The organism is Balneolaceae bacterium (genome assembly GCA_034521495.1).
Taxonomy (GTDB): domain Bacteria; phylum Bacteroidota; class Rhodothermia; order Balneolales; family Balneolaceae; genus Rhodohalobacter.
Genome location: JAXHMK010000007.1, coordinates 1 through 57,671, shown reverse-complemented (window position 1 = coordinate 57,671; position 57,671 = coordinate 1). Strand labels below are relative to the sequence as shown.

Below are 57,671 nucleotides of genomic sequence, written 5' to 3'. Positions count from 1 at the left end.
CATGTCTTTCGGTGTTACGAATATTCTTGAAACCAAACGAGTTCGAAGAGATTCAACCGGGGAAGTAAAATCAAATAATCTGCGCCTGATTGATAATTTGTCAGCAACTTCGAGCTATAATTTTGCAGCTGACAGCCTCAATTTCGGACGTATGAATGTCTCGCTCTCTTCAAGTGCTGTAAACAATTTTAGAATTCGGGCCAGTGCCGCGTATTCATTTTATACGAGAGACCAGGACGGACGTGAAATTAACCGGTTTATCTGGCAGGATACCAACAAATTTTTACAGCCACTCAGCTACAGTTTGAGTGTATCCACAGATATAACACTGGGAGGAAACCAACGCGGAGCAAGAATTACTACCCCGGAGTACAGGCCCTACGATCCATACGATCAAACATTTTTCAGCCCGGTTGACACCCGGTTTTTTTCGCGACCTGTTCAGGGGTTTAACAGTGGATTTAGAATGGGCTTGGACTTCAGCTATCGATGGACCTATCGGCACGGACAGGATGCCAGAAAATCTGCCGTGCTAAATGCCAATAACATTCAATTTAACCTGACTCCAAAATGGAGCTTTAGAACCCGGCTTGGGTACGATTTTATTGAGAAAGAGCTTACTCCCTCGCAATTTAGCCTGAACCGATCGATGGTTTGCTGGAACTTGTCTTTCAACTTCAACCCATTCGGGGAATTCCAGTATTATTCATTCAGGTTATCTCTCTCCGGAGGACAGATTCAAGGTTTATTCCAGAAATTACCTCTTTTAAACAATCTCGAAAGGAGTTCATCTCCGAATGGAAGAGTTCCGCGCCGGTATTAGATGCCCATAATTTAGATTACCTATCATGTTACTAAAAATAGTTACATATGCAGGATAAAGCCCGATTTTTTGCTTACACAACATGGGTAGTTATGATTTCGCTGGCCATCATTATTTTTTCAGATCAGTTTCTTTACCTCGTATCAGAGCCGGGTTGGCTGGGGCTGGTTGTACTTTTAGGTTTCGGACTAATCTATATGAATTTAGCCTATAATGCTGTAAAACGTTTTATCAGAAAAGTACCGGCCCCTACGCAGGCCCACTATGCTCTTGGCGGATTTATTTTTTTACCTCCGGCGTTTTGGATCCTCTTTGTAAGCGCCTCAACTTTAACCAATAAAATTTTGCTGTTAGTTGTTTTGGCCCTGGCATGTGGACTGGGTACATTTTATGGAAATCGCACAGGTATAAAAGCAAGGTATGAATACATTCAGAAATTGAAGAAGTATCAAAAACAACAGGAAGAGAATTAACCCAAGCTAAACCATCGCCGGCGAAAATGTCTCCACTTCTCTTATCTTCAGAGTTTTTCCGGTTACTTCTTCAAATAAAGTTTTTTTCCGCATAGCCCCCCAAATTTCCAGCTGCGGATCAGACTCTGTTTTTATATGAATAATTACCTGATCGGCTGTCTTCTCAATTTCCAAACCCCGCACATTTTGATAGTGGCTGCGGTCCAGTCCATCGGCGATACGGATGATTGCCGAAAGTTTCTTTACTCGTTTTTTCTCCTCTTTGGGAAGCTTATCGTAATGTTTATGGCGCGATTTAGGCGTGGATCTCCTGTGATACCGCGATACGTTGGCCATAATCTCAATCTCGTTTTCTTTAAATCCTTTCAGATCGGAATTGCGAATAATATACAGGGCATGCTTATGATGTTTTCGGTGTGAAATATGATACCCGATATCGTGCATAAAACAGGCATATTCCAGCAACTCGCGATCTGTCTCTTCCAGACTCAGTTCTTCCCGGAAGTTATCAAACAGTTGAAGTGCAAGTTTTGCCACATGCCTTGAATGTTGCTCGTGCCAGTTACACTTATGTACAAGTTCCATTACACTGCGGCGGCGCGGACTTTCTATAAATTCTGTTTCCTTCAAATAGGTCATTTCCTGCTTGATATACCGAAGGATAATACCCTCACGAAGTGCCTGCGATGACATTTTAATCCGCTTAATCCCAAATGTTTTCAATACATAATTAACCAATACAAGACCAGCCGGGAGAAGGCTGATACGCTTTTCATCAAGTCCCTTTAACTGAGAGCGTTCATTATAGTTCATCCCGATAACATCATCATACAGATCAAAAAACTCTCTGGCTGTAAACTCAAGTTCATTTACACTCAAATTCGGGGTTTTGTTATTCCGGTATGCAATCATCAAGGCAATATTTTCCATCGTACCCGAAGAACCAATCAACATGGAAGCCCTGTGTGATGCAAAGGACTGAGCTACATCTGTGAGATTTGATTGATAATGATCAACAAGCTTCTGGATCTCCTGTTTTGAGATTGGATCGTTGTCCACAAACCGGGATGTCATCCTGGCCACGCCCAGTTTTTTACTGCTTAGATGAAAGAACTTCTCTTTATTTGCAATAATATACTCTACACTTCCTCCACCCAGATCCATAATCATCGAGGGACTGGCAGGCATTTCAACCCCGTGCTGAACGGCAAGTCCAATCAATTCTGCCTCCACACGTCCGGGAATGGCTACAATTTTTATACCCACTTTGTCAATCACTTTTTGAATTAATTCTCCGCCATTCTCTGCCTCGCGGATTGCACTGGTTGCATAGGCCAATATCCGCTCTGCTCCCTGGTGATCACACAGGGTCTTTATTTTTTGAAGTGCATCTAAAGCTCGTTCAAAAGCGGCATCAGATAGCCGGTTGTTAAACCCCTTTTCCGCAAGCAGAACCATCTCTTTCAATTTATCAATGGTGTAAAAACTTCCATCCGGGTATACATCTACAATAACTGCATGAAAAGAGTTGGTACCAATGTCTATAGCAGCAATTCGCTTCACGGGTTGCTTCTGGGAATATTCGGGCATAACTGTTGTCATAGATTAAGTTCTGATAAAATGATAAAGAATGTGATTGCCAAAATCTTCAATGATTTCAGACACAACTACCTGTGATTTCAAAACAACTTTGTTACCTTTTAGCATATGAATCATGAGAAAAAATCTTCATTCAAATCAGCTCCCTGGTGTTTTAATGGCCATGCTCACACCATTCTTTGTTCACTCATTTTTGAATCACCAGGCCTGCACTCAGAGAAACTGAGTATTGATACTCCCGATGACGATTACCTTGAAATCGATGTAATTGACAATGGCTCAGCCAGTCCGGTTGCAGTGTTATTCCATGGGCTGGAGGGGCATTCACGGCGATTTTACATCACGCAGCTTGCAGAGCATCTAATAACCCGCGGTTTTTCCACAGTTGCGGTGAACTTCAGGAGTTGTGGAGGAAAAATGAATCGGCAGCGCAAGTTTTATCATTCCGGAGAAACCGATGATCTTGAAACAGTATTTAAATGGGTTCAGGATCATTTCCCAAAATCTCCCATTTTTGGAGCGGGCTTCTCTCTTGGAGGCAGTGCCCTTCTGAATTTTTTAAAGAAACATAATAGATATCATCCATTGCAAGCAATCTCTGCCATTTCTACTCCCTTTGAATTGAAAAAAGGTTCCCGGAATCTGGAAAATGGTTTCAACCGGCTCTACTCCATCCTATTCTTGCAAACACTAACAGAAAAGTTGAAAGAAAAACGAGCCAAATACCCGGATCTGCCTGCCTTCAGGGGATCTACATTGTATGAATTTGACGATCAGATTACCGGGCCTATTCACGGATTTAAAGATGCAGAGGACTACTATTACCAGTGTTCAAGTGCTTTTTTTGTGGATCAAATCAACACAGATACACTTGTAATTCACAGCCGCCAGGATCCAATGTGTCCATTCAAGTGGACGCCGGTGAAACAGATTCGGAAAAATTCAAAGATCACTGCTCATTTTACACCAAGGGGTGGCCACGTTGGTTTTTGGAGCTTGCCAAATGGATGGATTAATAAAAAAATAGGCGATTATTTTTGCGATTTTATCTGATCTTCACTGATTTCATCTATTTGTGCAATCGACAAGCTTAATGACATTTTACCTGCAGGATTCGTATTTTTGATTTTTAAAATGAAACTGAACAAACCCTATTTATGGTAATTATTATCGGCGCCGGACCTATTGGGCTGGCAACGGCTATTGAGTTAAAAAACAGAGATATTCCCTCCTTAATAATCGAGCGGGGATGCCTGGTAAATTCCATTTTTCACTACCCTGCTAATATGACTTTTTTCTCGACCTCTGACAAACTGGAGATCGGGAATGTTCCATTCATTTCGCATAATCCGAAGCCGACTCGCGGAGAGGCACTTGAATATTATCGACGGGCAGCTGAACATTATGATTTGAATATTCGCCTCTATGAAGAGGTAGAATCTGTAACGGGAAAGGATGGAGAGTACCTGGTCAATACACCGAAAGGGAGTTACAAGGGTGAGAAAGTTGTGTTAGCTACCGGCTTTTACGGACAAGAAAATCTCATGAATATCCCCGGCGAAGAACTCCCAAAAGTTACTCACTATTATGATGATCCACATAAATATGCGTGGCAGGATGTAGTGATTGTTGGAGCCGGAAATTCAGGAGCCGATGCCGCACTTGAAACATGGAGAAAAAATGCGAATGTAACAATGGTTGTGAGGGAGTCTGAACTGAAACAAACCATTAAATACTGGGTCTTACCCGATATAGAAAATAGAATCAAGGAAGGATCTATATCCGCTCATTTCAATTCGGAACTTGTAGAAATACGCGAAGATGAAGTGGACATTCAAACCCCGGAGGGAATAAAAACCATTTCGAATGATTTTGTACTGGCTATGACCGGCTATCATCCTCATTTTGGATTGATGAAAAAACTGGGCATAGATCTGACTGAAGATGAAAAACGGATGCCTGTTCACAACGAAAAAACGTTAGAAACCAACCGGAAAGGACTTTACGTAGCCGGAGTGGTCTGTGGCGGAATGGATACCAGCAGTCTGTTTATTGAAAATACGAGAATTCATGCCAGACATATTGCAGGGCATATTGATGAGAGTTTGTAATTCTGACCTTTGACCTTAACTCAGGTTTAAAAAAATGTGAAGTATTTGGGGCAAATAAAAAAAGAGGGCAAGCTACCCATATCACGCCGCTACGACCTGCTACCGCTGCTGCCTTCCGACCCTGACGGAGTTCACAGGGAGCTGGCTGTATGGAACTTGCCCCGAATAGGTAAGATAAAAGCTTTTCTACTTAATATAAACCAAAACAACTCTTGCTTTTATCTCTTATGTGGAGCTACGGGGATTCGAACCCCGGACCTTCGCGCTGCCAGCGCGACGCTCTAGCCAGCTGAGCTATAGCCCCTTTCGAGGCATCAAATATATCATCTTTCCGGTTTATAAGTCAAAAAACCTTTTGATTACTAATATCGTTCTGTATTTTTGTAATAGAACCAAAACATATACAACTGCTAACTGAATAATCCAATACGATATGCTCAAAACATTTAAGTTTATATCATCCATAATTTTAATAACCTCTTTGATGTTTGCAGGTTGTGGCCCGAGTGGCCCCGGTCCTGAACCAGATCCGTTAACCCTTGAATATTTGATGAGTCTTTCCGATGAAGAACTTCAACAGCGTGATAGTGACGGAGATGGAGTGAATGACTACGACGAAATTTATGTGTACGAAACCAATCCTCTGGAGCCGGATACAGACCAAGATGGATTGAATGATTATGATGAGATCTTCGAACATGGAACAGATCCATTAGTAGCTGATTCTGACGAGGATGGACTTTCAGATGGTGATGAAGTGAACGTTTATAATACTGATCCATTGAATGCCGATTCAGATGAAGACGGGCTGAACGACGGTGATGAAATAAATGAATACGAAACCGATCCTCTGAATCCTGATACAGATGGAGATGGGCTTTCAGATGGTGATGAAGTGAACACTCACGGAACAGACCCGATAAACAATGATACTGATGGTGACGGATTCAGTGATGGACTGGAAATTGAAGAGGGTACAAATCCTTTGGATCCAGAAGATCCGCCGTTTATCAGAGAAGGAGAACTGAACACTATTAACTTTGGATTTGACCGTTCAAATATTAGAGACAGAGCCGCTCAGTTGTTGTCTCTCAATGTGGAAAGACTGCTGGATGCCCAGGCATTTGGTGTACGAATTGACGCCTACACAGATCATATTGGCGGCGATCAGTATAACCTCCGGTTAAGTGTACGGAGAGCAAATTCTGTTGCAGATTTCTATAAGCAGAACGGCATCGCCGAAGACAGAATTGAGCTTCGTGGTTTAGGTAAAGCACCAGTTCCATGTGCCGAGGCCGAAATGGACGCTAATACACCCGGATGTGAGAAAAACCGACGAGCAGAATCACATCCTGTGAATCCGCATTCATTTACCCCGATGAACTAATCGGTCTAATTGAATCTGATCTAAGAAGGCGGGCTTTACGGCTCGCCTTTTTTATTTTGGTGAGATTTTCCATTAGAAATAGCGCGGCACACTGAAACCGATAAAAAATCCGGGTGCGTCTAAACGCTTGGCAAAATCCAATCGGACTACTCCAAAAACGCTGTTAAGACTCGCCCCAATCTCCGTGTGAACTCCATTTGACAGTAGAAGATTGAACGGTTCCACATCTTTCGAATCCGCATAACCCGCCCCGCCAAACAGGATTATTCCCCATCCTTTATCTACAAAATAATTTATTCCAAGCAGTTCAAATGGAATTGTTCTGAAATTATGTTCACCGTAGACTGTCCAGTATTTGCTCCCTGCATACGGCAGGGAATGACGAGTTTTAATGACGCCAAATGGAGTAAATCTGCCCATAGCAACATCAGCAATACCTAAACGCTGAGGAGGTAAATCCCCGATTGCTGTTCCGCCTGAAAATGTAAGATCCAACGTATTAGCAAATAGCCGCCGCTGGTAAAATGTGTTTATATGCAGATCTGCACGCAGATTCAATCGTGTGAAATTAAAATCACTACCCAGCGCATCGCTGCTATGTTCAGCTGAAAAAATCACTTGGTTTTTGCCGGCAAATCCAAAATCAGTTCCGGTTTTGTTATATGCCAGCTCACCGGATATAGAATGCAGTGTTCCATCCTCAATTTGCGGGTTGATTCTCCTGGTTCTGTGCCATCCAAACAGACTGTAATCAAACACTGAATTTTCATCAAAAGAGATATGGTTTTCCCTGTTGGCTGATAGTGTTAAGTCAGTATCTCCAAATAGATCTTCAAGTGTAATACCGGCATACATTTTTTCATTTCTGAAATAATCAAAATAGTCCTCGGTTCCTATCAAGGATTGCACACTGTTCATTCCAAGTGAATAGAATCGGGATTCAAATCGTACATCGGTTATTTGTTCGAAACCAGCATTCAAACCAATATCAGTATTCCCAACTTCAAAAAGTTCCTGGTTCAGGTTAATCCCCACATCCCACATTTCGCTGTGAAAACTATATCCACCAAATCCAGATATTTTAAATCCTGTATCATCAAACTCATTTTCATAGTTAAGTCCTAAATGATAACCATCCATCCTGTTGAAATGTCCACGAACACCTAACCCATCGGGTAGCCAGTTTGTCAACAAATTTAAAAAACCGGAATCATCGTCCGCTGAACCATCCTCCTCAGCTACCATTCTGGCTAAAAAACCTTCCGGCTTAAAGGCTTCCTCAAAAGTTCTTGTGCTGTCAATGGTCTGATATGCTGTTGTTTCGTCAGCGGTGAGGGGTATCCTTTCAATCTCCATTTCTCTTTCCGCTATAAAAGTTGAGTCAGCCTGCATAAGTATCTCGTCTTTTTGGTAGATCGAATCGGGCAGAGCAGTATTTACCTGGTAATCCGATATCCGGGATGTTTGTTTGAACAAAAAAGGCGGGAAGCGTAAACCTACCATTCCAACGCGAACCGTTCCCTCTACCCGCATATCTACAGGAAGCCAAAATTCTCCACCATAATTACTAAACTGCTGCTGATAGGAGAGATTAAATTCTTGTATGGGCGGCGGGAAATTTACTACCTCATTTGGTTTTAAATCGACCTCCAAAAGCGCATAATCACGCCCCAGTACCCAGGCTGTTCCAATAAATGTTGGCTGCCGTTCGCGGCGCGGAGATACTGTGATTTTATACACCGGTTTACCGTCCATCTGCTGAACCTCCTGTAACTCAAAAAAATAAAATTTAGGAGCATCAGGATGGGTAATCCCAACCATATTATATCCGGCAATCTCAACATTGTCATCATAAAAATTGGGTTGATAGTTGACTCCTGCAAAGTTCTGATCTTCCGAAATATTTGATGTTTGTGTCCTTGATACCTGGATTTCACGATGTCCCTCTTCAGTATTCCAAAATACAATTGAACTGCTCTCTATGATTGATACAATGGATGTATCGTTACTTAAAATTTGCCGGGTATAGGCTTCGGCCTGGTAGGTATCAAGATTTTCTCTCCAAATTTGTTTTCTTGCAATTACTCTCTCCATTATGGAGAGGCCCGGATCTTTTTCTGTCACTATAATTTCTTCGAGCTCAGTCACCGACAAACCAAGTTCAATCTCAATTGGAAGTGATGTTTCCTGAGTTATTTCTACTTGAGCTGTTTCAAAACCTATATACCGCACCTGGAGTGTCACCGGGAGTTCATCAACCGTTAACGAAAAATGACCCTCTGCATTCGTAATAGTTCCCCGATAGGTGCCCGTAAGCAGAACAGTTGCTGACGGAAGGGTTTCCCCGGATTCAGAATCGAAAACGGTTCCCTCTATTTCAATTTGGGAAAAAGCCGGTCTTATAATTGTAAAGAAAAGTATGAGCAAACAGAGGAGCCGTTTCATCAAAAAGTAAGTTTAATAGTCTGTGAATTCGGATTCCTCTTACGGCAGATTTTAATCTACGTTTCGAAAAGTTTATTGGATATTGCTGCTCTGAAATACAAAAAGTATTATCTCTCCAATATAACTGCAGACTCCAGTGGACGCACCACTACTTCATCATTTTGCTCAAATAAAACCCTATTATCGGTATGCACAATATACCTCTCTCCATTACACTCAACATGATAAGTGATGTCGTGACCCTTAAACTCCCTCGCAACAATCATCCCTTTTTTATATTTATCAGAAGTGCCATTCGGACTTTCAATAGTTAGATGTTCGGGACGAATGGAACAGGTAATTTTTCCTTTTGCTTTCCTGTTTAATTTCAAGTGGCCAATTTCTGTCTCCATAACATCTGAGTCTTCTATCTCTCCCTCAAAAATATTCGTTCGGCCTAAAAACCGGGCAACAAATTTATTTTTGGGCTGATAGTAAACCTCTTCCGGAGTTCCAATCTGTTCTATCTGCCCTTCATTCATCACACCGATCCTGTCAGCAAACGAAAGAGCTTCCTCCTGATCATGTGTTACAAGCACAGCACTCATTCCCGCTTTCTTAATAATTGACCTGACCTCTTTTCGGGTTGTATCGCGTAAAATTGCATCGAGGTTTGAAAAAGGTTCATCCAATAAGATTAATTTTGGCTCAGGTGCTATGGCACGCGCAAGAGCTACCCGTTGTTGCTGTCCGCCAGATAGTTCGGCAGGGCCTTTATGTTGATGATCTCCCATGCCGGTTCTGCACAACACTTCCTCGGCAAACACCTTTCGTTTGTGTTTGGGCAGATCTGTTAAGCCAAATGCCACATTCTCCAGGGCAGACATGTGCGGGAAGAGTGCATAATCCTGGAATACAAACCCGATTCCTCTTTTTTGAGGGGCTACATGTTTTTTAGGAGACGAAAGAAGATCTCCCTCAAGTTTTATCTCGCCTTTGTCCAGTTGTTCAAAACCTGATATTAATCGTAATGTAGTTGTTTTACCGCACCCGCTGGGCCCCAAAAGGGCAAATATCTCATTCTCGCGCACTCCAAAAGTCGTCCGCCGAACAACAGGAACACCCTTTACAAAGGCTTTCTCAATATTTTTTACTTCAAGAAGCATATTTATGAACACAACTGAGAGCGCATGAATTCTCTTACGCTTATTTATATACAGTCTATATAAATTAAGGAATAATTCGCCTTATTGAAATGTAATACCATCAAAATTATTTATAACAAGAACTGATAGCTCTCTCACTTTGATATGCAACAGAATAATTTAGAATCTCAGATTAATTCCTATAGCCAGCCTTGATACATTGTCGAAACCTATCTGATCAGTACTTGTCAGATTTGCAATTCTATACTCAATAAAGGGATTCAAAATTGGCAACAGGGTAAACTCAGCTCCGCCAAATCCATTCCAGTAGAAACTGGAGTCATTGAAATCAAAACCCTCAACATCTGCATTGAATTTTAATTGCTGGTTACCAATTCCTAAACCAACGTATGGCTTTACGATTCCCAATTTTACCCCAGCGAGTGCAGCAAGCCCATAATCATATACATCTATTTGGCGGCTAAACGTAAAATCATCCCGGTTAACATTATTCTCATCATTGAAATAACTGAAGTGAGCGCGAATACCAAGATCAATAAGGGGTGCCCCTTGCAGAAAGCTCCTTTCTATTCGAAAACCGAATCCGTTTTCTGGGTCCTCATCTCTTATTTCATACGATGCTCCAACCGACCACTGTGCCTGAGCGGTTTGATTGACAGAAATAAATGCTAATAAAAATCCAACTGTAATGAGTACTTTTTTCATGTCTGTAAATTTGAATGAATGTTAGATTAAATTTTTGCGGTTCTTATAATTTTATAAACGAATTGAACGTTTTTTGTTTCGTTGACAGACAACACATTTTTAACAGTATTGCATTATAAATCATTTTGTAAATACATGTTAATTACATGCTATCAAAACATTCATGTTTTAAATTGAAGTAACATCAAAAAAAGATTAATATATAAGATGTGTTAAGTACAATGGAAAGAAAAAGTAGAAACTGGTACAGCAAAATTTTAAATGATGCTCAATGTGTTTCAAACCCTGCAAGGTCTTTCCAAAATCTTTTCATTCATAGAATTCATTAATTAAACAAACCCATATCATGAAAAAATTCGATAAAAAAGATTCAATAAGCGGAATTTCCCGCAGAGATTTCTTGGGCAAATCGGCTGCTTTTGCTGCTGGATTTTCCGTACTGCCAAGCAAAGTAGTTAGCGGCCTGGGACATCGTGCACCCAGTGATAAACTAAATATTGCCGGTGTTGGTGTTGGTGGCCGTGGGGCCGCAGTTCTCAGAGCTATGAAAGAGACAGAAAACATAGTTGCTCTCTGTGATGTAGACTGGAGATACTCACAAAGTACGTTTGATGAATATCCCGACGCTGCAAAATACTGGGACTGGAGAGTAATGTTTGATGAAATGGGTGATGATATTGACGCGGTTGTTGTCGCTACATCAGACCATAGCCATGCAACTATTGCCGCTCATGCCATGACCATGGGCAAACATGTGTATGTTGAAAAGCCTTTAACCCACACCGTATATGAATCCCGATTACTCACAAACTTAGCTGCAGAATATGGTGTAGCCACACAAATGGGAGATCAGGGTGCATCTGGCGAAGGCATTAATCTTGTAACAGAATGGGTTCAAAATGGTGTAATTGGTGAGGTAACTAAAATTGAAGCATTTACCGACCGCCCCATTTGGCCACAAGGTTTGAATGTACCTGAAGAGGAGCAACAAGTACCCGATACAATGAACTGGGATCTTTTTATTGGACCCGCTGAGATGAGACCCTACAACGAAATTTATACACCATGGAATTTCCGCGGTTGGTGGGATTTTGGAACCGGTGCGCTGGGTGATATGGCCTGCCATATTTTGCATGCTCCGTTCAAATCACTTGAACTTGGTTATCCAACAAGAGTGCAAGGTAGCTCAACTCTGCTTCTCCAGGAATCAGCTCCTACAGCACAACGAGTTCGATTGACCTACCCAGAACGAGAAACCAGCATGGGTACACTTCCTGAAGTGGAAGTACACTGGTATGATGGTGGTCTGCAACCCCTTAAGCCTGAAGGCTGGCCAGAAGGAAGAGATATGAACCATCGCGGCGGTGGTGTATTGATGCACGGAACAAAAGATACACTTGTTCACGGTTGCTATGGATCCGATCCGTGGTTACTGTCCGGCAAATAAACCAAATGTTGGAAAATCTGTACGACGTGTTAAAGTTGGTGATCTTGAAGGTGAAGCTGCCCACCAAATGGATTGGGTACGAGCTTGTAAAGAAAGCCCACAGAACAGAACAGAAGCCAAGTCTTCATTTGACAAATCCGGACCATTTAATGAAATGGTAGTAATGGGAGTGCTTGCCGTACGTCTGCAAGAACTCGATAAAGAACTCGAGTGGGATGGTGAAAGCATGGAGTTCACCAACATCAACCCTAATGAGTATCTCCGAATCATTAAAAGAGATGGATTCAATATTGAGGACGGAAATCCCACATTTAGTCGAGAATACACGGATCAGATCAATGCACAGCAATTTGCTAATGGATTGATTCGAAAAGAGTATCGAGATGGATGGGATCTGCCCAATATGCCTGCATAAATTTCAAATCATAACAAACCAAAAATCTTATACTATGAAGATTAAATCACTTAAAAGGTACGGTTTCTTCAAACTGACATTACTTATCCTGGTTGCCGGACTCTTTACCGCTTGTTCTTCCGACACGGAGAATCAGCAGTCTGAAGCCACAGATGGTTCAATGGAAGCCGAAGAAGCACCTATTAATACACTCACTGCAGAAGAAGAGGGACAAGGCTTTACCTTGTTGTTTGACGGAGAAACATCCGAAGGCTGGCGTGGATACCAAAGAGAAGATTTCCCCGGAGCCTGGGAAGTTGTTGACGGTGCTCTGCACATTAAAGGATCAGGCCGGGGTGAAGCCGGTGCTGAAGATGGCGGAGATATTCTCTACGATGAAGTTTTCAGCAACTTTCATCTGAAGTTTGAATGGAAAGTTTCTGAGGGTGGTAACTCCGGTGTTTTCTACCTCGGCCAAGAAACAGATGAATTTGACTACATCTGGATGACTGCGCCCGAATTTCAGGTACTGGATAATGAACGCCATCCGGATGCCATGCTTGGTGAAAACGGAAACAGGCAGTCTGCTTCCCTCTACGATATCTATCCCGCAGACCCGCAAAACGCAAATCCTGCGGGTGAGTGGAATACAAGTGAAATTATTGTTTACGACGGTACCGTTGTTCACAGACAAAATGGTGAAACTGTCGTAGAATATCACCTCTGGACCCCTAAGTGGGAAGAAGATGTTGCTGACAGTAAATTCCCTGAACTGAATGAAAACTGGGTTGATGTAGCTGAGGAAGGTTACATCGGACTACAGGATCATGGTGATGATGTTTGGTTCAGAAATATCAAACTTCGAAGAATGGATTAATAATTCAATTCCAATAATTCGACTTTTTAAAAGCCATCGCAAAAAAAGCGATGGCTTTTTTAATTTCAATTATTTTTGTTACCCCCATTTGAAAAAGATCAGTCAAAAAGAATTTTCTTTAAATTTTAAGTAGGTAAAAAGTAGTAGATAAAAAAACCGGTTTTCTCTGAATCATCCTATTGTTTCAATTAAAGTTTGGGGTTTAGGCATCTTTTTTGGTAATATAGGGTGCGCTCAAGTAGCGTCTCTCTTGATGAATAGTCAGGGTATCGTACCGGATACGTACGATACCCTATTTTTTTGCTGTAACCTACCTATCTTCAATTCGTATTCTTACTTTCGGTCTATCTCTCTTAATCCTATTTTAGATATATTCCATCATTTCAATTAAGCCCATTGAGTAAATGAAAAACTTTAAAATTGACCACCGCACGAACAGCGGCCTTGAGGTATTAGATCTTTATGGAGAGTTAGACGCTCACACCGCATCCCAGCTTGAGGATTCTCTTAAACGCCTTATAAATAACCAAAAATGTAATATCATCGTAAACTTTAGTGAGCTGGATTACATAGCCAGTGCCGGCCTGGGTGTATTTATGGCATATATTGAAGATGTACGAGACATTGGCGGCGATATAAAGCTTACAGACATGAATGACAAGGTTTACAATGTGTTCGATCTGCTCGGCTTTCCAACCCTCTACGATATCCTTGATCATGAAAAAGAGGCCGTAAAAAAATTTTTAAATGAAGAAGGATAACAGCTGAATTGAATAACGCAACCACATATCAAAAAAAAGTGAATGCCTCTACGCAGAATCTGTCTGCCATTAGGAATTTTGTGTCCAGACATGCAGAAGAACAGGGCTTTTCTTCACAAAAAGTTGCGGATATCCAGTTGGCCGTTGATGAAGCTTACACCAACATCATTAAACATGCCTATAAATACGATTCAGACCAGAATGTGATCATTAATCTTGAATTTGATGATGAAAAAATGGTTGTAACTCTTACCGACCACGGCTTGGGGTTTGATATCGGAAAATACAAGAAACCAAATCTGAAGAAACAGATTGAGAGAAAAAAAAGAGGCGGAATGGGGGTCTATTTAATTCAAAAATTGATGGATGAAGTTTCCTACCATGCCAAAAATCATGAGAATGTACTTCGAATGTGTAAGAACAGAAATTAAAAGGGCACAGTGGATCAATCCAAAAAAAACAAAGAGCTTCAATCGAAGTTTGAACTGAAAACCGTTCTTGAAACCAGCCGGATACTTGTTGAATCGCGTAACAGCGAATTCATTATCAACAACCTTCTTCTCATTCTTATGGGGCGTTTGCTTGTCTCGCGAGCAGCAATTTTTATTTACGACTCCCAATCAAAATCATACACTCTGAAAAAATCAAAAGGGTTGCCCAAACTCGAGGAGGAGAAGCAATACGAAGTTGTGAATACCGAGGAATGCAAAGAACAAGCCTATTTTAAAGCAGATAAAGTAGCCTCATCCATTAAAGAACTGCTGGGTGAATTAGAACATAGCCTGTTTTTTACTCTCCGTACGAACAACAATCATCACGGAGTTTTGTTTCTTGGAGGCAAAGCAAACAAAGAAGCATTTCAAGAACATGAACTTGAGTTTATCGAAGGACTTTGTATCATCTCAACCGCTGCACTCGTCAATTCTCAACTTTTTACCGAGCTTACAAATACGTATCGAAATCTGGACAGGCGCATTCATGAATTGAACACACTGTTCGATCTTTCGAAAGAGTTTAATTTGTTAGTGGATCGGGAAAAAATTTCACGGATTTTTAAATTCGCGCTCTTAGGGCAGCTTTTTATTCGAACGTTTTTTCTCATCTATAAAAACCAGGACGAAATAAGTTTGCTAACTTCAAGCGGACTCAAAAAACAACCGGACCCTTCACGAATTGAACATATTTTTAAAACCACAGAAGATAATGTGGTAGAAATTGATGAGAGTTTTGCGAATGAATACCCATGGATTTATGAAAATAATATTGCCGCTTTAATCAGTATCTCAGTTCAGAATGAAAAAGTGGCAATTATTGGAGTTGGTGAGCGAGCCAATAAAGTACCATATACAGAAACTGACTTTAATTTCCTGAAGTCGCTGGCAAACCTTGCAGTTATCTCAATTCAAAAAACCTATTTCCTTGAAGAACGGATTGATAAAGAGAGAATGGAAGAGGAGTTATCCATTGCAAAATCTATTCAGCAGGGACTCTTGCCAGATCCCATACCTGAAATTGAAGGAGTAGACCTGGCTGCACGTACAATCTCTTCCAGGGAGGTGGGCGGAGATTATTTTGATATTGCCAAAACTCCGGATGGAAATACTATATTGGCAATTGGCGATGTAACTGGTAAGGGGGTTCCGGCTGCTTTGTTAATGGCGAACCTGCAATCGATGTTGCATGTTTTACTTCCGGTTGATATTACACTTTCTGAGGCCACTGAACGCATCAACAATCTTATCTTCAAAAATACCCCAGCTGATAAATTTATTACTTTTTTCTGGGCTAAATTCCTGAGTACTCATAAAATTCTACGCTATGTTAATGCCGGACACAATCCTCCACTTTTGCTTCGGAAGAACTCTGATTCTTTTGAAGAGCTTTCTGATGGTGGTTTATTACTTGGAGCAATGGAAGCCATGGCACCTTACAAACAGGCGGATGTACAGCTCAATCCCAATGATCTTTTGATCTCTTATACGGATGGAGTGAATGAAGCTATGGACAGTAACGAAGAGGAGTTTGGCATCAAACGATTGAAAGAGTGCATTCTAAAAAACAGGAATAAATCGCCAAATGAGATTTTAGATGCAATTGTAACCGATGTACTGGCTTTCTCAAACGAAAAACTTTTTGATGACCTTACACTCCTAATCATTAAAGCCAAGGAAGTTTAACGGTTAAATGTGGGGCCTAAAACATTTGTAAAACCAGCAGCTTGCTGTTGTTCAGTTAATGCAAGAATTGCCTGGTATGTACGATATCGGTTCATAATTTCTTCCACATACTGTACAGGCTCAATTCCTCTTGCAAAACCATATCTCGCTTTCTGATAATGGCGTCGCTGCATCAGCTTAATCAGCGAATTGGATACAGAATCCCAGTCATTTGGATTTTTATTCTGATCGATGGTTAACCGCCGGGCATCTGCCATATGACCGGGACCTACATTATAGGTTGCGAGCGCAAATGCCCAACGCTGTTCTGTACTGTCGATATACGAATAGTGGTCTAAGTTATCTTTGATTACATCTGCGCCCAACTGGATATTAGTCAACGGATCGTATAGATCCTGGTAGTTTTCGTATGCAGTAGAATCAACAAATTGTGGCATAATTTGCATCAACCCAACTGCACCTGCCCAGCTCTTGCTGTTTGGATTAAAACTCGATTCCTGTGCTATCATGGCAGTGAGCATCAGCCAGTCCAGATCCATAGAGTCTGCAACTGACCGGATCAACTCATCATAAGGTGAAATTACACCCATCGACTGGTACTGCCATTCAGGATTGTAATACTGGGCCATCTGTCTGCTTTGTTCAAAATATTTCTTCCGTAACACATTCAGGAATGTGGATCGCCGAGGTTTATCCTTTTCTTCTGAAAACCGAAAGTGTTTATACAAATAACGGTTCATTTTCGATTCCAACTCATCTGCATTACTCCGAATAGCCCACGCAATGGTATCTGATTCGGCAATAGTCGGCCCGGGATATAAACCTTCCATGTAGCGGTTTGATGCATCATACATATTATCATCAGCTACAGTAGCTTTTAAATTACCTTCAGCCACTTGAAAAAGAGCAGCCTCTGTATCCATTCCATCGGATATGGGATTAATATTAAATGTATACCCCTCCTCCTTCAGCTCTGTTAAACGAGAATAATATGAACTGTTTCTGCGAACCGAGATTGGAATATCAGATTCGGAAAGTTCTTCCAGTGTCTGCGGCCTGTTCGGTTGTTCTGCAGAGTAGACAATCATCTGATCTACAATATTATATGGCCGTGTAAATTTTGCTACCCGTTTCCTTTCCGGCGTAATGGTATAGTTTGCCGCAATTACATCTCCTACGCCTTTGTTCAACAGATCGAATGGATTTTCCTCGGCTCCTACAATAATCACCTCTACCGCAAGGTCATTTTCTCTTGCAAATTCTTTTAACAGTTCGTATTCAAATCCTACCTCTATTCCCTGATTTAAGAAATATGTATTTGAGCTGTAGAATGTAATCATTCGAAGTACACCATCCTCTTTGATGTCATCGAAGTCACGATCTACCGGTTCATAGATAGTTATTGGGGCAGATTCCGAAGAAATGGTGGATTTTTCGGAATCGTTCGTGCAAGAAAGAGTCACAGAAAAAAGAAGTAACGAAATTATAGAGAGTCTTCGCATCTCTTTTCTGACAAACGGGGATTTATGCATCATGAAATACAGGTTGGTTCCTGTTTAATGAAGGTCGTTATTCACTAAATCCGAAAAAATTGTAACGTTACCTTCTGCCATATTTAATCAATCTTTACAACGAAGTTTCTTTACAAATCATTTTATCGGTCAGAAACAGTTGATTCTCTTGAACTTAAATACTTTATATGAGTTTATGTTTACGTTTTTAACCTCTATTTCTACGAATAATGTAGCAGTTTTGTTGTGAATGAACAAAAATTCTACACAAACAGAACCTTGTATATTGTTGTCATTTTTATCATTTGAGCCTTTTTGACCAAGTTAATGCCACACCACAAATAATAGTTATCATTGCAATAATAGATAGTAATGAGGGCATTTCATCAAAAATAAAATAGGCGGCAACAGCTGCGAAAATTGCTTCAGATAAAATAAGGGTAGATAAAAGAGTGGGAGAAAAATATTTCACCGCATAATTCATCGATCCGTGACCTAAAATTGTAGGACCAACAGCCAAAGCCAATCCAACTATTATTGAAGAGCCTGTAACAACTGGTAAACTACCTATCCATACAAAAGATAGAATAGTACAGGTTATTGCCGCATAGAAATACACATGGAATACGTAATCAATCCATTCTGAATGCTGCCTGATTTTGCGGCCGATTAGAAAATAGATCACAAAAATAATTGCGGCAGAAAACGCCAGTGTATTCCCGAATAACGCATGTGGAAACTGTTCTGCTAATGTTTTATCGGCAATACCAAGAAACGCTGATCCGCCAAATGCTACAAATACGCCTACCCAAACTATTGGACGAAATGATCGCTTGAACAAAATACTCTCAGCCATAATTAAAATCACCGGATGAATAGTAACCAGTACGGATGCCGAAGCTACCGAGGTATAGTGCAGGGAAGCGATCCAAAATGTGAAATGAAGTCCAAGGCAAAATCCTGCACCAATCAACCAAAACAGGTGAACTCCACTTTTTTTGAGCTGCTTAACCGGGAGCCCTTTTGAAAGCCAGAAAGGCAATAGTAAAATTACAGCAAATACTGTGCGAAGGGCCGCCAATACCAATGGTTCAACATCTGTTCCAAAACGAACCAGGATAGGTGCAAATCCAAATGATATTAAACCAAAAAAAAGTAATAAAAGTACTTTTAAGGTCGGCCGATTGGAGTGCTGAAAGGTGTTCAAAAGATTATCGTATGCGATCCATTGACTTGACTAACTCTTCATCTTTTTTGATACCTCGCCCCGCAAGCCAAAACATTGCCAGTGATAAAGTAATCAAAGCAACACCAATGGATTCCTGCCATAAAAACGTACCAAATCCTCCTAATGAGAATAGCACCCCTGTTCCAAAACCTAATGCTACAATCTGTATGTAAGTACCAATTTTAACAATTTTCAATTGCAACGGGCGGTTTTTGTATAAAAAAACTGAGCCTAAAGCTATTACAAGAGCAAGTGTTAAAGAAATAGCCGTACCGTAACCAATCCAAACGGCAGGATCGGCCATAGCCTTACTGTAGACAGAATTAAAAAAAACAGCAAAATTCAAAAGTGAGGCAAAGATCAAATAGAAAGTTTGTGGACGCTGGATCAAATCAAAAAAATTGGTTTAAAATTTCATTCAAAAATAATGAAATGGACTGGCAGATACCACTTTCAAAACAGGATAAACGCCAGTCCTAAAGATCTCTTAGTGATGGTATTCTTTCTCTTCTTCCTGTGATTTGGGCGAACCATTTTGGCTAATCACCTCGCTTTGATCGATAATAATTGCAGGATTCACGGTATCGAAAAAGTATCTGTTTGTTCCTCTTCGGATCTCTTCAATGATGTAGTACAAGACCGGAACAAGAATCAACGTAAGAAATGTGGCAAACATTAAACCACAAATTACGGCAATTGCCATGCCACTCCACCATGCGGCCTGTTCACCACCCCAATAAACATATTCACCAATATTAGTTAAAAACTGCAGCGGTTCATTTGCAAGTACAATAAAGTCCAGGTTAAAACCTATTGCGAGTGGTACAAGTCCTAATGTTGTGGTAATGGCTGTTAAAATTACGGGACGAAAACGCACAAGCCCGCCCTGTACCAGTGCATCGTACAGATTCATATTATCCCGCGATCTCAGAATATCTATATAGTCAATCATCACAATGGCGTTATTAACTACCACACCTGCAAGTGAAATCACACCGATACCTGTCATAATTATACCGAATGGCATCTGGAAGATTACTAATCCATACAACACCCCGGCAATAGACATAATAACCGATGTTAATACGATAAACGGTTTGGAAATTGAGTTAAACTGAGAAATGAGAATGAACGCCATCAGTGCCAGTGCAATGAAAAATGCATTGGTCAAAAATTCCTGGGCTTCATCCTGTTCCTGGTTTTGGCCTGTCCAGCGTGTTGTTACGCCCTCAGGCAGCTCCTGCAGATGAGGTGCCAGTAACTGCTGGGCTTCTGCAAGTACGGCGTTACTATTGTAGTTACTTCGAACATCAGCCTGTACAGAAACAACCCGATTCTGATCAATTCGGTTGATACCTCCGTAGCCCTCTTCAACATGCCAGTTTGCAATTTCAGAAAGTGGAATCTGCCGCCCCTCTTCTCCCATCACTGTTAAATTATTCAACGTGCTTAAATCTTCCCTGTACCTCTCAGCAAGGCGTACGGTAATATCATATTCGTCATTGCCTTCTCTATACTGAGAGGCTTCAACACCATTTATAGCCTGTCGGATGGTATTTCCAACATCGTTGGTGTTTACTCCGTAAATAGCTGCTTTTTCACGATCTACCGTAATCCTGGTTTGAGGTCGCGCCTCAGGCTGATCTGTTTCGAGTCCATCGAGCTTTCCGTAGATCGGATCGTTTTCCAGGATCGACAGTATCTCCCGGGAGATACTGTCGAGTTGTTCAAGATCTTGTCCAGCTATTTCAAGATTTATCGGTTTCCCGGTTGGAGGACCATTTTGTTGTCTTTCTACAGTTATTTCGGCCCCCGCAATTCCTTTGGGCAGAATTTCGCGAAGTTGCTCAATCGCATCAAATGTACTTCCCACTCGTTCATTGTAGTCTACAAAACTGAGAGCAATGGTTCCCCTGTTGGAGGTATTTCCTCCACCCATTTCCATTCCACTTGATACGGGTGAGCCGGGTGTATTTACAACAGTTTCTACATCCGCATAGTTATCAAGTTGACTCAAACGGCTTTCCAGTTCTTCAGCTATATCCCTTGTAAATTCTACATTGGTTCCGGCTGGAGTTTCTATCTGAACATAGGCTCTTTTTGGTGGGATGTCTTCAGGAAAAAATTCAACTCCCTGGTTAAAAACTCCGAAAACCACAAAGCTCGATATCAACACTAAGACTGAAATTCCAAATACTTTAAAACGATGTTTGAGCGACCATTTTAATGTAGATTCATAGTAGGTAAGAACCCGTTTCAACCCCTTTTCCTGCCACCAGAGGCCCACCGGTTTCATAAAAAATTTAAAACTGAGAAACAGAAGTGCTCCTAAAACAATCATCATTCCCCAAAAATTTGGGTTTCCCATCAAAAGAAAACCGAGAAGAATAATACCAGCAATATTGAGTGCCCACTTCCCTTTCCTGGTAATGGATGGTTTTCTGCGTTTCTCGTCCGTTTCCAACTCCATAAAAACAGCACACAGCACAGGATTGATCACCAACCCAACAAAAAGCGAACTACTCAAAGTAATGATAAGAGTAATTGGCAGGTACGACATAAAATCGCCCACAATTCCCGGCCAAAAAGCTATCGGAAGAAAGGCAGCAAGAGTTGTTGACGTGCCCGAAATTATGGGCATGGCTACCTCTCCGGTCCCTTTTTTTGCCGCCTCAATATTATCGTATCCCTCTTCGAGGTAACGGAAAATATTTTCCACCACTACAATAGCATTATCCACCAGCATCCCCAGTGCAAGAATCAGTGAAAAGAGCACAATCATGTTCATGGTAATTCCCGCGGCCTGGAGGACGATGAATGAGATAAACATAGACAACGGAATGGATATCCCCACAAATGAAGCATTCCGAACACCAAGGAAAAAGAGCAGAACTCCAATCACAAGAATAAGGCCGGATATAATATTATTCTCCAGGCTGCTCACCATCATGTTTATCTCCTCACTCATATCAGATGTAACCTTTACATTCGTAGTGGGAGGCATACCCGGGAGTTGTTCATCAATAATATTCCGCACACTTTGTGCAGCCTCAATAATATTGGTTCCCGTTCGCTTGGTTACAGAGAGTGTGATAACCGGGTCGCCGTTCAGATATGCATATGATTCTCTTTCTTTTTGAGTGAACCTAACATCTGCCACGTCCCTGATGTAAATTGGGGCGTCATTGGGGGCATCAATTACTATATCTTCAATCGGTGACGGACTGTCATATTCACCCGGAACCCGCATCAGGAACTTCTTGGAGCCCACGTCTATAGCACCTGCGGGAATGGTTACATTCTCATTCTGAATGGCCAAAATAATATCTCCCATCGACACTCCGTAATATTTGAGCATCTGGAGATCAACATTCACCTGCACCTCTTTCTCAATTCCCCCGGCCAGGTTAACTTCCAGTACCTGTGGTATCATTTCAATCCGATCCTGCAGATCTTCGGCTACAATCTTCAAATCATCAAGCCCGTACGCCCCCGATACATTCACCTGCATAATCGGGAATTCGGAAACGTTAATCTCCTGTATCATCGGATCTTCGGCCGCAGACGGCAGTTCCGGTTTTGCCAAATCCACTTTTTCCCGAACCTTTTGGAGCGCTTCATCAATATTTACATCTGTATTGAACTCCAGGTTGATGCTTGAATATCCCTCCGTAGTAGTGGATGTCATCTCCTTTATATCAGAGATAGTCCCAAGCTCCTCTTCAAGTTTCCGGGTGATTAAACTCTCCATATCCACAGGGCTCACCCCGGGATAGAGCGTAATTACAATGATATTCGGAATGGTAATATCCGGCTGAGCCTCTTTCGGGATGGACATATACGACTGAACTCCCAAAATGGCAATCAGAACCACCATTACAAGAACACTTACTCTGTTGTTGATGGAAAATGAACTCAGCCCAAACTCTTTGCGGTCTTCTGCCGGAGCCGTTGTCTTTTTAATAGGACTATTGAATTGATCTTTGCTCATGACTAAATTTTATTCACTTTCTTGTTCGGCAACCATTTCAGACTGCTCCTCTTCAACAATTACAATCCTGGAGCCGTCCTGCAGATACGAAGCTCCTACAGTTACTAAATCTTCACCCGCGGCAAGGCCGTCTCGAATCACAACATTATTTCCATAAGCCGAACCCAAACTTACAACCCGTTCTACAGCAATGGGGTTACCCTCCTCGTCTTGGCCGGTTACATACACTACATTGTTTCCGCTTTTCTGGAATACATACTCTTCGCCGACTACAATAGCATCTTCAATTCTTTCGATTCGAAGCCGTACATTGGCAATCATATCAATTTTTACCTGGTTAAGCTCTGCAGGCAGATCAATTTCAACGGCAAATGTCCGGTTTGTTGGGTTGATTGTATTTCCAATGAGTGTAACCGGCAGTTGGTATCGGGTTTCGGCGTCAAAATCAAACCAAACCTCAGCCTCATCACCCAAATCCACTGAATTGGCATATCTTGCGGGAACCCCAAGTTCTACCTTTTTACTCTCACTGCTGATCAGGCGAAAAACAGGAGTTCCGGGCGAAACCATCTCGCCCACTTCTGTAAATACAGTCTCAACAACTCCTGTAAAAGGCGCAGAGATGGAACTATTTTCCAGATCAATCCGTAAAGATTCCAGCGCCGCCAGATTCTGTTCATACGTATATTTTGCATTCAAATAATCGATCTCAGAACCGATATCCTGTTCTTCATACAATCGTTTCAGTCGCTCGTAATTTTCTCTTGACTGAGATGTTGTTGCCTGCAATCGGTTCAACTCCTGCTGCAATTTTCGGTCATCTACTTTTATAACCGTTTCACCTTCCCGCACATCGTCGCCCTCCTCTTTGTTGAGGTTTACAATACGCCCGCTAACCTCCGCAGAAACCTGAACATCGCGATTTGTGCTGACGGTACCGACTTGCCGCAAGTAACTCTCAAAGGTTTCCGGCTCTGCTTGCTTGGTTTCCACATTTACTGTTTTCACCGCCTGCTCAACCTCAGCAGTTTCCATCCCGCAGGCATTGAAAAGGGCGAGTACAAGAAGCACTGCTGCTATTCTTTGAATTTTCATATTGTTAATTTTTTATCCGTTTAAAATTCGTATTCAGTTTCATCGATCATGGGCACCATTCCGATAGCCAAATCAAAATCGGCCTTGGTATTCAGATAATCAGCCACTGAGAGTGCATAATTTAGTTCAGCTTCGCGTACCTGAAGTTCTGCCTCGGTCACTTCAAGCTGCGACCCCACTCCGTTCTTGTATCGATTCTCGGCAATCTCATATCCTCGCTGGGCCTGTTCCACTGCTTGTCTTCGTGCGTTGGCTGTCTCTTCAAGATTTCTAAGACGCTCTAAATTTGTCTCATACTCGTTGAGGGCCGTTTTCTCTGTCGCCCACTCCTGAACCATAAGATCTCTTTTTTCAATCTTTGCAACGTTCAGATTCGCCATTCTCTCAAATCCGGTAAATAGGGGAACCGTTACGTTAACCATCAGCGTTTGAAATCTTACAGCATTTTCAAACGGCCTGGGTGATCCCGGCTGAGCTGCCGTCCATTGAAGGTTGTAATCTGCAGTAATAGTTGGCAAAAACCGGCTCTTAATTGCTCTGATTTCCCGGTCTTTCAGGCTCTGCTGCACATCCAGCACACGCAAATCACCGCGCTTGCCGCGCATCACATCCAGGGCTTCCTCTTCAGATAACATTGGAAGTGGTGTAGCTTTTACAAGATTATAGATGTTCTCATTTTTATTTCCATCTTCTGATGGATTGTTGATTCGATATTCACTTAAACTGCCCACTATCTCCAGCGGCATATCAAGCGGCAGAGCCATCACCTCTTTTAAGTTTCGGTGAGCTTCTTCAACAGCCAGTTGAGCATCTTTCAATTGTGGTTTTTGGTTTGCCAATTGCACTTCAAGCCGAAGCACATCGTACTCTTCTATGAGGCCGGCCTCATATCTGGATCGGTTTTCTTCGAGATTTTCTTCAATTCGGCTGATTGTCGCTTCCTGCAATCTCAACTGCTCTTCAGCAATAAGAACCGCATGAAATGACTTTCTCGACTGCGTGATAATTTGCTGAACAGTTGAACGCAGAGCTTCCTCCTGCACAGATTTAAAGACACTGGAACTGCTGATTCCTACTATAGCCTCACCCCGAAAAATATTTTGCGAAACCGTGAATCCACCCTGCCAGTTGTTATCTGTACCGAATTGAAGGGGTACCAGTTCATCCGGGTCTGCATTGGGATCGAAAAATGTAGCGGGTACAAAGTTGACCGGTATTTCAATATTGCGGGTAAATGTGGCTGAACTTGTCACATCCGGCAGAACTTCGCTCCAGGCTATCTTCACCTGTTCATCGGCATTTTCTACCGATAGAATTGCACGCTTTACTTCCGGGTTATTCACAACCGACAGTTTAATGACCTGATCTATGGTGAGTTTATTACTCTCAGGTAATTCCACCTGAACATCTTGTGAAAAAACCGCCTGATAAGTCCCCGGACAAAGGATCAGAATGATCATTAAAAGTATTGATAGCTGAGTCTTTTTTAGCTGCATTTCCTTTTTCTTCGAAATCTTATTTAAAACAGATACTTGCTACGTACGTATATTTTCTTTGTTACACATTTTTTGACTGGTAGTCATAATTTTTCATTCCCTGCCCAACCAACTGCATAAAAGTTTCTATAAGTGATTCGAGGTTAAAATCAATATCATCAAGAACGGCTATGTGCTCCTCTTTTTGTTTCATAAAAGCCATATGAACAATTCCTTTGGATGCACCCCAAATAATCAGGCCGAGTTGCTTGGGATCAAATGAAGAATCGATACTGCCATCCTGCATCCCAATTTGTAGCGAACGCACGATATATGTCATCGCCTGTCGAGCATTTTCTTCACACTTATCCGCCATGGGACCGTCAGGCAAAGCATCGCGATTTCGCAAACCCTCGTAATAATTAAAAGCGTTAAAATACAATGGGTTATCAGTAATAAATTGAAAATAAGCCTGACCCAGTTTCTCAACCATTTCTAACCCCGTAATATCTTCTGCTATAACCCGGCTCATCGCCTGGTTTAAAATCTGGGATCCCCGATTACAGATTGCTAAAAATATAGAATTCTTGTTTTTGAAATACAGATAGAGAGAACCTTTACCCATTTCGGCTTTTTCTGCGATCTCATCCATCGTGATATTTTCGAAACCACGCTCCTCGATGATCTTCTCGGTCACATCAATAATAAGCTCTTTTCGTGCTCGGCGTTCACGCTCTTTCCGGGTGAGTTTTTTTTCCATATATGACTAATGGTCAAATTTTGAATGACAGTCAAAATAAGAACTTCTACAGAGTTTTTCTACGTTTTAAATCAAAAAATCGTTCGAAAGGATCCTGCGGAATTTTACGATTGTTATGAATTAAGGTCCTTTTAGATCCGAACCCCGCCGCTCAGCAAGTAAAGAATGGCCATTCTGACCGCGAGCCCGTTCGTAACCTGGTCTAATATTACGGCCCTGTCACTATCCGCAACTTCGCTCTCCATCTCTACCCCTCGATTAATCGGACCGGGATGCATTACTGTGAATTGCGGATATTTTTCAAGGTGTGCCATTTTTATTCCGAATAACTGGTGGTATTCCCGCAAACTCGGAAACAGGTCCGTGGCACCTTCAATTCTCTCTAACTGTATACGCAAAGCCATTGCAACATCACACCAAGCCAGTGTCTCTTCAAGATTGTATGATACATTTGCTTCAAGTGCATCTACATAGTTGGGCATTAATGATTTCGGACCGCAAATAGTAACCTCTGCACCCAGTTTTTTCATGCCAATAATATTCGACCGAACCACACGGCTGTGTGCTATATCCCCGATTATAGCGATTTTTTTTCCTTTTACCCCTTTCAACTCCTCCTGTATTGTAAACATATCAAGAAGTGCCTGGGTGGGATGTTCATGGGCACCATCGCCAGCATTGAGTATAGCTGCATCCACACACCTGGTTAAAAAATGGGGAACACCGGGACTTTCGTGACGAACAACTACCATATCAATCTTCATTGAGCTGATATTGCGAATAGTATCTTTGAGAGATTCTCCCTTCCTTGTACTGGATGTTCCCCTCGAGAAATTGATCACATCAGCGCCCATTCTTTTTTGGGCGAGTTCAAAGGATAAGCGGGTCCGTGTACTGTTCTCGTAAAACAGATTAACAATTGTTTTATCTCGAAGGGTGGGTACTTTGGGGACCGGCCGGTCTAAAACCTCACGAAATGTTTTGGATTGTTCGAGAATATATTCAATATCCTCTTTTGAATAATCTGCTAAACCCAGAAGATGCTTTTTATTGAAGCTATAATCTGCGGTTTCAGTCATCCAGCCCCCTTCCTTTCACTACATACACGGCATCTTCTCCATCCAACTCTTTTACTTTCACCTGTACTTCTTCATCGGCATGGGTAGGAATTGTTAAACCAACATAATCTGACCGGATTGGAAGTTCCCGGTGCCCGCGATCAATCATGCAACAAAATTTAATGCTTCTCGGCCGCCCATAATCCATCAGGGCATCCATCGCAGAGCGAACTGTCCGGCCGGTGTAGAGTACGTCGTCCACCAGTATAACATCCCTGTTGTACAGGTCGAATGGAATCTCGGTCACTTTTACTTCCGGCATTTTGAGCTTGGAACGGAAATCATCCCGGTAAAATGTAACGTCAAGTACTCCAAAATCGGGTTTAGTGCCAATGATATTTTCAATAATATTTACAATTCGGCGCCCGATGTATACACCCCTTGTTTGCATTCCAATCACTGCAGGCTCAGATGGATTGTCATGAGGCTCCAGAAATTGATGTGCGAATCGCAGGTATGTGCGATTGACATCTTCTTCCGACATGATTTTGGCTTGTTCCAACAATTACCTCGGTGTAATTTTTAAGCACAAAATTAGGAATTGTTGGTATCGTAAACAATTCGGAATATAGTAAATCAAAAAACCCAATCTTTAAAAGAGAAATATATACAAAATTAACTTCTAAACATTTAAAGCTGCCTGGGCTGCTGCCAACCGTGCAATAGGCACGCGGAAGGGGGAGCAGGATACATAATTCAATCCTTGCTGATAGCAGAATGTAACACTATGTGGTTCACCACCATGCTCGCCGCAAATTCCAACCTTCAGATCCGGTTTTTGTTCGCGTCCTTTTTTCGTTGCCATTTCTACCAATTGACCAACCCCTTCCGTATCCAGTACCTGGAACGGATCTTCCTGCAGAATTCCCTCTTTCAGGTATTCACCAAGAAACTTACCGGCATCATCACGACTGTAACCGAATGTCATTTGAGTTAAATCATTCGTTCCGAATGAGAAAAACTCGGCATCTTTTGCAATTTGTCCGGCAACAAGTGCTGCTCTTGGAATTTCAATCATGGTTCCAACTTTATACTCAATGGTTTCATCCATCTCAACAAATACGTCTTCTGCTGTATTGTCTATGACAAGTTTTTGACTTCTGAACTCCTGTGACGTACCTACAAGCGGAATCATAATCTCCGGGGTAAGAGTATACCCTTCTCTTTTTAGTTCAATAGCCGCTTCAAGAATAGCCCGTGTTTGCATCTGGGTAATTTCGGGATATGTAATTCCAAGCCTGCAACCACGATGCCCCAGCATTGGATTGAATTCCCGAAGTGAGCGAACTTTCTGAGCAAACGCAGACGGCTTTATACCCAATTCATTCGCTACAGTCTCAATCTCTTCTTTTTCTTCCGGTAAAAATTCATGCAGCGGAGGATCAAGCAGACGAACTGTAACAGGAAGTTTATCCATAGCTTTAAATATCTCCTTAAAGTCGGCTTTTTGATAAGGTAACAGAGTTGATAACGCATCTTTACGTTCTTCAAAACTATCGGAAATAATCATTCTTCGAATAGCTCGTATCCTATCTTCGCCAAAAAACATATGCTCCGTTCGGCAAAGGCCAATCCCTTCCGCTCCAAACTCCCTTGCCCGAGTTGCATCTTCAGAGTTATCGGCGTTCGTTCGAACGTTCATATCTCTGAACTGATCAACCCATCGCATAAACATCTTATAATTATCATCCAGTTCAGGCTTAATCACATCTTTTTGTCCTTCAATAACAGTTCCCCGGGCACCGTCAATAGATATCCAGTCGCCCTCATGAAGTGTAACTTTCCCATTGGTGAAGGATTGGTTGTCATAATCGATGATGATATCACTACAACCGGCCACACACGGTTTGCCCCATCCCCTGGCTACTACGGCAGCGTGGCTGGTCATACCCCCGCGTGATGTTAAAATACCTTCAGCAGCAGACATTCCCCCAACATCTTCCGGACTTGTTTCAATACGTACCAAAATAACAGGGTCACCATTTTGGGCAGCTTCTTCAGCCTTTTCAGAATCAAATACCACTTTACCCACTGCGGCCCCCGGAGATGCTGCAAGGCCAACACCAATAATCGAATCCTCTTTTACACTGTCATTATCTATTTGCGGGTGTAGAAGCTGATCCAGGTGGTTCGGCTCAACCAGGTTTTTAACTGCGTGTTTTCTATCAATCAAACCTTCCTGAACCATATCTGTGGCAATTCTTATGGCGGAATGCCCGGTTCGTTTGCCATTTCGTGTCTGGAGGATGTAAAGTGTACCTCGTTGAATAGTAAACTCAATATCCTGCATATTTCCGTAATGACCCTCCAGTTTCTTGCCCCAGTTCAGAAGTTCTTCATACACTTTGGGCATTACTTCCATCAATTCATTGATATCTCTTGGAGTACGAATTCCAGCTACCACATCTTCGCCCTGTGCATTCATCAGAAACTCACCATAGAGTTTATTTTCTCCCGTTGATGGATTACGGGTAAAACAGACACCTGTGGCACAATCATCGCCCATATTGCCATACACCATCGCCTGTACATTTACCCCGGTCCCAAGAAGGCCGGTAATGTGGTTAATTCGCCGATACTTAATAGCGCGTTCACTGTCCCAGGATTTAAAAACGGCATTAATGGCCCACTCTAACTGCTCAAATGGGTCGGAAGGAAACATATAACCGGTGGCTTTCCGATAAACAGCTTTGTATCGGTTTACAAGCTCTTTCAGATCTTTTTTATCCAGCTGAGTGTCCAGTTCTACTCCTTTGCTGGATTTAAGAGATTCTAATGCAGTTTCAAACTGCTCATGAGGTATTCCCATCACTACGTTACCAAACATATCGATAAACCGGCGGTAACTGTCATAAGCAAATCTCTCATTATTCGTGTGGCTTGCAAGGGCTTCAACTGTTGTATCGTTTAAACCCAGGTTAAGAACTGTATCCATCATTCCGGGCATAGAAACTGCAGCTCCCGACCGAACCGACAGCAGCAGAGGATGTTCAGAATCGCCAAATGATGTTTTCATGATATTTTCAATGAAATCAACCCCTTTCTTTACCTGGCTTTTCAATCCTTTTGGCCATTGAGAATTATGGCTGCTGTAGTAGTTACAGGCTTCAGTTGTTATTGTAAATCCGGGTGGTACTGGCAATCCAATTGAGGACATCTCTGCAAGATTAGCTCCTTTACCTCCAAGAAGCTCCTTCATTGTTCTATCTCCGTCGGCTGAACCAACTCCAAACGTATAGACGTGCTTTTCTTTTACTGATTTCTCCATGATTTTCACCTTTTTGTAGTTGAGGTCTCCAATAAATTTCTCTTAATATGCAACATAGCTCAAAATTGTTATGATTTTGTGAAGAGACAGTTTTTTTATGTAAAACACTTTTTAGAAAAGAAGAAAAACTAAACAAGAAATGTTACTCATTTAAGAATACAGGCCAATACTGTACACAGAAATCAATCCAGAGAATCAAGATCAATACATTCAAATCCCGGAGCAAATATTCCTCTGTCAATAGGTTCAGTTTTCAATATTGGCATTGAGGCAGTGAGAGAAGTATCTGGTTTAAAAATTTTAATTTTTGGTCTCGATGAATTCTGATATAACTTCGCACAATCAAATTTTAGCTTTTCAAGCTGATGAGAATTGCCAATACTCAGGTTGATTGTATTGTTTGAACTGAACTCTTTAGAGAATTTTGAAGATTTTGCGATTGAAGAATCTGCAGCTACATTAAAAATTTGGAAGAATGAGCCGGGAGCTATCGTCTCCGAACAGATAGCAACTACCAGAATAAACAGGAAATTTTTCATAAGATTCTTTTTTGTTGTAGAGATAACCCGGCTAAATAATTAATATTTTGTCTTTTAAAAAAGAAGCAAAAATGAGCCATCTGGTTGTTGTAAGAAATAGTACGTTTAAAGAGGGCTTTGCAAAACCATGGTTATTGGTCAATCTGAACTCGATTCAGATTCTCCATTCGTCTTTATAGCCAGTATCTGGAGATCCTGAATCAAGTTCAGGATGACGGTCAGAGTTCTGCAAAGCCCTCTTAAAGTATGAATCTTAAAAAGGTTGGTATTCGTAATTTTATTAAACATGCAGAATTAACCACATAATCATGGAAATACTTTGGATTATACTCGGAATCTTATTCATTATAGCCGGGCTTGTGGGTGCATTTATACCCGTTATACCTGGCACTCCTCTGATCTATATGTCGTTGTTGATCATGCAGGTAGCATTAGGCTCGCCGTTTACCTGGACTTTTTTGATTATGTGGGGACTCGTTGTTGCTCTTGTTGCTACTTTAGATGGACTTATTCCCGCGGAAGGCACGAGAAGAATGGGTGGATCGAAATATGGAATTTACGGTTGTTTGATTGGAGCTTTCATTGGATTGGTTTTTTTCCCGCCCTTTGGAATTATTATCGGACCGATTATCGGTGCATTTGTGGGTGAGCTGGTTTCCGGCCGAAAATCGGGTTCTGCAATGAAAGCCGCCATGGGTTCGTTTGTCGGCTTCCTGGTGGCTACTGTTCTAAAATTAAGTGTATCAGTAATCCTGGTGTATTATTTCTTTTCAAATATTTAATTCCAATCGAGAGATGATGAGAGTTTAATAACTGATTTCCGATTGGCTGCCGAGGTCAACTCAGCTGCCAATAAAAGGGCTATATTTGTGGGATTCAGCAGAAAAAAATTAGCAACCAGCAGCTGATGAGTGAATCAATTAGATGTTGAATTTTTACTCGTCTGATAAGGAAAACAGAACTAAAAAAAGCCGGTTGGAATAAAATCCAAACCGGCTTAGTAATATTTATAAAAATCAGCTGTTACTTGGCAATTTGGCTTGCCATGATAAAGAGCGGCTGATCTTGGAAAATGTTATAGTAAGGACGGTATCTTTCAATGTTGTAGAATTTATCTACATCTACAACTTTAGAAGTACTGGTGACCACATCAACCGGCACATTACCATATTTTCCTTTGTTCAAAACAACCAATTGGCCAAAGTTTTTTTCCAGGATAAGATCCAGTGCAATATTTCCATATGCCATAGGAGCAATGCTGTCAATCGCATCAGGATTACCGCCTCGTACAGTATATCCTAATTTTTGATTGATCACGCCAACAGATCGTCCGTTGTTATATTTTTTGGAGAGAGTTTTAAGTCTGTCTGATACAACATCGCCAATTCCGCCAAGTTTTTTATGTCCGAACGCATCGGCTTCTTCTCCTTCAAAGACCATATCTTCACCCTCAATCATCGCTCCTTCAGAGATCATAACCATTGAGTAGTTACTTGGATTTTTCTTCCGGTCTTCCATCAGGAGTTCTGTAAGATGCTCTACATTAAATTTATGCTCGGGGATAATACATCTGTGCGAAGCTCCGGCAAGTGTGGGTAACATAGCAGTAAAACCTGCATATCGCCCGAAAACTTCCATCACACAAAAACGTTCGTGAGAGCCTGTTGGTGTTCTGAGAGCGTTCGCAAGTTCAATCGTTCTTGAGATACAGGTACTAAACCCAATGCAGTAATCAGTTCCGGGAACATCATTATCCATGGTTTTTGGTATGGCAACTACCTTAAAACCTTCCTCGTGCAGACGAACACCATAACTCAGAGTGTCATCTCCGCCAATTGGAACCATAATATCGATTCCGAGCCAATCCAAATTTTTTAGTACTTCTTCGGTAATATCATTTACATCATCAGTATACTTGTCTTTATACTGGTCGGGCATAGCTTCCTTGCTAACCCTGCTTGGATTGGTTCTCGATGTATGCAGAAACGTACCACCAGTTCGTGCAGCTTTGGTTACTACCTCTTCGGTTAATTCGAAAAAGTTTTCGCTGTTATCAGCATTTTCATCGCGAACGATATCAATCAATCCGCCCCAGCCACGTCGAATACCAATCACTTTATAACCTTCGCGAATGGCCCTTATGGTTACACCTCTGATGGCAGGATTTAAACCCGGCACATCGCCACCACCGGTTAGAATTCCAATAACTCCTTTAATTTCATTTATGTTGGCCATAATGTGAATTTAATCTATTTGATTATGATTATACTTTAATCGTTGAACGTGTAATATAAAACTATATGAGGAATGATTGGCAATCAGGACCTAAAATTAACATCCTGGTAATGGAAGCGGTTTCATTCCTGCTGTCTTCTAAACATTTTCTATACCATAAAAAACCGAATTTTTCCATTTAGTTCAAAGAAAAAAGATGATCTATCTGCAAAATTATCATTCCTTTATAAAGATTTTCAAGCATGCATAAATAAATTGAATTCAGATACTTCAGCCGCCGTAAATTCAAAAATTCCTGTTGTAAATGCATGGCAGAAGTACTCGGCTTATTACAAAATAAATTCAGGCTTTGATATTCTTGCGTCACTTGAAAATATATTCTTTCCACGATCAGTATTAATTTACATTTAGATTGATACAAAAAGGGTAATAAATCTGTATTTACACAGAATGCAATCTGTTGCTCTCCGGCCGGTAGAAAATGGCTTATTACCAATATATAGAACGCTGTTATTAGGTACCTGTGGAGTCCGACTACTTATTAGTACATCACCCACCCTTTAAATGGTTACGTGGCTTCAGCGATGATTTCCGAAGCTGTGTGGAAATCTTATTCCCTTGTTTCACCGCCCGGCTTTGAAACAAAATACAGGCGCTGTACTCTGCCCGCCGAATATTGGCTACATACGTGCAGCAGAGCAGGCCTGACTACCAACCCGGAGCAGAGCGCCGGGACGAGAATATATTACAGTTCGTTTTGCATTAGAAAATGGGGTAACTCCTCAATAGGATCTCCTGTTGAGCCGGGAAATCATTTACATTAAACTTTAAAACAGCGATGTTGCTGATCCCAACAGATCAAAAAATATTGTAAACAACTTTTTTTACAGAATAGAATTCTCTTGCAAAATCATAACCAAAGAAAAACGAAAATAATTATCGCCGGTCCCACGGCTTCGGGAAAAAGCTCTCTGGCTGTTTTACTTGCAAAAAAACTGGATGGCGAAATTATCTCAGTTGACTCTCGCCAGTGCTTTAAACGGATTGATATCGGAACCGCCAAACCATCGGAAGAGCAGCTTCAAAATATTCCTCATCATAATATCTCCGTTCTCAACTTACAAGAGGAAGACAGTGTAGCCGATTTCAAGAAAAGGAGCGATCAATATACTGCTGAGATAGAAGATAAAGGAAAGAATGTTATCTATTGCGGTGGCAGTACTCTTCACCTGAAATCGCTGATACAACCCCTGGATGATATCCCGGAAGCCAATCCTGAAAATATTCAGATGTTGAATCAGACAGCAGAGGAAAAAGGATTAGAGCACCTGTTTGAAAAACTTGAAGAGGCAGATCCTGTATACGCCGGAAAGATGGATGGGCTGAACCGGCAGCGGATCATTCGTGCACTGGATGTATGGTATCAAACCGGGAAACCATTTAGTAGTTTTCACAGCGATGATCCGGTTACACTGCCAGAAGAGATGCTTTTTTTCGCTTTAAATCATCCCCGAAATATTCTGCATAATCGAATTTCAGAGCGCACAGATCAGATGATTAAAGATGGATTGATAGATGAAACCAAACAGTTATTGAAGGAAGGATTTAACCGGGATTTGCAAGCTTTTAACACAGTTGGGTATAAACAGGCAATTCAATTTTTAGATGGCGAAATATCAAAAGATCAGATGATCAGGGATATAAAAACAGCCACCCGGCGATATGCTAAACGACAAATCACCTGGCTGAGAAGATGGCCTTTCGTGAAGTGGATGAATATGCATGAAAAAACAAAAAAAGAAGCTGTTAAAGAAATTCTTGATGCTTACAAACAGAGTATAAATTGAAATCCTCTATAGAACAGGGAACTATCAATCGTAATTTCTATAAAATTGATCGATACCGATGTAAATTTTAAACACAAGCAGATTATGAAAACAATCTTACACATATCGATTCTTTTTTATGCCATCATTTTGTTATCTCCACAGCAAACAGATGCCCAGGTGAAATTGGGGGCTGGAGCAGCATTTGCCAGCGACATAGAACAGGTGGGAGTTCAGGGAGATTTGCACTACCGTCTTTCAAATCAACCTTTTCAGTTTAGCGGAAGTTTACTCTATTATTTTCCAAAAGATAATCACGATTTTGTTGAGGCAAATCTCAACGGAGCATATATTTTTTATGAAGAATTTATGTTCAAATCTTACCTCTACACCGGATTAAATCTCGCACGATCGAAAGTAAATTTTCCAAATAGTTCTGTAATTGACAGGGCAATTGGCCTGAACATTGGAGCAGGAGCTGAATATGATTTTGGTCCCATTCTTGGCTTTGGAGATTTGAAATATGTTTTTGGCGAGTTTAACCAACCCAACTTTTCCATTGGATTACGGTTTCAGTTCTAAAATCTGGTTAATAGTTTTCCATTTTGGTATCTGCTCTTTTCCAGATCACCGGTAGCGGCTGACAAATAGAAAACGTAACTTTAGCCTGTAATCTAAAATGCTATAATATCTATGTATAAAGCTAAAGTTAATATTACACTTAGAAAATCTATTTTGGATCCGAAAGGGAAAGCCGCCCATCATGCTCTTCAAAATTTAGGCTTGAAAGATGTGCAGGATGTCCGGATTGGCAAATTCATTGAGATGAATATCGACGCCGATTCTCAAGACGAAGCCCGAAAACTTGCCGAAACCGCCTGTACACAACTGCTTGCCAACGAAGTTATGGAGGATTTTCAAGTAGAAATTGAAGAGTAAATGGGTCGGTTATATGGGTGAAGATGCTATTCGAAACATTTTTGTTATGCATAACCAAGTGGAGCCGAAAGAAGAGCCTGAAACTGAAGTTCTTGAAAAAGAAGAGGAGGAAGAGGACGAAGCACCGGATACCCCTTGGAGATTAATTTTATATGATGACGATGTGCACACATTTGATGAAGTCATTAATCAACTTGTAAAAGCTTTGGGATGCAGCAAAGCGAAAGCAGAAGAACTTACACTAAAAGTTCACAACGAAGGCAAAGCAACTGTATTCGAAGGTACTTTTGAAGAGTGTTTAAAACGAAATTCTGTACTGCAAGAAATACAACTTGTTACTGAAATTAAAGGATAAAATATCGTGTCGAAAAAAATAGGAGTTATCGTATTTCCGGGATCAAATTGCGATCATGATGCATATCACGCCATGAAACATGTGATGAATGCAGAAACCACATTCCTGTGGCATAAAGAAAAAGAGATTGGTGATCTTGATTTGGTAATTGTACCCGGTGGATTTTCATATGGAGATTATCTTCGTTCCGGAGCTATTGCCCGGTTTTCACCCATTATGGAAGCCGTTCAGGAGTATGTTAGAAAAGGGTACCCGGTCTTGGGGATCTGTAACGGTTTTCAAATTTTACTTGAAGCGAATCTTCTGCCTGGTGCCATGCTGCATAATGAAAAACTGCGTTTTGTCTGTAAAAATGTAAATATCAGAGTTGAAAATAATCGTTCACTTTTTACATCGGGCATGAAAGAAGGAACCGTTCTGAACGTTCCCGTATCCCATGGAGAAGGTAACTATTTTATTGATGATGAAGGGCTTAGTGAATTGAAAGAAAATCAGCAGATTGCTTTCCGGTATTGCGACGAAAATGGAAATCTCACAAAAGAAGCCAACTTTAATGGTTCAGTGGATTCTATTGCCGGCATTACAAACAAACAGGGCAATGTTTTGGGAATGATGCCACACCCTGAACGCGCAATGGAACCTTTACTCGGATCATCAGACGGTATTACTTTTTTTGAATCAATTTTTAAATCACTTCAACTGGCATAGCCTTAATTTTAATATGGTATCACTTCAGTGAAAACCCACGAAGATCAATCACTAAAATTATACAGCAAAGAACTGGTAAAAAAATACCGCAAGAGAGTTGTTGTAGATCATGTGTCAATTGATGTGAACCAGGGCGAAATTGTGGGATTATTAGGCCCTAACGGTGCCGGTAAAACGACTACTTTCTATATGTTTACCGGCATTATCCGGCCGAACTCAGGACAGGTATTTTTGAATGATGAGAATATCACCCGAATGCCAATGTACAAACGTGCGCGGAAAGGGATTGGTTACTTATCGCAAGAAGCGAGTGTTTTTCGAAATTTAACGGTTCGGCAAAACCTGGAATCGATCCTGGAATTTTTGTCGATTTCCAAAAAGGAGATCAAGCGAAGAGCAGATCAGTTGATTGAAGAGTTTGGTCTGGAAAAGGTTGTCAATAGCAAAGGTTACAGTTTATCAGGAGGAGAGAGACGACGAACAGAAATTGCACGAGCATTGGTTACTAATCCAAAGTTTATCCTGTTAGATGAACCTTTTGCAGGGATTGATCCGATTGCTGTTGAAGATATCCAGCAAATTGTTGCGGACCTGAAAAACCGGAATATTGGTATTTTTATAACAGACCATAACGTTCACGAAACTCTTGCCATTACCGACCGGGCTTACCTGATGTTTGAAGGAAAAATATTACGTGAGGGAACCGCAGAAGTTCTTGCAGAGGATGAGGAAGCGAAAAAACTTTATCTTGGCCGCCAGTTTAAACTGGACCGTTATCAATAAAATGAGGGGAAATCCCTCATTGAGGGATCGAATCTACAAAGTTGATTCAGGAGAATGACAACGAATCCCGCTTTCTACAAGCTTCGAATCTTGCAAACACACCTCTGAGTTTTTTCAAGAACGAATTGAAAAAACTCTGTCTCCTCTCAAGAGGAGAGCCCTTTATGTTGTCGCCGCAATTTGTGCGAAAAGCTCTTCATTACTTTCGGTTCGCCGAATTACCTGCAATAACATTGAGAGAGACTCCTTCGGATTTTTCTTCAGAAGAAAACGCCGAACCATATTTCTTTCTTCCAGTGAGTCTGTAATAAATTTATCTTCATTTCGAGTCCCCGAAGCGGCAATATTTATAGCCGGGTAAATTCGGTCATTAGCAATATCGCGGTCTAAAACCAACTCCATATTCCCGGTTCCTTTAAACTCCTCAAAAATCAGATCGTCCATTCGGGAATTGGTTTCAATCAGGCAAGTAGCAATAATTGTAAGCGATCCGCCGCCTTCAATTTTCCGGGCAGATCCAAATATTTTTTTCGGTATTTCAAGTGCCCGAATGTCCAAACCACCCGAAAGTGTGCGGCCGCTGTTAGCCTGTGCGGCATTATAGGCCCGTCCAAGCCGGGTTAAAGAGTCAATTAAAAGGACGGCATGCTCTCCATATTCCGCCTTTCGTTTTACATAGCCAAGCGCCATTTCTGAGATACGAAGATGACTTTTAGTGGGCTTGTCGTTTGAGGATGCAAAAACTTCGGCATTGGTAGATCTAAGAAAATCTGTTACCTCTTCGGGCCGTTCATCAACCAACAGAATTCCGGTACTAATTTCGGGATAATTTTCAGTTAAGCTCGTTGCAATTTTTTTCAATAAAACAGTTTTACCCGTTCTGGGAGGTGCAACAATAAGTGCCCGCTGCCCGCGGCCAATTGGGGCTATAAGGTCTATAACCCTAAGTTCCGTATCATCTGCATTATGACCTAATTTTATGTATTCATTGGGCATAATGGGAGTTTGAAGTTCAAACCGGTTAATTTTCTGCCACTCTTCTGCAGATTTCCCGTTAATTCTCTCAATAGAATGAACATGACGATTGCCACTTTGGTCCTGTTCAAATTCTCCTTCTACAATCAGCCCAGATCGTAAATCGTGTAGTTTAACCTCATCTGGTTTTAGAAATGGATCTTTGGAATCGTAACTGAATTCAAAATCAATGCGCCGGACAAAACCATATCCCTTTTCATTAATCTCGAGAATTCCATTATACCGTCCACCAATTTTTGTCTGTTGATTGTGGTGAAACTGAGGTACAAAGACATTCTTATTCCCTTTTTTCTTGTTAGATTTTCGCCCCTTATTTTTGTGTGAACGAGCCATACATTCAGTATTTATTTATAGATTTTAGAAAATTTAAACTCCAATCGAGAGAATCGGAAGGAAGAGTAATCTTTGATTTCAAAGATGAGTAGAATTGAATAAATGACTGAGCGACGATTGTTGTTTTCGGCGCTCAGTCATTAAAGATAAGGAAGGTCAGTATAGATTAAAAAATTATCGTACGGTCGTTGTTTCGTTAATCCAACCATAACATTCTCTGAGACCCGCATCAATCTCAAATGAATCACCTTCTTCCCATCCCTGGAAAAATTTATCTTCTGCAGAGGGTGTCACCGGTTCATAGGTGTTATATAAGCGATTAACCGTAGACGATACAGAAGGATCTACAGATCTTGCACGGTCCAGGTAATCTAATACTAACCAATATACAGTTCTGTCATCTCGATCAATCTGTCTTCCAGATGTACAATTTCTAATAGCAGTAGCATAGATATTGGCAATTTGAATATATGGTTGCCCCCAATTTCTGTCTAAATTACTTGCCTGCCTTGCAACCCGTCTTGCGGCCCGAAGATTGCCTTCATTTTGATAAATTTCTGCCATTTCAATCCAGATATTTTTCTTGGCTTCAGTATTATCCATTAGCTCAATGGCTTTATTCAGGTATCGAATAGCGTCTTGATTTCGCCCATCTTCTTTCGCATAGTTTGCAAGACGTCTGGCATTCTCAAATGTCTGTTCCATTTCAAAAAGCTTTTGGCCAAGTTCAAGCGCTTTTTGGCGCTCACCGGTTTCAGCGTAAAGATCAATCAACTCAGCCATTATTTCTGTGTTTTCGGGATTTTCTTCCAACCTCGATTCAAGAAAACCGACACGCTCAACCGGATCGGAAAACAGATCATTTCGAACCTGGTTAATGTGCTCTGTCAAACCTGGGCTGGCCATCGGCTCTACTGTATCAATCATTTCAAGAGCTTTATCTCTTTCTTCGTTGTTCACATAATTGCTGAGAAGAATCTGAATATAGTAACCATCAGCAGCCTGAGCCAGCTTTTCAGGGTTAAGTTCAAAAGCTTTCTCGTATTCTTGATAGGCTTTACCCAGGCCGTTTTCAATATTATCCTGGTATTCCTGGTAAAATCTGCCGCGGTTTAAATGCCATTCGTAATAATTAATTTCTTCTTCATTAAACGTTTCAAAAGCATCGGCATAAATGGTAAGTGCCGTGTCAATATAAGCCGACTTAATAGATGGATCTGTGGCTTGCTTGGAAAGCTCAGCATATACAGTAATCATTCGCTCAAACTGCCGGGGAAGGTTAAACCGGTTGGCTCCCTCAATGGTTCGAGGTTTGTTTTCGATCATCCATTTGCCAAACTGGCGGGCCATATCATAACTGCCCGTCCGGTAGTTTTCATAAAAAATAGAATAAGCTTGAATTTCGCTCATTCCGTATGGTGGTTCACTCTGCGCAAAGGCTTGAGATGACAATGTAAAAAGGAGTGCTATTGCAACAATGTACTTTTTCATAGTATTGCGATTATTTCTGTAGTAATAGTATAACTATTGTGACTGGGAACTTATTATTGAAATCTCTGCTGTATAAACATAAGCTCAGCTAAATTTAGTGACAATTTGAAGCCCCATATATTCTCTTTAACTAAATTTGAGGATTCTGTTCCCCGAATTCCATAATGAAAGCTTAAATCTATTGACGAACGCGATGTTCTTGACACTAAACCAAGTCCTGCATGTAATAAGAGAGTTTCAATATCCTGATTCTGAATAGAAAGATGGCCGCTGTCATACGTTGTACCAAGACTGTACTTAAAATTTGAGAAGAAACCACCTCTCTGTTCTGACCTGTAAGGATGAAGCTGGAACCCTATGCCCGTTTTCATCCTGTTTTTGAAGTATTCTTGCTGAGTTGGATTAAAGCTGAATTCAGCATCGCTCCATTGTTGCAGTTGAAATTCAGCTACAACATTCATGAAACGACTAAGATTATACGTAAGTCCAGAATTAAATTCCAATGGTAACTTAACGTTTCCATTGCGATTTGAGTCATTTTCGTTAAATTCTATAAGTTGGCGTTGCTGCTCAACCGATCTGAACATTGTAAGTGATTTTTCAGCTTCAATCGAAACAGGAAGAGTTAAAGCTGTTCCAAATGACAACTGATCGCCCTGTCTGAACAGGTTCCCCTTATAGGCAAACAATCCAAATCGGTGACCAAATTCATAGCCCTCTATTCCTACTTCATAGGGCGATGGAGCATACTGAGCATCCGAGAAAAAGGGAGTAACTTCATTGTTGATGGACAATAGATTTGCTGAAAATCCATATCCAACAGAAATATTGTCGATCGGTTGATATCCAAAACCAATTTCAAACCGGTTCACTCCCCCTGTACCCAATGTGGATATAATGTATTGCACATCTTCTTGATTTAACCCGGGGAGGGCATTGAAAGATCCGCTTTCGTTTCGTTTAAAATCTGCACGGACTAAGGGTGTAAATGAAATTGAAACTCCCAGTTTATTTCTCAAAAGTGGAAATGCAAACTGAAACCCCTCTATATTGAGCAATGTGTTTCTGGCTGAGGCGGAATTATCAACAGATCTATAGGTATTCAAACCCAAGGCAATATTTCCCTGTGTGTAGTTGATTAAACCCCAGTGAGCCGGGTTGGCTATGTTTGGTGAAAAACCGTCATAGGTAGAAACTCCCGGAAGACCTATACCCATGGTTGCTCCCGAATAAACATCGGCAGGAACTCCAAAACCAATTGCAGAGTAGAAGGAACCTGATTTTGCCCGGGTATCATCTTGCGCATAGAGCACATCAGCAGTTGATGCGATCAAAAACAAAGCGATAATAAGAGTTGTGGTGCGTTTTAACATCCTACTCTTCAACATATGTAATTACAAGTCTTGGTTTCCTGATTTCATCTGAATTGGGACCATAAAAATGTGATGAATAAATAAGTCCATTTACAGATTCTGTAGTTATGTAAATATTTTGCCCACTTGTCTCCCCATACAGATCATTCAAAACAAACGAGGTTACATTCATCAAAAATGCATCTGTTGTATCATTTAAAGAGGTACCAAAGTTGGGTTGAGTCGTAAAAATTTCGGCCATTATATCAAATGGATCATCTTCAAAAACGTGTGCCCGAACTATATTCGTATTTGGACGTGAAGCAAAAGGTGTATTTTCCTGCGGATTTTTGTTTTTGCTCAGAATCAATTGGGCATTTATGATATTTTTTGATCCAAGGGTATCTGGTATATTCGGTTGAAATTTTAGAACTCTCTCCGAATTATGAAGGAAGAAATTACCAAATTCTTCAGATTCTTCTTCCCTCGTAAAAGACGCACCCCAATCTCTCACCTGTATAACGTCAGGCCCGGAATTTTCCTCTTCATCCTCATCATCCTGTACCATCGAGTTGAACAGAAAGCTCGTAATTAGTTCTTCCTCCTGTTCTGTACTATTAGGATCCTGCTGGCCTGCCCGGGTTTTCAGAAATCGAATGTTTTGATTTCCTTCCGCAGGTACAATCGCCAGGCCCGGAAAATTTCTTATGTATACTGAATCTCTTTCGGCAGATGAAAGATCCGGATCTGAATTAAAATATCCTGCATATTTATCCGTCCAGGACGCTCCTAAATCAACAATAAGTGTGTCTTGCGTGGCCGGCACCTGGAATTCGGCAACTTTACTGGTCATATCCACCGGAATCTCTTCATTATACCGTAATTCTGCACCTCTCCATATTTCGCCGGCTTCGTAAATTTCAAAGGAAGAGGTAGCAAGGCTGTCACCGTAGATCGTTCCGTTGAAAATTAGCCGGAGAGAAATTGAGTCATCTTCACGGATGGTATCTACACCTGAAACAGATAAAGACGGTTTCAGCAGTGCCACGGATCTCATGTTACCATATAAAGGATCGTCATAAGAACCCACGGGTGTGAAGCCAAGTCTCCCTGAAAAAGAGTTTTCCTGGATAATCGTATAATCGTCCAGGTAAATAGTTTCCGATACAACATTTTCTTTGTCTTCAACAATATCGTTACCTACAGATCCGGGAGATTCGCAAGCCGTTGAAAGAAAAGCTGTAATCAGAAGTAGAAAGGCAGCGATTGAGAATCGACTGCCTTTGTTTGCATAAAATTGTGTTCCTTCAGAAAAAATGGAATTATTTTGAGAACAATTAAAATTATTGATCTTCGCCGGAAATTTCCCGGTAGTAGTTGGCAAATTTTTTCGATACATCTTCGGGCGAACCCTGAATTTTTGTTGGTTTAATTTTCAATTGCTCAAACAGATCATCAAATTGATCTTTCAAATGGTTTCCGGTTACTACATGATCACTGTACTGTAAACCTACCTTGAGCATATCCACAGCGCCATCATCATCAGTAAGAGAATCAATATCTACATCATCTGGTAAACCAAGGAGTTTTAAAACATCATCGTTATCAAATTGCCCTTTGTTTTCCGGATGATGCAGATTGTATACGATCTGAGTATTCTTAAAAATATCTTCATCTTTATATTTCGTGCGAACAAGCAGAGGGATCAAACCGGCAGGCCAGTCGTGGCAATGAATAATATCCGGTTCCCATCCAAGACTTATAACAGTTTCAAGCACCCCTTTATTGTAGAATGTTAAACGTTCGTCGTTATCGTCGTAAAATTTTTCTGTTTTAGGATTGTCGAACATCCCCTTTCTCTTGAAGAATTTGTCATTATCAAGAAAGTATACCTGTAGTTTGGCGTTCGGGATACTGGCGACCTTTATCTTCATGGTTTCAATTTCATCCCCAACCTCTACTTCAATTCCAGAGAGTCTAATCACTTCATGGAGGCGGTTTCTCCGGTCGTTAATAGTACCAAATTTGGGAAGTAAAATTCTTATTTCAAACCCCTGATCCTGAAGAGAAGCTGGTAAGAACCGAAGCATATCGGCAGTATAGGTCATACGGGCAAAGGGCGCAATTTCGGCAGCAGCGTAAAGTATTTTCATAATAAGTTAATCGGTTCGATTCTTAGGAGGATGATTCTTGTGAAAGGTCTGATTTATTTTCTGAGTATAAATCCCGAATTTCGTTGTCGTCGATGGAATAAAAGTCAAATAGGGTGTCACTTCGCAAACCAAGTCTCAGTGTTTCTACTGAAATAACTTCGGCGGGCTGAATGTTTCCGAGATTAACATTGCTGCCAAACTTCCTGATAAACCAAACTTGCTGATCTTTATTTGGTGCTTCAAAAAGCAGATGTTCGATGGAGATCTGGTCGGCAATCTCATCAATCAACCCGGATCTTATTTCCCCGTTGGGTCGAAAAACACCCACAGTTCCCGATTCTCTTGCCTCACAAATAACTTTCCATGCGCCGGCTTCGAGTTCGGATTCTATCATTTTCACCCATTTATAGGGGGGAATGATATCATCGGGATTTTTACTTCCCACTTCCGACAATACAGTAAAATCTTTACTAAGATTTTTAATAATTTCATTTTTTCGTTTGTCGGAAAGCCAAATTGTTCCGTTAGATACTTCAAGATACTGAATATCGTAATCCTGCAATAGCTGAACGTATTTATCTAACTCATCTCGTAATACATACGCCTCAAACAGCGTACCCCCAAAATAAACAGGAATATTGTAACTGTTATATACCTCAAGTTTTTGCTTAAGATTTTGAGTTACAAGGGATGTTCCCCAGCCTAATTTTACAATATCGGTATAATTTGATGTTGCCTCGCAAAAATCTTCGGCCTGTCTTACACTAAAACCTTTGTCTAAGGCGAGGGTAATTCCTTTGTTCCTTGGCTTTTCAGTCCGTTTAGGAAGATTACTTATTGGATGTGACATGCATCAATTTATATTATTGTGAAACGGCTCAAGATACAAAACGATGCTTTTATTAGAAAGCTTCAATCTCATCTGATTGATTATTGACCTGAACCGAAATTTCTGTTACTCATTTTAACAAGGTACTGAATCTGCTCTCTATCTATATTTTCCAGCATTTCGCGGGTAAATCGCCATTCCCAGTTGCCTTCTGCGGTACCGGGAATATTCATTCTGTGTTCGGCATCTAAATTCATAAAATCTTGCAGTGGAAATATCGCCTGGTCCGCTACCGAGAGCATGCCGTAGCGGATTAATTCCCAATTTATTTCTGATCCATCGGAACGGGTATACTCTCTCACACGATGCTTTTCCACTTCAGGGGCGGAGTTGTACCACCCAATTGTGGTGTCATTGTCGTGTGTACCTGTATAAACCACGCAGTTTTGATTAAAATTATGGGGCAGATAGCTGTTTCCGGCATCGGAACCAAACGCAAACTGTAAAATTCTCATCCCCGGAAATTCAAAATCATCTCTGAGTTTTTCAACACCTGGTGTCATCACTCCCAAATCTTCAGCGATAATCGGTAAATCACCAAGTTCTTCCCGAATCGTTTCAAAAAGATCATGTGCGGGCCCTGTTCTCCATTCGCCGTTTTCGGCAGTCTCCTCTTCGGCAGCAACTGTCCAGTATTCATCAAATCCGCGAAAGTGATCGACCCGAATGGCATCAAACAGATCAAACATCTGCTCAAACCGGTTGATCCACCAGGAGTAGCCATCTTTCTTCAACACATCCCATTTATAGAGCGGATTTCCCCAAAGCTGGCCTGTTTCACTAAAATAATCGGGAGGTACGCCTGCAACCAGCTGCCGATTTCCCTGTTTATCAACCTCAAAATATTTGGGATTTGCCCATACATCTGCACTATTGTGGTCTACAAAAATCGGGATATCTCCCACAACTCGTATATCCCGTACATTGGCATATTCTTTCAGATCATACCACTGATTAAAAAATTCAAACTGCAGCCAGGTTTGATAATCAATCTCATCCTGATGCTCTTTTGTAAATTTTTTAATTGCTGAAGATTTTCGTTGGGCAAGCCCCGGTTTCCAACTGTTCCAGGGTTCTTGGTTATGCTTTTTTGAACACGCCATAAACAGGCAATAATCAGCAAGCCATTCCTTGTTAGCCTTCTTGAATTCATCAAGTTTTTGATCTTGCTCTGCAGATTTCGATCTGTAAAAGTTTTTAGATGCTATTTCAAAAAGCCGGTCTTTATTTGTAAATACCTGCTCATACTCGGTTTTAGTTGTAGATGGCAGTTTGGCTTTTTCTGCCTCCTCATAGGTTACCAATCCTTTTTCCACTAAAATATCCGGGCTGATAAGATAGGGATTCCCCGCAAAAGCAGAATAGCTGGCATATGGCGAATTACCATAACCGGTAGGACTGAGAGGAAGCACCTGCCAGATAGTTTGGCCGGTTTCCTGCAAAAAGCTGATAAACTGTTTGGCATCTTGCCCTAAATCGCCAATTCCGTAGTCAGATGGAAATGAAGTAGGATGTACAAGCGTGCCGGTAGATCTCGGAAAACGCATAAATTAAAAAAAACTAAAAATTGTTTTGTCTTAAACCTGTTAGTTTTTGATGGATATAAATCCTAAAACAAGTTGTCAACCTGTCAGGTTTATAGTTGACATAATAAGAGATTAAAACTAAAAAGTTGACCCATTAAGATTTTGGTTTCAAGACAACTCCAGCAAGTGGAGGTACAGGAATATTTATATGAGCAGGTTGATTGTGCCAGTTTCCTTCATTCGCTTCAACTGCCGTTGGTCCATTATTACTGCCTCCATAATAGTCAGAATCACTATTAAATATTACTTCATATTCTCCTGCTTTGGGTACACCAAATTTATAAACATCATGTGTATTCGGAGTGAAGTTCAAAATAAAGACCAAAAAATCGTCCGGATCATCAGAACGACGTACAAATGAGAGAAGGCTGTTTTCCGCATCACTCATATCAATCCATTCAAATCCTTCCCATCGCGAATCAACTTTGTGGAATGCTGGTTCCTTTTTATAGATATTGTTCAGGTCTTTTACCAAACGTTGGACGCCTTTATGCGTATCCCATTGGAGCAGATGCCAGTCGATAGATTGAGATTCCGTCCACTCATTCCATTGGCCAAATTCGCCTCCCATAAACAGAAGCTTTTTACCCGGATGACCAAACATATAGGTGTAGAGTAATCGAAGATTTGCGAATTTCTGCCAGTCGTCTCCGGGCATTTTAGAGAGTAACGATTGCTTCATATGTACTACTTCATCGTGCGACAGCGGCAGGATAAATTGCTCGGAAAATGCATAAATCAAAGAAAAAGAGAGCTGATCCTGGTGGTATTTTCTGAAGATCGGGTCTTTCTCTATGTATTCAAGGGTATCATTCATCCAACCCATATTCCACTTAAAATCAAACCCGAGACCGCCGGAGGATGTTGGCTGAGAAACGCCCTGGTACGAGGTAGATTCTTCGGCAAAATTTAGAATACCGGGATAGTATTCGTGTGTTACTTCATTAAATCGGCGCAGGAAATGAATCGCTTCAAGATTTTCGCGTCCCCCGTATTGATTCGGTATCCATTCGCCCTCCTCTCGGGAATAATCAAGATAGAGCATGGAAGCTACAGCATCTACTCGAAGTCCATCGATATGATACTCCTCCAACCAATAAATAGCATTGGAAATCAGGAAATTCATCACTTCACTTCTGCCAAAATTGAAAATGTTTGTTCCCCAGTCGCTGTGCTCGCCCTGGCGTGGGTCTTCGTGCTCGTAGAGAGCGGTACCGTCAAACCTTCGAAGGCCGTTCTCGTCTTTGGTGAAGTGCGCGGGAACCCAATCAATTATAATTCCAAGTCCGGCCTGGTGAGCCTTATCAATGAAATATCTCAGATCATCCGGATCTCCAAAGCGACTTGTTGGCGCATAATACCCGGTAATTTGATATCCCCAGGACGGATCGTAGGGGTGCTCAGCAATCGGCATTAATTCAATGTGGGTAAACCCCATCTCTTTGGCATAAGAAACCAGGTCATCTCCCAAATCGCGATAGTTCAAAAACCCGGGATCTTCGCCTACTTTTCGTTTCCAGGAACCGGGGTGAACTTCATAAATAGAGATCGGTTCATTGTGATCTTGCGTCTGCTGACGATTTTCCATCCACTCTTCATCACCCCATTCATAGGATGAATTCCAAACCTTGGTCGCCGTGCCGGGGCGTAACTCCATCAACCGGCCATAGGGATCTGATTTTTTGAGAGGTGCTTCCGCTGCATGAGATTTAATCTCGTACTTATACATATCGCCGTCAGTCACATGAGGAATAAAAATCTCCCAAATTCCCTGGTCGTGATATTTTCTCATTCCATAAACGCGGCCATCCCAATTATTAAACGAGCCGATTACACTCACACGACTCGCGCTTGGAGCCGTAACCACAAAATGTGTTCCCTCAACACCATCAACTGTTTTAGTGTGCGAGCCCATCCATTTGTATGCCTGATGGTGATTTCCCTCCCCCCAAAGCTGCAGATCGAAATCAGAAATCTGTGTGCCAAATCGATAGGCATCTTCAATGGTGTAGGTATCTCCTACATAGGGGATAATTTTCAGTTGATAGGAAAATCGATTTTTACGGCGCGAAAAGACGTGTTCAAACAATCCCTCATCAGATACGCGCGACAGTTCAACCTCTTTTCCGGAATCCGGAATTACCACAATCGACTTGGCGTCGGGCCGAAAACTGCGAATGACCAATTTCTCCTTTCCTTTGATGTTTACAGTGTGAAGGCCAAGCACTGAAAACAGATCGCCATGGTCGCCGTTGGATATTGCTCGTATTTCTTCGATTTTTAAAGTCAAGATTAACCCGTGGTTTTAAATTCCTGGTAGTCAGTAATGTTGTTATTTTAACAAAAGATGAATCTATAAAAAAGAACCACATGATCAGGTAAAATACAAGTGCAGAAAATGAATATTATCCAGTTTATATCGCGGCGCTACCTGTTTTCAAAAAAGCACGTCTCCCTGATATCGATTCTTACAGGAATCAGCATTGGCGGAATTACTATTGGTACGGCTCTGTTGATCGTTATCCTGTCTGTTTTCAATGGTTTTTTTGATGTGATCCGCGGCTATCTGCTCTCCTTTGATCCTGATATTCGAATTGAACATGCACAGAATTCGGCAATGTTATTCGATCTGCAGATGATGGATCAGATTCGAGAGCATGAAGAGGTTGTGAGTATTTCGCCTTATGTGGACGGAAAAGTGATGTTGGCCTTTCAAAACGGACAAAACGAGGTGATCAATGTTCGGGGCGTAGATGAAGAAAATGATGATCTTTTCCACGAATTGGAGCAGAGAAGAAAAAATACCGAGTACGATATTTCAGTTCGTAACGGGAAACCGGGGACCATTGTTAGTGAATCTTTGGTGAACCGATACGGACTGGAACCGGGGGATGAAATTGCCATGTTGAGCCCCTCCGGAATGCGCCGTGCGTTGACCCAGTTTTCCTCGCCCCGGGTCAGCCGGTTTGAGGTTCGCAACAGCTACGACACCCACCAAATTGTAGCAGGTGATGTGGTTTATGTGAGTTTAGAAGCGGCGCAGCGGTTGTTTAACATGCGAAATGAGATTACCGGACTTGATCTCCAGCTTACCGATACGGACCTGGCTGAGGATGTGAAAGCAGATCTTCAGGCATTGATCGGAAATAAATACATGATTGAAACCTGGTACGATCTTCAAAAACCGCTCTACGACGTCATGTACCTTGAAAAGTGGGGCTCCTATTTTATTCTGATGATTATCGTGCTGGTAGCCGTACTGAACATTGTGGGGTCGCTGACGATGATCGTCATTCAGAAAAAAAGAGATATTGGCGTCCTGATTTCAATGGGTATGACGCCCAAAAAAATCAAGAAAATTTTTCAAAGTCAGGGATTACAAATCGGGTTGATAGGATGTGTGATTGGCGGATTCATCGGGATTGCACTCACTCTGGCGCAGCAGGAATTCGGCCTGGTTAAACTCTCATCTTCGTTCATTATTGACGCCTATCCCGTAGCCATTCAAATCTCAGATATTGTGATCGTTCTGATCGGGACGATGCTTCTCTGTCTTCTCGCAAGTTGGTATCCCGCCGCACGCGCCGCCTCCGTTGAACCTGCCGATGCTGTGCGGGATGAATAGTACGCCGGACAGCTTCTCCGGCACTTAGGAATCTGAATTTGATGTGAAACTTTTGGTTCAGCTTTTATCCAGGCCTTTGCTCTACATTTTATTTTTGAGATGGAAATTACATTTATCGGTAACGGACAAGCTGTCCGTTGTACAGAACGCCTCAGACTGATGCAAGTTTGCAAACGGAAAGGGGCACAAGTGACGCTTCGCTTAACACTTGCGCCATGTGGGATGAATAGTACGCCGGACAGCCTGTCCGGCACCCCGTAAACTGAAAGGATTAACACTACTTTTGGTTCAACTTTCATCCAAGTTCAAGCTCAACATTCCATCTTTTGGATGTAGTTTAAGTTTATAGGTAACGGGCAAGCTGCCCGTTGTACTTTTTTTAAAACTATTTCTCCACCTCGTTCGTCTACCCTTTGAAACCCACAACACGAGGTTTCGGAAATCTGGAACAGATGAAGGCATCATTGTCAATGCCTCATTAAAGCCGTGTTCAATGAATGTTGGGCACGGCTTTTTTAAATGTCCCTTGCAGGTATCCATTCGAATTACAAAATTGTTGACATTTAGAGTGAAGGAAACAAAGTTATGGAACCCATCATCACATTTTTTGAAGATGTCCCTACTACCTTTCGAGCAGGAATTCTCATCGGCGGCATTTTTATTTTTTGGGTGATTGAAGGCGTTTTCCCCCTGTTTGAATTCAAGTATAGAAAAGTTCGACATGCCGCAATCAACTTAGTTTTGACCGGCTTTTTTGTTTTGATTGGACTTGGATTTGCCGGATTACTTTTAGGGGCCTCGGAGTACGTGACCGCTAACAATTTTGGATTGTTAAACTGGATTTCGATGCCCATCTGGCTGCAATGCATTGTTGGGGTGATGCTGCTCGATTTTTTTGGCGCTTACCTGATCCACTGGATTGAACACAAGATAAAATGGATGTGGAAATTTCACCTGGTTCATCACACTGATACCACAGTGGATGTAACTACGGGTCTTCGTCATCATCCAGGAGAAGCAATTTTCAGAATGTGTTTTACCATTTTAGGGGTGATTGTTGTCGGTGCGCCCATCTGGATTGTTTTTCTCTATCAAAGCATTTCTGCACTGTTTGCTCATATCACCCATGCCAATATCCAGATGCCCAAAAAAGTGGATCGTACACTTTCATATGTGTTCATCACTCCGTTGATGCACAAGGTTCATCACCACTACACGCAGCCGCTAACGGACACAAACTATGGCAATATATTTGCCGTTTGGGATCGGCTTTTCGGTACGTTTGCACAAGTTGAGGATACCAAAGAATTGACCTATGGAATTGACACGCACATGGATCCGGAAGAAAATGACAGAATCGGAAACCTGCTAAAAATACCATTCCAGGACTATCGTCCACCAGTGGGATCGAAATTCAATATTGAGGAAGGAGATGAACTGGAAAAGAAGTAGTGACCCGTCAGACCGCTTTGAGCGGTCAGACGGGTAAAAGTGAGGCAAATTCATCAAAGTTTTTCATTCTACTTAAACTCGACTTTCTACCACAAAGAATCGACAGAATAAAACCTTGGAAAAAGAGGCCATCGGCCTCACACAACTCAGCTTGGGGCACCCGCCCCAAGAAAAGAAGTCAAACCAGCAAAAGCAGACTGTAAGTCTGCCATAGAATTCTCTCTGATTCATTTCTGTAAGGTTTTCAAGATTTCCGGTTCATAAGAAAAGAGACATCCCAAAATTCAAAACAGGAATATCTTATGAGTCAATCTCTCTCTAAACTTTATGTGCATTTAACTTTTTCAACCAAAGGCAGGCAGCCCTTTATATATGAAGGGGTTAAAGAAAATCTCCATTCTTACATGGCAGGAATCTTTAAAAAAATTGATAGCCCGGCATTAATCATCAATTCTGTACCCGACCATGTGCATGCACTATTCCGGTTATCTAAAAACGTGGCCTTAGCAAAGATTGTAGAGGAAGTGAAAAAAGGTTCTTCCAAGTGGTTGAAAGAACATACAGGCAATCGTTCGTTTTATTGGCAGACAGGATACGGGGCTTTTTCGGTAAGTAGTTCAAAAGTACCAGCAATGAAACGCTACATCGCCCAACAGGAAGAACATCATAAAAAGATGAGTTACCGCGAGGAAATAGAGAGGTTTATGAAGGAGTATGATGTGGTGGAATATGATCCGGTTTATTTTTGGAAATAGGCCTGTTTTGTTTCAGGCTTTCAGCCTGTCATCCAAGAGGGGGCTCTATTTAGACTTGGGGCGGTGCCCCAAGCTGGAGTGCAAAAGACCTTCGGTCTTGGTAAATGTCAGTGGTTGAGTGGTTAACCAAAAAGTTGAGCTGCACCGGAATACCTGTGAACAAATTAACATATATTCAAGATCTTGTTATCAAAAAAACCTGCTGCAAGCATGAAAAAGAAATCCCAAACTCTATTTTCAGACAACAAAGAAAAGAAACGTTTTGAACTTCAGGTTGGCGATGTTACAGCCTTTGTCGATTATATCATCAACAAAAAAGGGACAATCTATTTAACTCACACCGAGGTTCCGAAAGAAGCAGAGGGACAGGGATACGCGAAGGAGTTGTTGGAGAATGTATTTCAAGAGATCGAGAAGAGAGAATTGGAACTGGTTCCTATATGCCCGTTTGTGAAGACTTATCTGCACCGCAAACCCAAGTGGAAAAAACTTTTGGCTGATTTTGCTCAATTTTGAGAAACGGATGATCTCTTTTGAATGAAAACATTGCATGAAGGGTAAAGAGCAACTCAAATAGAGAAGCTCAATTATCATGCAATTAGCTCAAAGAGATCAGTGATGACCCAAAAAATTCTGAAATCACTCCTGGTAATTTTAAGTATTTCAATACTCATTTTTGGTTGCAGTGATAACTCCACGAATAATCAGGTAGCAAATCTACAATCCGAAATTTGTGCAAATGTAACCGGAATTGAGGCTCTGTATTGGGATATTATGAATGGAATACCCCGAGGTGATATTCCCGGCGGAGTTCCCACAATTAATAATCCCGGAGGAACCTATGGGCACCCGGCAGTTCCGCTCTTGGGTTTTCAATATCCGGCAGGTTACACACCTCAAACTGATACAACACCAAATGCAATTGGCGTAAATGTTATTCGAAATGACGGACAGTCATTATGGAGACGATCTCAACTCGCAATTCTGAATCAAGTTCGGGCTCGTGATGTTTTGGCATCAGAAATTAATTCACTCTTAAATTTCTTTGGCGGAAATGCTAACAATATTCAACGCGTATGTATAAACGAAGGGAATCCACCTGTTAATCAACTCGCCCCGGGTTTTGCTGCTGAATTCTCAAACCGGCTCATTCGATTTGGCGGTATCTCAGCTCTAATAACTGTAAATGTTACTTTTACTCCAACAGGATTGACCTCCATCGTTATCCAAAAAACCGCAGCTCCAACAAATCAATTTGAGGATGAAATCATGAATACGTTTCTGCCGATTTCGTATCAACTGCTGTTCACCGGAGGTGGAGAAAGAGATTCTGATGGGGATGGCGTACCTGATAACCGAGATCTCTGTCCAAACACACCGCCGGGAACGCCGGTAAATGCCAATGGTTGTCCGGTGGGGTAAAACTTAACTTAGTTGTTGGGGTGCACAAAGTAAGCGTCTGTCTCAAGAGCTTGATTCAAGCGCTGTTTATACTCATCCGATGAAATTTCAATGCAGCCGAACTGTGCGAGATGATCCGTATAGAATTGCGTATCCCAGAGTTTAAACCCGTTTTTCTTGAGTATTTGGTGCGTATTCCACAGCGCCACTTTGTCTGCTTCTGTAGCTTTTTTGAACATCGATTCACCAAAGAAAGCAGCTCCCAATGATACGCCGTAAGAGCCGCCAACGAGATTTTCATCTTCATCAAACATCTCTACGGAATGAGCATGTCCGGCGAGATGCAGCATCTCAAACGAGTTGATGATGACATCTGAAATCCAGGTCGTATCACGATTGGCGCACTCCTCCATTACTTGCCGAAAACAGGTATCGACCCTACACGTGTAACGACCCTGCCGAATAATTCTCTGCACATTTGATGAAACCCGAAACTTCTGCATTGGAATAACACCTCTTCTTCGAGCAGAATACCATCCCACCGATTCATCCTCTCTTGATTCGCTCATCGGAAAAATTCCATTCCTGTAACCGTTTAAAAGTACTTCAGGAGGAATAATTTTATTTTTTGAAAACGACTGCATCTGTTGGTTTGATCTGATGAGCCTTCAATCAGATTTTGTTACGTCATCCCACATCTGCACTGGCAGTTCCATTTTTGTGAACTTTATAAATGAAATATGGAGGGATATTAAGAGGAACAAAATCGGTATCGTAATTTCCAAAGACCTCCATCACCGGCTTCTTCAAGTGTCCGCTTGTTTGATATGCAAGGAACATACCATCATCCTTTAAAATGTTTTTTGTAGCTTGCAGCACTTCCCGTTTTCGCTCTTTTTTGAGAAAGGAAAACGGAATACCCGATAGTACATAATCAATCTGTCCGATATCTTCAGAATTCAAAACAGACTCCACATTACCGGCAAGAGCATTATAAATTTCAACACGGGGATCTTGAATGGTTTCCTTCAGGTGTTCAACAAAATCCTCATTAGCCTCAATTAAAATTAACCGAGAGTTGGATGACATTTTTTCGAGAATATATTTCGGAAAGACGCCATCTCCCGGCCCATACTCAACCAACGTAAAATCTTTTGAAAAATCGATATTGGAACACACTTTTTTAACACAGTGCTTGGATGTAGGCGTAACGGAGGCCACATCTTTGTCTTTAATGAAGGTTTTTAAAAAATCAATTTTACTCATGGAGTTATTTTAATCATAGTTCTTCTTCCAGTTGTGCGATTTGGTCGCGTATTCTTGCTGCCTCTTCAAATTCCATATTCTTTGCTGCCTGTAACATAGAGTCACGCAGATATTCGAGAAATTTTTCCTTGCTTTCAAATGTAACTTCTTTCATCGCCGGGTTGGCTTTATACTGAATACCTTCCTCAGCTACTTTAACCACCTCAAGATAATCATCTTCATCCTCTTTTTTAGGATCAAGCGTGAAATCCTGTGTTGAAATAAGCGAGGGATCCACCAGCGGTTTAAGCTCCTTTTTCACAGTTTGTGGGGTAATTCCATGCTTCTCGTTGTATTCTTTTTGGATTTTACGGCGCCGGTTGGTTTCCTCAATTACTTTTTGAATACTGTTCGTCATTTTATCTGCATAAAGAATCGCTTTTCCATCAACATTTCTTGCAGCCCGTCCTACAATTTGAAAGAGGGATGTTTCTGATCGTAAAAATCCTTCTTTGTCCGCATCCATAATGGCCACAAGACTCAATTCGGGAATATCAATGCCCTCACGAAGGAGGTTAATTCCTACGAGAACATTAAAATCACCACGCCGGAATTTATAAAGAACTTCAACTCTTTGCATAGCGTCAAGTTCACTGTGCATGTAAGCAGCACTGATGCCGAGATTTTTCAGATATTCACTGAGCTCTTCACTCAGGCGTTTGGTTAGTGTGATGCAAAGTACGCGTTCATCTTTTTCGGCACGAATTCGGATTTCATCAAGCAAGTCATCCACCTGGTTTCCAAGCGGACGAACCTCAATTTCCGGCTCCATCAACCCGGTTGGACGGATAATCTGTTCCACATAAACACCGCCTGATTTTTCAAGTTCATAATCACTTGGCGTAGCACTTACAAATATTGCCTGGTTGATCATGCCCTCCCACTCTTCAAACGTAAGGGGACGGTTATCCAAAGCCGATGGCAATCGAAATCCGTGTTCAACCAGTTCCATTTTTCTTGAGCGGTCGCCGCCGTACATCGCCCCGATTTGAGGGACGCTTTGATGGCTTTCGTCCACAACCAGCAGATAATCATCCGGGAAATAGTCCATCAAACAATAGGGGCGCTCACCGGGTTTTCGGGCACTGAGATACCGCGAGTAGTTCTCAATTCCAGAACAGTAGCCGATCTCCTGCATCATCTCGATATCAAAAAGTGTTCGCTGTTCAAGACGTTTGGCTTCAAGAAAGCGTTGTTCATCCTGAAGCACTTCCACCCGCCAGTACATCTCTTCACGGATCTGTTCAATAGCTTGTTCGAGACGGCCCTGGGAAGTAACATAATGTGATGCCGGGTAGATCCTGAACTCTTCAACCTCGTCCAGTACTTCACCGGAATCTACATCAAAAACTTCAAGATTTTCGATCTCATCTCCCCAGAACGAAACACGCAATCCCTCCTCTGAATATGCTGGATATACATCAACTACATCACCGCGGACCCGAAATGTACCGCGCGTGAAATCCATATCATTCCGGTTGTAGTGAAGATCTACCAGGTCGTAGAGCAGCGTGTTTCGCGGAATTTCCATCCCCGTTTCCAGGTTGATGATCAGTTTTTCGTACTCAGAGGGGGATCCGATACCGTAAATACAACTTACGGATGAAACGATGATCACATCCCGCCGGCCGGAAAGAAGCGAACTCGTCGCCCGCAAACGAAGCCTCTGAATCTCTTCGTTGATGGATAGGTCTTTTTCGATGTATTTATCCTGCGTGGAAATGTAGGCTTCGGGCTGATAGTAATCGTAATAGGAGATAAAAAACTCGACCCTGTTTTCCGGGAAAAAGTCGCTGAGCTCTCGGTAAAGCTGAGCAGCCAGTGTTTTGTTGTGACTCATCACCAGCGTAGGTTTCTGAACGTTTTCAATTACTCCTGCCACTGTTCGGGTTTTCCCTGAACCTGTGATTCCGAGTAAAGTTTGAAATTTGTCGTTCTGCTGAATACCCTCCGTTAATTCTTCAATAGCTTGTGGCTGATCTCCGGCTGGTTCCCAGGGGGAGTGTAAATTAAATTCTGACATGAACTGAGCAAATACCTCTCATTAAAAACATAAGAACGAAATATAAGGGAATAACGTGCGTGAATCATTTTTTGAATTGGTAAAATTTGTGTTACC

At 41.5% G+C, this 57,671-nt stretch carries 50 protein-coding genes, 1 tRNA gene and 1 other RNA gene (1 of these 52 running past the window's edge); 23 read left to right on the top strand and 29 right to left on the bottom strand.

Annotation, left to right across the window (positions count from 1 at the left end):
• Both U5K72_04120 and U5K72_04115 read left to right on the top strand, forming a co-directional pair.
• Positions 1-823: the end of a putative LPS assembly protein LptD gene (locus tag U5K72_04120; GenBank protein MDZ7717993.1), read on the top strand. It extends 1,871 nt beyond the left edge of the window; 823 of the gene's 2,694 nt are visible here — the last part of the coding sequence; its start codon lies beyond the left edge, outside the window; it ends in the stop codon at positions 821-823.
• A 47-nt stretch (positions 824-870) separates the two neighbouring features.
• Positions 871-1,296, top strand: a complete 426-nt coding sequence (locus tag U5K72_04115) for a hypothetical protein (GenBank protein MDZ7717992.1) — start codon at positions 871-873, stop codon at positions 1,294-1,296.
• Between the two features lie 6 nt (positions 1,297-1,302).
• Here the strand turns inward: U5K72_04115 and U5K72_04110 are convergent, their stop codons facing one another.
• On the bottom strand, positions 1,303-2,886 hold the full coding sequence (locus tag U5K72_04110) for a Ppx/GppA phosphatase family protein (GenBank protein ID MDZ7717991.1): 1,584 nt from the start codon (positions 2,884-2,886) through the stop codon (positions 1,303-1,305).
• A gap of 117 nt (positions 2,887-3,003) precedes the next feature.
• Here U5K72_04110 and U5K72_04105 point away from each other — a divergent pair, with 117 nt between their 5' ends.
• Together U5K72_04105 and U5K72_04100 are read left to right on the top strand one after the other, a co-directional pair.
• Positions 3,004-3,948, top strand: coding sequence for an alpha/beta fold hydrolase (locus tag U5K72_04105; protein ID MDZ7717990.1), 945 nt, complete (start codon positions 3,004-3,006; stop codon positions 3,946-3,948).
• 104 nt (positions 3,949-4,052) lie between these two features.
• Positions 4,053-5,006, top strand: a complete 954-nt coding sequence (locus U5K72_04100; protein ID MDZ7717989.1) for a YpdA family putative bacillithiol disulfide reductase — start codon at positions 4,053-4,055, stop codon at positions 5,004-5,006.
• A gap of 62 nt (positions 5,007-5,068) precedes the next feature.
• Here the strand turns inward: U5K72_04100 and ffs are convergent.
• An RNA gene (gene ffs / locus U5K72_04095) (signal recognition particle sRNA small type) lies at positions 5,069-5,168 on the bottom strand.
• 68 nt (positions 5,169-5,236) lie between these two features.
• A tRNA-Ala gene (locus U5K72_04090) sits at positions 5,237-5,310 on the bottom strand.
• Between the two features lie 129 nt (positions 5,311-5,439).
• On the opposite strand from U5K72_04090, the gene U5K72_04085 reads away from it, so the two are divergent.
• Positions 5,440-6,393, top strand: a complete 954-nt coding sequence (locus U5K72_04085) for an OmpA family protein (protein MDZ7717988.1) — start codon at positions 5,440-5,442, stop codon at positions 6,391-6,393.
• Between the two features lie 72 nt (positions 6,394-6,465).
• On the opposite strand, the gene U5K72_04080 is transcribed toward U5K72_04085, so the two are convergent.
• The 3 genes from U5K72_04080 to U5K72_04070 all read right to left on the bottom strand — a co-directional run bounded on the left by U5K72_04080 (position 6,466) and on the right by U5K72_04070 (position 10,688).
• Entirely contained in the window at positions 6,466-8,820 is a 2,355-nt protein-coding gene (locus U5K72_04080) for a DUF5686 family protein (protein ID MDZ7717987.1), read from the bottom strand.
• A 125-nt stretch (positions 8,821-8,945) separates the two neighbouring features.
• Positions 8,946-9,983: an ABC transporter ATP-binding protein gene (locus U5K72_04075; protein MDZ7717986.1), complete on the bottom strand. Its 1,038-nt coding sequence runs from the start codon at positions 9,981-9,983 to the stop codon at positions 8,946-8,948.
• A 159-nt stretch (positions 9,984-10,142) separates the two neighbouring features.
• The gene (locus U5K72_04070; GenBank protein ID MDZ7717985.1) at positions 10,143-10,688 is read right to left on the bottom strand and encodes an outer membrane beta-barrel protein; all 546 of its coding nucleotides are present in this window, start codon (positions 10,686-10,688) and stop codon (positions 10,143-10,145) included.
• A gap of 346 nt (positions 10,689-11,034) precedes the next feature.
• On the opposite strand from U5K72_04070, the gene U5K72_04065 reads away from it, so the two are divergent.
• The 6 genes from U5K72_04065 to U5K72_04040 all read left to right on the top strand — a co-directional run bounded on the left by U5K72_04065 (position 11,035) and on the right by U5K72_04040 (position 16,344).
• Positions 11,035-12,135, top strand: coding sequence for a Gfo/Idh/MocA family oxidoreductase (locus U5K72_04065; protein ID MDZ7717984.1), 1,101 nt, complete (start codon positions 11,035-11,037; stop codon positions 12,133-12,135).
• On the top strand, positions 12,101-12,550 hold the full coding sequence (locus U5K72_04060) for a hypothetical protein (protein ID MDZ7717983.1): 450 nt from the start codon (positions 12,101-12,103) through the stop codon (positions 12,548-12,550). Before U5K72_04065 ends, U5K72_04060 begins: the two co-directional genes overlap by 35 nt.
• 34 nt (positions 12,551-12,584) lie before the next feature.
• On the top strand, positions 12,585-13,406 hold the full coding sequence (locus U5K72_04055; GenBank protein ID MDZ7717982.1) for a DUF1080 domain-containing protein: 822 nt from the start codon (positions 12,585-12,587) through the stop codon (positions 13,404-13,406).
• A gap of 404 nt (positions 13,407-13,810) precedes the next feature.
• The gene (locus U5K72_04050) at positions 13,811-14,167 is read left to right on the top strand and encodes an STAS domain-containing protein (GenBank protein MDZ7717981.1); all 357 of its coding nucleotides are present in this window, start codon (positions 13,811-13,813) and stop codon (positions 14,165-14,167) included.
• 8 nt (positions 14,168-14,175) lie between these two features.
• Complete coding sequence (locus tag U5K72_04045; protein MDZ7717980.1) at positions 14,176-14,598, top strand: ATP-binding protein; 423 nt, start codon at positions 14,176-14,178, stop codon at positions 14,596-14,598.
• 9 nt (positions 14,599-14,607) lie between these two features.
• On the top strand, positions 14,608-16,344 hold the full coding sequence (locus tag U5K72_04040) for a PP2C family protein-serine/threonine phosphatase (GenBank protein MDZ7717979.1): 1,737 nt from the start codon (positions 14,608-14,610) through the stop codon (positions 16,342-16,344).
• On the opposite strand, the gene U5K72_04035 is transcribed toward U5K72_04040, so the two are convergent.
• The 11 genes from U5K72_04035 to U5K72_03985 form a co-directional block, all read right to left on the bottom strand.
• Complete coding sequence (locus tag U5K72_04035) at positions 16,341-17,879, bottom strand: transglycosylase SLT domain-containing protein (GenBank protein ID MDZ7717978.1); 1,539 nt, start codon at positions 17,877-17,879, stop codon at positions 16,341-16,343. The genes U5K72_04040 and U5K72_04035 overlap by 4 nt on opposite strands.
• 277 nt (positions 17,880-18,156) lie before the next feature.
• Positions 18,157-19,062, bottom strand: a complete 906-nt coding sequence (locus U5K72_04030; GenBank protein MDZ7717977.1) for a DMT family transporter — start codon at positions 19,060-19,062, stop codon at positions 18,157-18,159.
• A 4-nt stretch (positions 19,063-19,066) separates the two neighbouring features.
• On the bottom strand, positions 19,067-19,474 hold the full coding sequence (locus U5K72_04025) for a DUF4293 family protein (protein ID MDZ7717976.1): 408 nt from the start codon (positions 19,472-19,474) through the stop codon (positions 19,067-19,069).
• A 96-nt stretch (positions 19,475-19,570) separates the two neighbouring features.
• Positions 19,571-23,074 carry an efflux RND transporter permease subunit gene (locus U5K72_04020; GenBank protein MDZ7717975.1) on the bottom strand — a complete coding sequence of 1,168 codons (3,504 nt, stop codon included), beginning with the start codon at positions 23,072-23,074 and terminating at the stop codon, positions 19,571-19,573.
• Positions 23,075-23,083: 9 nt separating this feature from the next.
• The gene (locus U5K72_04015) at positions 23,084-24,169 is read right to left on the bottom strand and encodes an efflux RND transporter periplasmic adaptor subunit (protein MDZ7717974.1); all 1,086 of its coding nucleotides are present in this window, start codon (positions 24,167-24,169) and stop codon (positions 23,084-23,086) included.
• Between the two features lie 20 nt (positions 24,170-24,189).
• Positions 24,190-25,629, bottom strand: coding sequence for a TolC family protein (locus U5K72_04010; GenBank protein ID MDZ7717973.1), 1,440 nt, complete (start codon positions 25,627-25,629; stop codon positions 24,190-24,192).
• 97 nt (positions 25,630-25,726) lie between these two features.
• Positions 25,727-26,404, bottom strand: a complete 678-nt coding sequence (locus tag U5K72_04005) for a TetR/AcrR family transcriptional regulator (GenBank protein MDZ7717972.1) — start codon at positions 26,402-26,404, stop codon at positions 25,727-25,729.
• Between the two features lie 131 nt (positions 26,405-26,535).
• A complete protein-coding gene (locus U5K72_04000; GenBank protein ID MDZ7717971.1) occupies positions 26,536-27,483 on the bottom strand; it encodes an aspartate carbamoyltransferase catalytic subunit in 948 nt (315 codons plus the stop codon).
• Entirely contained in the window at positions 27,476-28,024 is a 549-nt protein-coding gene (gene pyrR / locus U5K72_03995; GenBank protein ID MDZ7717970.1) for a bifunctional pyr operon transcriptional regulator/uracil phosphoribosyltransferase PyrR, read from the bottom strand. The genes U5K72_04000 and pyrR overlap by 8 nt, the downstream gene beginning before the upstream one ends.
• A gap of 120 nt (positions 28,025-28,144) precedes the next feature.
• Positions 28,145-30,790: a pyruvate, phosphate dikinase gene (gene ppdK, locus U5K72_03990; protein ID MDZ7717969.1), complete on the bottom strand. Its 2,646-nt coding sequence runs from the start codon at positions 30,788-30,790 to the stop codon at positions 28,145-28,147.
• Positions 30,791-30,972: 182 nt separating this feature from the next.
• Positions 30,973-31,329: a hypothetical protein gene (locus U5K72_03985; protein MDZ7717968.1), complete on the bottom strand. Its 357-nt coding sequence runs from the start codon at positions 31,327-31,329 to the stop codon at positions 30,973-30,975.
• Between the two features lie 308 nt (positions 31,330-31,637).
• On the opposite strand from U5K72_03985, the gene U5K72_03980 reads away from it, so the two are divergent.
• Positions 31,638-32,111, top strand: coding sequence for a DUF456 family protein (locus tag U5K72_03980; protein ID MDZ7717967.1), 474 nt, complete (start codon positions 31,638-31,640; stop codon positions 32,109-32,111).
• Positions 32,112-32,352: 241 nt separating this feature from the next.
• Here U5K72_03980 and U5K72_03975 read toward each other — a convergent pair whose 3' ends face one another.
• Entirely contained in the window at positions 32,353-33,564 is a 1,212-nt protein-coding gene (locus tag U5K72_03975; GenBank protein ID MDZ7717966.1) for a 6-phosphofructokinase, read from the bottom strand.
• 902 nt (positions 33,565-34,466) lie between these two features.
• Here U5K72_03975 and miaA point away from each other — a divergent pair.
• The 6 genes from miaA to lptB all read left to right on the top strand — a co-directional run bounded on the left by miaA (position 34,467) and on the right by lptB (position 38,175).
• Positions 34,467-35,411 carry a tRNA (adenosine(37)-N6)-dimethylallyltransferase MiaA gene (miaA, locus tag U5K72_03970; GenBank protein ID MDZ7717965.1) on the top strand — a complete coding sequence of 315 codons (945 nt, stop codon included), beginning with the start codon at positions 34,467-34,469 and terminating at the stop codon, positions 35,409-35,411.
• Between the two features lie 84 nt (positions 35,412-35,495).
• A complete protein-coding gene (locus U5K72_03965; protein MDZ7717964.1) occupies positions 35,496-35,972 on the top strand; it encodes a hypothetical protein in 477 nt (158 codons plus the stop codon).
• A gap of 111 nt (positions 35,973-36,083) precedes the next feature.
• Positions 36,084-36,329, top strand: coding sequence for a phosphoribosylformylglycinamidine synthase subunit PurS (purS, locus tag U5K72_03960; protein ID MDZ7717963.1), 246 nt, complete (start codon positions 36,084-36,086; stop codon positions 36,327-36,329).
• A 46-nt stretch (positions 36,330-36,375) separates the two neighbouring features.
• Positions 36,376-36,684 (top strand): ATP-dependent Clp protease adaptor ClpS, encoded by a 309-nt coding sequence (locus tag U5K72_03955; GenBank protein ID MDZ7717962.1) that lies wholly within the window; start codon positions 36,376-36,378, stop codon positions 36,682-36,684.
• Positions 36,685-36,690: 6 nt separating this feature from the next.
• The gene (gene purQ / locus U5K72_03950; protein ID MDZ7717961.1) at positions 36,691-37,392 is read left to right on the top strand and encodes a phosphoribosylformylglycinamidine synthase subunit PurQ; all 702 of its coding nucleotides are present in this window, start codon (positions 36,691-36,693) and stop codon (positions 37,390-37,392) included.
• Positions 37,393-37,419: 27 nt separating this feature from the next.
• A complete protein-coding gene (gene lptB / locus U5K72_03945; GenBank protein ID MDZ7717960.1) occupies positions 37,420-38,175 on the top strand; it encodes an LPS export ABC transporter ATP-binding protein in 756 nt (251 codons plus the stop codon).
• A gap of 162 nt (positions 38,176-38,337) precedes the next feature.
• Here the strand turns inward: lptB and rho are convergent, their stop codons facing one another.
• From rho to glgB, 8 genes are all read right to left on the bottom strand, one after another.
• Entirely contained in the window at positions 38,338-39,543 is a 1,206-nt protein-coding gene (gene rho / locus U5K72_03940) for a transcription termination factor Rho (GenBank protein MDZ7717959.1), read from the bottom strand.
• A gap of 174 nt (positions 39,544-39,717) precedes the next feature.
• The gene (locus tag U5K72_03935) at positions 39,718-41,034 is read right to left on the bottom strand and encodes a hypothetical protein (GenBank protein ID MDZ7717958.1); all 1,317 of its coding nucleotides are present in this window, start codon (positions 41,032-41,034) and stop codon (positions 39,718-39,720) included.
• Positions 41,035-41,087: 53 nt separating this feature from the next.
• The gene (locus U5K72_03930; GenBank protein ID MDZ7717957.1) at positions 41,088-42,407 is read right to left on the bottom strand and encodes a hypothetical protein; all 1,320 of its coding nucleotides are present in this window, start codon (positions 42,405-42,407) and stop codon (positions 41,088-41,090) included.
• Between the two features lies 1 nt (position 42,408).
• Complete coding sequence (locus U5K72_03925) at positions 42,409-43,785, bottom strand: DUF4270 family protein (GenBank protein ID MDZ7717956.1); 1,377 nt, start codon at positions 43,783-43,785, stop codon at positions 42,409-42,411.
• A complete protein-coding gene (locus U5K72_03920) occupies positions 43,730-44,539 on the bottom strand; it encodes a glycogen/starch synthase (protein MDZ7717955.1) in 810 nt (269 codons plus the stop codon). Before U5K72_03920 ends, U5K72_03925 begins: the two co-directional genes overlap by 56 nt.
• A gap of 22 nt (positions 44,540-44,561) precedes the next feature.
• The gene (locus U5K72_03915; GenBank protein MDZ7717954.1) at positions 44,562-45,389 is read right to left on the bottom strand and encodes a phosphosulfolactate synthase; all 828 of its coding nucleotides are present in this window, start codon (positions 45,387-45,389) and stop codon (positions 44,562-44,564) included.
• 80 nt (positions 45,390-45,469) lie between these two features.
• Positions 45,470-46,975: a 4-alpha-glucanotransferase gene (gene malQ / locus U5K72_03910; GenBank protein ID MDZ7717953.1), complete on the bottom strand. Its 1,506-nt coding sequence runs from the start codon at positions 46,973-46,975 to the stop codon at positions 45,470-45,472.
• Between the two features lie 133 nt (positions 46,976-47,108).
• On the bottom strand, positions 47,109-49,304 hold the full coding sequence (glgB, locus tag U5K72_03905; GenBank protein ID MDZ7717952.1) for a 1,4-alpha-glucan branching protein GlgB: 2,196 nt from the start codon (positions 49,302-49,304) through the stop codon (positions 47,109-47,111).
• 108 nt (positions 49,305-49,412) lie between these two features.
• On the opposite strand from glgB, the gene U5K72_03900 reads away from it, so the two are divergent.
• From U5K72_03900 to U5K72_03880, 5 genes are all read left to right on the top strand, one after another.
• Positions 49,413-50,639, top strand: a complete 1,227-nt coding sequence (locus tag U5K72_03900; protein MDZ7717951.1) for an ABC transporter permease — start codon at positions 49,413-49,415, stop codon at positions 50,637-50,639.
• A gap of 585 nt (positions 50,640-51,224) precedes the next feature.
• On the top strand, positions 51,225-52,091 hold the full coding sequence (locus tag U5K72_03895; GenBank protein ID MDZ7717950.1) for a sterol desaturase family protein: 867 nt from the start codon (positions 51,225-51,227) through the stop codon (positions 52,089-52,091).
• A 302-nt stretch (positions 52,092-52,393) separates the two neighbouring features.
• Entirely contained in the window at positions 52,394-52,846 is a 453-nt protein-coding gene (gene tnpA / locus U5K72_03890) for an IS200/IS605 family transposase (GenBank protein MDZ7717949.1), read from the top strand.
• A gap of 210 nt (positions 52,847-53,056) precedes the next feature.
• Complete coding sequence (locus U5K72_03885) at positions 53,057-53,362, top strand: GNAT family N-acetyltransferase (GenBank protein ID MDZ7717948.1); 306 nt, start codon at positions 53,057-53,059, stop codon at positions 53,360-53,362.
• A gap of 102 nt (positions 53,363-53,464) precedes the next feature.
• Positions 53,465-54,268, top strand: coding sequence for a thrombospondin type 3 repeat-containing protein (locus tag U5K72_03880; GenBank protein MDZ7717947.1), 804 nt, complete (start codon positions 53,465-53,467; stop codon positions 54,266-54,268).
• A gap of 8 nt (positions 54,269-54,276) precedes the next feature.
• Here U5K72_03880 and aat read toward each other — a convergent pair whose 3' ends face one another.
• The 3 genes from aat to uvrB are packed head-to-tail and all read right to left on the bottom strand — an operon-like array spanning position 54,277 to position 57,575.
• Complete coding sequence (gene aat / locus U5K72_03875; GenBank protein MDZ7717946.1) at positions 54,277-54,891, bottom strand: leucyl/phenylalanyl-tRNA--protein transferase; 615 nt, start codon at positions 54,889-54,891, stop codon at positions 54,277-54,279.
• Between the two features lie 43 nt (positions 54,892-54,934).
• Positions 54,935-55,513, bottom strand: a complete 579-nt coding sequence (locus tag U5K72_03870; protein MDZ7717945.1) for a methyltransferase — start codon at positions 55,511-55,513, stop codon at positions 54,935-54,937.
• Positions 55,514-55,526: 13 nt separating this feature from the next.
• On the bottom strand, positions 55,527-57,575 hold the full coding sequence (gene uvrB / locus U5K72_03865) for an excinuclease ABC subunit UvrB (protein MDZ7717944.1): 2,049 nt from the start codon (positions 57,573-57,575) through the stop codon (positions 55,527-55,529).
• Positions 57,576-57,671 lie beyond the last annotated feature (96 nt).

Excerpts from the sequence above, each read along its gene's own strand:
- purS (MDZ7717963.1), top strand. The coding sequence starts at position 36,084 with ATGTATAAAGCTAAAGTTAATATTACACTTAGAAAATCTATTTTGGAT.
- U5K72_03965 (MDZ7717964.1), top strand. The coding sequence starts at position 35,496 with ATGAAAACAATCTTACACATATCGATTCTTTTTTATGCCATCATTTTG.
- ppdK (MDZ7717969.1), bottom strand. The coding sequence starts at position 30,790 with ATGGAGAAATCAGTAAAAGAAAAGCACGTCTATACGTTTGGAGTTGGT.
- U5K72_04005 (MDZ7717972.1), bottom strand. The coding sequence starts at position 26,404 with ATGGAAAAAAAACTCACCCGGAAAGAGCGTGAACGCCGAGCACGAAAA.
- U5K72_04020 (MDZ7717975.1), bottom strand. The coding sequence starts at position 23,074 with ATGAGCAAAGATCAATTCAATAGTCCTATTAAAAAGACAACGGCTCCG.
- U5K72_03915 (MDZ7717954.1), bottom strand. The coding sequence starts at position 45,389 with ATGTCACATCCAATAAGTAATCTTCCTAAACGGACTGAAAAGCCAAGG.
- U5K72_04115 (MDZ7717992.1), top strand. The coding sequence starts at position 871 with ATGCAGGATAAAGCCCGATTTTTTGCTTACACAACATGGGTAGTTATG.
- U5K72_03930 (MDZ7717957.1), bottom strand. The coding sequence starts at position 42,407 with ATGTTAAAACGCACCACAACTCTTATTATCGCTTTGTTTTTGATCGCA.
- U5K72_03885 (MDZ7717948.1), top strand. The coding sequence starts at position 53,057 with ATGAAAAAGAAATCCCAAACTCTATTTTCAGACAACAAAGAAAAGAAA.
- tnpA (MDZ7717949.1), top strand. The coding sequence starts at position 52,394 with ATGAGTCAATCTCTCTCTAAACTTTATGTGCATTTAACTTTTTCAACC.
- U5K72_03925 (MDZ7717956.1), bottom strand. The coding sequence starts at position 43,785 with ATGTATCGAAAAAATTTGCCAACTACTACCGGGAAATTTCCGGCGAAG.
- U5K72_04100 (MDZ7717989.1), top strand. The coding sequence starts at position 4,053 with ATGGTAATTATTATCGGCGCCGGACCTATTGGGCTGGCAACGGCTATT.
- U5K72_03935 (MDZ7717958.1), bottom strand. The coding sequence starts at position 41,034 with ATGAAAAAGTACATTGTTGCAATAGCACTCCTTTTTACATTGTCATCT.
- U5K72_03870 (MDZ7717945.1), bottom strand. The coding sequence starts at position 55,513 with ATGAGTAAAATTGATTTTTTAAAAACCTTCATTAAAGACAAAGATGTG.
- uvrB (MDZ7717944.1), bottom strand. The coding sequence starts at position 57,575 with ATGTCAGAATTTAATTTACACTCCCCCTGGGAACCAGCCGGAGATCAG.
- aat (MDZ7717946.1), bottom strand. The coding sequence starts at position 54,891 with ATGCAGTCGTTTTCAAAAAATAAAATTATTCCTCCTGAAGTACTTTTA.
- U5K72_03955 (MDZ7717962.1), top strand. The coding sequence starts at position 36,376 with ATGCATAACCAAGTGGAGCCGAAAGAAGAGCCTGAAACTGAAGTTCTT.
- U5K72_04060 (MDZ7717983.1), top strand. The coding sequence starts at position 12,101 with ATGGATCCGATCCGTGGTTACTGTCCGGCAAATAAACCAAATGTTGGA.
- U5K72_04105 (MDZ7717990.1), top strand. The coding sequence starts at position 3,004 with ATGAATCATGAGAAAAAATCTTCATTCAAATCAGCTCCCTGGTGTTTT.
- U5K72_04110 (MDZ7717991.1), bottom strand. The coding sequence starts at position 2,886 with ATGCCCGAATATTCCCAGAAGCAACCCGTGAAGCGAATTGCTGCTATA.
- U5K72_03895 (MDZ7717950.1), top strand. The coding sequence starts at position 51,225 with ATGGAACCCATCATCACATTTTTTGAAGATGTCCCTACTACCTTTCGA.
- U5K72_03880 (MDZ7717947.1), top strand. The coding sequence starts at position 53,465 with ATGACCCAAAAAATTCTGAAATCACTCCTGGTAATTTTAAGTATTTCA.
- U5K72_04035 (MDZ7717978.1), bottom strand. The coding sequence starts at position 17,879 with ATGATGCATAAATCCCCGTTTGTCAGAAAAGAGATGCGAAGACTCTCT.
- U5K72_03900 (MDZ7717951.1), top strand. The coding sequence starts at position 49,413 with ATGAATATTATCCAGTTTATATCGCGGCGCTACCTGTTTTCAAAAAAG.
- U5K72_04000 (MDZ7717971.1), bottom strand. The coding sequence starts at position 27,483 with ATGACTGAAACCGCAGATTATAGCTTCAATAAAAAGCATCTTCTGGGT.
- U5K72_04010 (MDZ7717973.1), bottom strand. The coding sequence starts at position 25,629 with ATGATCATTCTGATCCTTTGTCCGGGGACTTATCAGGCGGTTTTTTCA.
- U5K72_04050 (MDZ7717981.1), top strand. The coding sequence starts at position 13,811 with ATGAAAAACTTTAAAATTGACCACCGCACGAACAGCGGCCTTGAGGTA.
- malQ (MDZ7717953.1), bottom strand. The coding sequence starts at position 46,975 with ATGCGTTTTCCGAGATCTACCGGCACGCTTGTACATCCTACTTCATTT.
- U5K72_03920 (MDZ7717955.1), bottom strand. The coding sequence starts at position 44,539 with ATGAAAATACTTTACGCTGCTGCCGAAATTGCGCCCTTTGCCCGTATG.
- U5K72_03975 (MDZ7717966.1), bottom strand. The coding sequence starts at position 33,564 with ATGGCCAACATAAATGAAATTAAAGGAGTTATTGGAATTCTAACCGGT.
- U5K72_04065 (MDZ7717984.1), top strand. The coding sequence starts at position 11,035 with ATGAAAAAATTCGATAAAAAAGATTCAATAAGCGGAATTTCCCGCAGA.
- U5K72_04075 (MDZ7717986.1), bottom strand. The coding sequence starts at position 9,983 with ATGCTTCTTGAAGTAAAAAATATTGAGAAAGCCTTTGTAAAGGGTGTT.
- U5K72_04055 (MDZ7717982.1), top strand. The coding sequence starts at position 12,585 with ATGAAGATTAAATCACTTAAAAGGTACGGTTTCTTCAAACTGACATTA.
- U5K72_03985 (MDZ7717968.1), bottom strand. The coding sequence starts at position 31,329 with ATGAAAAATTTCCTGTTTATTCTGGTAGTTGCTATCTGTTCGGAGACG.
- U5K72_04070 (MDZ7717985.1), bottom strand. The coding sequence starts at position 10,688 with ATGAAAAAAGTACTCATTACAGTTGGATTTTTATTAGCATTTATTTCT.
- rho (MDZ7717959.1), bottom strand. The coding sequence starts at position 39,543 with ATGGCTCGTTCACACAAAAATAAGGGGCGAAAATCTAACAAGAAAAAA.
- U5K72_03980 (MDZ7717967.1), top strand. The coding sequence starts at position 31,638 with ATGGAAATACTTTGGATTATACTCGGAATCTTATTCATTATAGCCGGG.
- U5K72_04085 (MDZ7717988.1), top strand. The coding sequence starts at position 5,440 with ATGCTCAAAACATTTAAGTTTATATCATCCATAATTTTAATAACCTCT.
- U5K72_04015 (MDZ7717974.1), bottom strand. The coding sequence starts at position 24,169 with ATGAAAATTCAAAGAATAGCAGCAGTGCTTCTTGTACTCGCCCTTTTC.